The sequence below is a fragment of the Bacillus cereus group sp. MYBK108-1 genome (genome assembly GCF_051917185.1).
Classification (GTDB): Bacteria; Bacillota; Bacilli; order Bacillales; family Bacillaceae_G; genus Bacillus_A; species Bacillus_A cereus.
In genome coordinates this window covers 57,672-115,342 of sequence record NZ_JBQAHZ010000004.1, presented here as the reverse complement: position 1 = coordinate 115,342, position 57,671 = coordinate 57,672, and the positions used below count along the sequence as shown (strand labels likewise).

The window sequence follows — 57,671 nt, the reverse complement described above, 5'->3', positions numbered from 1 at the left end:
ATCACACGTTTCTTAAATGTATTTGAGGAAGTTAACAGAGAAATTCCTTTTAATGGGCTACGCTGGTGGTTTGATCATGCAGAAACAATCTCAGATCGTAGTATGGAACGTGTTAAGGCTTTAAATGGCGGTATTGCCATCCAAGACCGCATGGCTTTTCAAGGTGAATACTTTGTTGACTTATACGGAAAGGAAGCTGCAAAGCATACTCCTCCGATTTATCGTATGTTAGACCTTGGTATACCTGTTGGCGCCGGTAGTGATGCAACCAGGGTTTCCAGCTATAACCCTTGGGTTGCTCTTTACTGGATGGTTGCTGGAAAAACCATTGGTGGGCTTTCCATATACGATGAAAAAAATAAACTTGATAGAAAAGTAGCCCTGGAATTATATTCAAAAGGAAGTGCGTGGTTCTCTGGCGATGAAGGTAAAAAAGGAACCCTGGCAGTAGGTCAGTTTGCTGATATTGCTGTATTGTCTGCTGACTACTTTACTGTGCCGGAAGAAGAAATCAAAGACCTTGAATCATTGCTCACCATTATGGGTGGGCAGGTTGTTTATGGAAATAATGAATTTAAAAACTTATCACCTGAATTGCCGCCAGCATCACCTGATTGGTCACCGACGGGCGTTTATGGTTATGGTGGTGCTAACCTAGCCAACACTATACTTTCTCACGATTCCCGTGATAACAAGTTACATAGTTGTAGTAACCCTCTCCATCAACACACTCATACCGTAATAGGAAAAGATGGAACTAAATGGGGTATTGGTTGTACTTGCTTTGCTTTCTAAATCAAAACCACCGGTATAATGCCGGTGGTTTTCTTTCTACAATAAGGATATATAAATTCAAAATAGCAGTGTATATCCCTACATGGAATCTGTTACTATGCGATAAGACCGAAGAATTGATTGATTAACTTAACTTGTTTTTGATAGCCTTCTCTCCTTGCAAAGTCTGTCCTTTTTTCCTTAATTAAAAGTCAATGGTATCCCCTTTTTGATCGACTACACCACACATATAAATCCACTGTCCTTCGACTTTAATATAGATTTTAATTTTTTCAATTGTTACACTAGAATCATTATTATTTCTATTACACTGATACTTTTTGAGAATCATTTAACTTCTGCATAAAGATGCGTGCTGCAAAACTTAAAAATTTATCACCAAAGTGAATAAGATTAATATCTTGACTTGGTGTTGGATCAGTAATACGAACTATGCTCAAAGTATCATTATTAACAAAGTTAACCAGTGAAAGAGGTATTATGGCAACACCATGTCCATTGTATACAAGGCTCAATAGAGAAATAGAAGATTTTGTTTCTATATTTGCTTCAGATAAAGATAACCCTAAACTCTCACAATATATCTTAATAGATTCACGACAACTACATGAAACCATTACTCTACTGAGCCCTACTAATTCTCGAAAAGAAACAAATGATTTTTCATTCAAAGGATGATTTTTGGGAATTACAAGGACGAGCTCTTCACTATACAAAAGGGTGTTTGTTAATGTGTCTGGAATTTGAGCACTACGTGTAATCCCGAAATCAATATTTTTGTCAACGATTTGATTTACAGCAACTTCGGATTCTATAATCTTTACTACAATGTTGGGATAATGTTGTTGAAACTTCATAATATAAGGTGTTAAATAAGTAAGATCCTCTAATAAACCTCCTATAGTAATCACACCTCTTTTTACACCCTTTAATTCAAAAATTTCATTATAAACGTCATCAAATTGTTGCATGATAAATTTTCCTTTATCAAATAGCAGCTTACCCGCTTCTGTCATTTTGATACCTCTTCCAACTCGATGAAACAAGGGTGTATCAAGTTCACCTTCTAAAACTCGTATTTGTTGACTTAAAGTCGGCTGTGAAATACCTAGAACTTCCGCAGCTTTAGTGAAACTATTATTATTACAAACTTGAATAAAATACTCTAAATGACGTAATTCCATTCTTGATACCCACTCTCCGCTTTATGAAAGATTTATAATTTAAAGGACGATATGTATACATTAACATAACAACTTTATTTCATATTATACCGATTGAAATTACACGCTTTATTCATTTTGTATTATAATAAATTTACTACCATTTATTAATTTTTCCTCCTGTTTATTTAAATTATATTTAATTAGGACATTACTAATTCGAGATATATTTCTAAAAATTTATAGTTCGAGTGCATAATACCCTAATTTTTTCAACTTTTCGATTATCATTTTTTTCTCAATATAGTCCAAACCACCAAATATTTGCTGAATCGCCTCTTTATGCTGAGGAAAAATAATATCCATTAGTTCAATACCTTCTGAAGTAATTGACGCATACGTGACACGGCGGTCTTTAGGACATGGTTTTCGTATTAAGAACCTCTTCTTTTCCAACTTATCCACTACATACGTGATACTACTACTTGCAAGTAATATTTTGTCTCCAATTTTTTGTATAGGCTGATCGCCTTTACTATACAGTAGCTCAAGCACTGCAAATTCAGTTGGATTAAGTCCATAACTTTTTATATCCTCTTCAATACGCTTAGTAATTGACTGTACTGCCCTTGATAATATAACAAATAACTTTAAAGATAAGCTCTCATCGTTAATCACGCTCATAATTACCAATCCTTTACAAGTTATCTTGAATTCGAGATTCATTATATTATCGTCAAAATATTATGTCAATCATTCATTTTAGCTTTATCAATCCATTTATAATTTATTTCTCAACATATGACATATGGAATTAGAAGAAAACAATTGTTACTATATAAGTATCTCAATTACGTTATTTCTTTTAAAGAGAGCTTGTTTTTAATGGCAAGTTCTCTTTTGCCATATTCCAAATTGAATCCGGACAAATTTCAGATGATGAGTCTGCCCCCATGTATATGATATAGTTTTTAAACAAAGATTAGAGCTCTCCTACAGGAAGGAGAGCTCTAATCTTTCATATAAATATTCACCATTTTTATCATTGCGAGGACATCAAAACTTTAACTTGATGGGGATATGGTGCTATCTCAATTAATAAATATTACAAACCATATATCTATCATATTTTTTATAAACAGGATTAATTAGATTTAAAAAAAGATTTCTTTTTCTTTACTCGTAATAAGTCACCTGTCCATCCTTTGAATCGCATATACATATACATACCCGCTGTTGTGAAAATAATAAATAAGAGAGCGATTAAATAGCTATATTTCCATTCTAGTTCAGGCATGTATTTAAAATTCATACCCCATAATGCTCCTAAGGCTGTCAAAGGCGTACTCACAGCAGTTAATACAGTAAGAGCTTTCATAATTTCATTCCCACGATGAGAAGAAACAACTTCTTGTAAATGAATCATCGTGTCTAATTCTTCTTGGTACTCTTTAACAAGTTGTAATCCACGCTCTAATTTTACGTATGTTTGTTTATAACAAAGGGTGTTTGTTAGTTTTTCTAACCAAGCTTCCTCCAATCCTTGTAACACTTCTTGTATTAAGCGAAACACATGTGTGTTCATAAATAATTCATGACGAATATGATAAATCCTTTCTAAAACTGCTATGTTATTATGATGATAAAAATCCCATAATACATTTCTGAAATTGTTTTCAAAGTAGTCAACCTTTCGCAAATAATGAGATATAAACATTGATAAGATAGCACATAATCCTTCAGCGGAACTATTACAATTTTTTGTACCCATAGGGAAATTATGTATTATTTTTTGGAAATCCTCTTCCTCTTTTTCCTGAACTGTTATCAGTATTCCATCAGCTACGAAATAATGAAGAAATTTTTGAATTTTGGCGTCCTTTTTATCTTGATCATATAAAAACGAACCATATACACAAGTTTGACTTGGTGATAACGTATAAACATATAATCCATTTTCACAAGGAGAACTTATTTTCTTTACAAATTGAGCGAAATAAGATGTTACATCACGAAGGATTATAGAAGAAAGTTTTTCAAGCTCACTAGTTTTCACATGATACCAACTCCATTTCGTCATTTTTATGCATTCCATATTATTCTTCCTTTCTAAATAGTTTTATGTTTGATTGAATCATATCCGTAATACGAAATTTGTATGTAGGTATTCATGTCTTGGAGGAAGAGTTTTTAGATCATCTAAATTACAAAATAAATAACATAGGAGGTCTTATTCTTTTAAAAGGAAGACCCCCTATATATTAGTTATTTTTATTTTCAATTTTAAACATTTCCTCTATACAAGCACTTTTTATCTTTTCTTATAAAGAATTTATTATATGTGGAAAAGAAGCTACATAATTTGGCACGTCTATTCAACGAACTCCATTTCATTCGTTATTATAATTTGGATTCATATGCAGATTGATTGGTGATGTCCTCAAATACTTGACTCCCAATAATGTAGTATCCATGGAGTGCAGCCTCTTTCGAAGCGTCTACCATACGGAAAGAAGAAATTTCACTTTTCATTTTTTCAATTCGTTTTTTGTGGAGATCTACTATTCCTCCTGTCCAAATAATAGTGTTATACTGTTCTAACTTAAATTGTTCTTGTAATACACGCATGACGTCTTGGAAGTGTGCATCCAACTCTTTTTGAATCAAAGTATGAACCTGACTTGCCTCATGATTTTCTTCTCGACATTCATATCCTTTTTCTAATATGTTTGGCATGTCGTTAATATGCAATTGATTACTTTCACCCTCATGATTCTGCACGATATTCTTAATATTTTTCAAAGGCTTGCTACATCCTAGTTCCGCCTCATAATGATTTAAAATGACATTCTGTTTCATATCTGTCATTTCTACTGTACGAAATCCGCCATCAATAATTAAGATGCGATCTCGCTCCTGAATGATTCCCTCTTTTAAGAAATAGGCATGTAAAGCGACCGGTTGCTGAAGAATCAAAGCATTTTCCACCGTAATATGAATAAATTTCCCATCAATTTGTACGGAAGTTTCTTTTTTTAGTGCACGTTGTAATTGCTCATGCTGACTACCAAAACAAGTAACGGGGAGCCCGGTAACAACTAGAGGTAACACGACATTTTCTTTATAATCCTTTGCAATGCAACCAAATATTTGTTGTTTAAATCGTTCGCTTTCATAATAATTTTCTATTTCTTCGTCAAATGGAGGAAGAAACGAAGCGTCAGATTGATGTGCTTCATTTCCCATGTAGTATGCAAAATCTAAGTCTATAAAACTTACCTTTGTTAAATCTTCACTTTCAGCATGATTAGGTACAGGGGCTAGTGTGGAAGCTTCACTCTTGATTGTCATCTCAGAATCTACATCCTGTCGATATGCCCTTTTGGTAAAGCCAATTCCTACATCAATTGCATACAGAGATTTCATACTTTTTTCCTCACTTTCTATTTTTAGAATTAAATCTAGGCACTCTCTTCTTTCCCTTCTTTCACATATTTCTTTTCATTTTTCGTTTTTTCCCCGTCTAAGTTCTTACTATTTTCATTTATTTCGTAATCCTTTTCATCTGTTTTCTTTTTGTTATTTTCGTTTTCTGTTAAGTCTTTAATGGTAGAAATCACAACTGGTGTGGCTGTAAGCAGTTGTGGTAATGTTTGTTTTGCAACATTAGCTGCAGTTACAGAAAATTGTTTACTCGTCTCAGTTACCTTCTCCAATGTTTCCTTTATGTTTCCTTCTTGTAGTTTTTCTTTTACGCTTTTTCCTTTTGTTTGTATAGCTTTCCGATTTTCTTTTTTTAATAGGGAGACTAAGACTCCGGTCGTAATTCCAATCACAGCATATTTAAATATTGTATGTTTCATTTTTCTCATCCTTTTCTATTTTTATTTTCCTCCATGCTACAACCTAAAATAATTACCTTACCTATTTATCAGATGTTGCAATCTATTACAGAGAATGATAGTTTTGCGGCTGCCTAGCATTCGCCATTGGTACTTCAGCTGTTACTAGGAGTAAAATCTTCCCTTGATCTAGTTTTTCTTCATATAAGTTAGCTTCCTCCTTCGACAACCCCATTTCTTCCATTTGATTTCGAAGTTCGTCCCCTTTTTTGGAGAAAAAGTTGATAATACTTGTTCCCAATCCTTGTTCTTTTACTCCAATCGTATTTGTGTTTGTATCATCCGCAATCCTTTTTGTTATATGTTTTTCATGTGCTAAAACATAAATGTCATCGTGGCGAACCCCTTGCAATTCTAGCTCTTTTACTTTCATAACTACTTCCTGTTCATTTTGATATTCATAAACTACCGTTTTTCTTTCATTCGTATGCATCGTATCTTTCCTCCTTTAGATTTTTTATTTTTTTATTTAGTTGTTATGTAATATGTAATACACCTATTTTAAAGATGTTAAACCTAAATTTTCAAAAAATTTCACACAATAGGTTATTCATGTTTTTAATATCAAAGAAATGTCACAAGCACTTTGCTTTGATAAAAGCGCTCCAAATAACGATTTGTTTGGAAGGTAAGCCCATTGTTTTATAGAAATCATAGCAAAATAAAAAAGCACTCCTTTTCAAAGAGTGCTTAAAAAAAACATACAACCTAATCAAAATATTTCTATTTTGATTACGGAAAGAAAGTCCTTATTAAAACATATGGTTGCTAATTTAATTGCGATCTGCCTTGCACCCAAGCAGCAATATCATTTATAACATACTCAGGGATATTAGCAGGACTATAATATTCATCTGGCTTACTTATTTCCCCATCACCCTCTGTAAAGAAATGATTTAACTTTGGATATAGTCGATAATCTACGTTATCTCGTTCTTTTAATTGTTCTTTCCAAAGAGGAATTTCAATTTTTGATTGAACTTGATAGTCTCTTTCTCCTTGAATAATAAGAAGCGGTGTCTTTTGTTCTTTTGACATTTCTGCCGCTTTAATTTTCCGTATAGAATCCCAAAATACTGCTGACCCTAAGTAAAAATCTTTTGGGGGATTCTGACCAGAGAAATTGGGATCATTTAATAATTCAAATTGCGATTTGTAGAATTTATATTGATCCAGGTTCATTGCTCCAATAGAGAAAAGGTACTCAAATTGATCTAAAACAACGTCTTGGATCGTACGAGCTGGCCCTCCCATTACAATTGCTCCAGCAATATTTTTATTTTGGTCTTTTTCAATCATTTTCGGAAGCATCATTCCACCTTGACTATGACCAAGAATATATATTTGATTCTTATTTATTAGAGGCTCATTTTTAAGAAATTGAGTTACAAGAAGAGCATCATCTGTTGTCTCTTTATCAACTGTATAAAAGGGACTGAATTGTGTTTTCAACCCATGTTCATACGTTCTTTTATTATAGCGAAGGACAGCAATTCCCTTCGATGCAAGACCTTCAGCTAAATCGCGAAATGGTTTTAAAGCAAACGCTGTTTCATCCTGATCAGTTGCTCCTGATCCTTGAACAAGAATAACCGCTGGAAAAGGCCCCTTTCCTTTTGGAACCGACAATGTTCCTGGTAATGGAAATGCACCACTTCCAACTACTACTTCTTTATCAACAAATGACTCAGGCTTACTATATGATGGACGCTCTGCAACAGGACTAAACGACATGCTTAGTTGAAAATCGTCTATTTTTCCAGATGGATCTAGTTTAATTAGTAAAGGTACAGTCATTTTTTCAAAAACTAATTGAATCTCCACATTTGTATGAACAGGATTTGTCTCTTTTTGTGTAACCTCTCCAATTTCTATAAAAGAACCTGCTTGTAATTGCACTGGGAGTCCCTCCCAATAGCTTTTCAGCCATTCTTCGGATATTATTTTCTGTAATGACCTTGAGGTTAAATCAAATGCAGATTTATAATCTTCACTATTCATATGGCGAATAAATGAAAGAGTAGTAGATATAATAGGATTTTCATCATCACTATTGTCTACTTTTTTTATAGTTGTGTTTGCTTCCTTTAATTTCGAACTAAATTGGTAGTTAAACGGATAGTTATATGTATCAGGATATAAGCTTGTTTTCAATACTTCCGTATTCCGTCCCTCATACAAACTTGAAGAACTCGTAAAATTTTTAGGTGAAATTACTTCCTCCGCATATGAGACTGAAGGAATTGCTATTGTAAAAATTGCACTGACAAGTAATAGCTTATTACTTATTCTTCTTTTCTTACCCATAATTATTGATTCTCCTTCCAAAATTTAAAATTTCTAATAGAACATGCCAACTATAAGGAAAATAAAAATTATTAAAGAGATTAATAATCTATTTTACGATCCCCCTTAACTAGTTAAAAATCTATCATTAACAAACTTCAATAAAAAATGCCTTCCCCCTCTTTTTTTATCATTGAATTTTTCAGTGACATAGAAGCGCAGCGCTGCATTACATGTAACTGACCCATGGGGTTCTCTATTCTAAAAGAAAGCAGCACCCCACAAGATACTTTCTTTAATTGTTCTCACTCTAATTTATTTAGATAATTCTCTTATTACTGTAAGATACATTTATTCTAAATCCTAAAACTCACTTATTTCTTGATAGGTTCTTAAGAAATATCAAAAAATAAAGAAAAAAGTTATTTGGTTATTCATTCCGCAAGCTTAATGCTCAAGTTAGTTTTTTTCACACGGTTAAACTTTATTAAGAAAACCTTAAGAAATTTCCCTCTATATTTATAAGAATTTTTTTCTATACTGAATCCTGTAAATGAACAAGAGGAGAAATGACCATGAAGAAGTTTGTAATTTGCATATTAGGAATAGGCCTTCCTATATACTTACTACCTTTCATATTACGCGGGGATTTAGACAGATTTAATCCGATTGCTGAAGAAAAAAATGTATATGCCGTTGCGAAAGGATATGGTGTTCCGGATTATCATCAAAAAGGAAAAGCTATGTACTCACTAAAAGCTGTTGATGAATTAAGCAATGAAAAAGAATATAATGTTGGAACGAACACACCTAATGATTTTATAAGAAAAACTTACTTAAAAATTCATGTGAAAGGAAAGTATGTGTATTCTTACGATATTATTTCTAAAGAGGATATTCCGGAGAAAATAAGGGGACAATTGGAGATAGCAAATAAATAAAAGAGCCAATTCATACGATTTGGCTCTTTATTCTCTCTCCCATCTACCGTTTGGATAATTCTTTCGGTAGATTTATTAAATTCGTTATCATTGTTTCAATAACCATTCTTCAATTACTTTCACTGTTTCATCTCGTTGTGCTTTTGCCGTAATTAAACTCGCATTATCACCTTTTTGCTCACCATACATGCCAAAATGAGCATGATTACCCCCTTTTATCATGTGCATAGTTGTATTCTTTGACATGAACTTTTTATTGTTCTCTATTTTTTCTACAGTTGCTAAAGCATCTACTTCCCCGTAAATTGATAACATCGGAATCGACTTAGTAGAGAAGTCATCTGCAGGATACGAACCTAAGAAAATAATCCCGTCTACCTTGTCTTCATGTTGGAAGGCATACTTAGAAATCATAGCTCCTCCCATTGAATGCCCTGCAACATACCATTTTTGAACTTCCGGATACTGTTCAATTACACTGTCTACCTCATTTATTCCAAATATCGCTAAATTTAATGGCAACTTAGGCATTACTACAAAATGCCCATCTTTTGCAAGAGCTTCTCCTAAGTAACTATAAGCCTCGGCTTCTACTTTAGCTCCTTGATAAAAAATAACTCCTATATTTGCATCTTTCTCTCCAAAAACTATATAATCTTCATCTTTTTTATCATCTACTAAAGACAAAGCCTCTTTCGTTGGTTTATAAGTAAACTGAGACCAAGTTAAAAAAGTAATACTTCCGATCATTAAAATACCTAATACAGAGTACAGAACAATTTTTATCCATTTCTTCACACATATGACCTCCCTAAGATGTGTATATTCTATACTTTAGATTATCATTAATAAACATAAAAACTCGAGCATTTTCATTGTGCTCAAGTTTTCATTTACGTCTTTAATTTATACTATAAATTGTCCAAGATAAATATGTAGCAAATGCAGACCATAAAAAATATGGGATTAGCAACCATGCCGATACTTTAGATAAATTGGAAGAAAACATAATGAGAAGTAACGTAGTAATAGCGACTAGTAAACAATCTACTGTTGCTAAAAACAAATTCTTTTGGCTAAATTGAAAATAGCTGAACGCTTGATTACATATATAATTTAAAAGGAATAAAAACCAAAATGTTTTTGGCTTGAATCCATAGTTGTTGTAAATAATTGCAACTGATAATGCAATAAGTCCAAATAATACAGCCCATATCATTCCGATTGTCATACCAGATGGTGTCCAAGACGGCTTTTCTAACGCATCATACCAAGTACGATCAATAGGGAATAAAACACTAGAAACATAAAACAAACCATATGTTAGTAAAAATACTATAATACTAGATTTTTTCATAAACATTCTCCTTTTTACTAGAAGATTATAGAAACTTTATATGATTAGTATGTCCTTGTAATGGATAAAATTCTAATATTAAAATTCAAAATACATATTGTTTAACCTATTTCATACAAATTCTTTCATACTTTTATATGCACAAAGGGCTCTCTCCCGTGCTGCCTTATGATCAACAATCGGAAAAGGATATGTATCCCCAAGTTTTATATTGGATTTTTGTAAAATATGCTCAGGTGCTTCCCAAGGCTTATGTATATATTTGTTTGGGATATCTCTTAATTCTGGTACCCATCTTCTTATATACTCTCCATTTTTATCAAACTTTTCTCCTTGTGTGATTGGGTTAAAAATACGAAAGTACGGTGATGCATCTGCTCCACTTCCAGCAACCCATTGCCATCCCATTGTATTATTTGCAATATCAGCATCTAGTAGTGTATCCATAAACCATTTTGCTCCTTCTTGCCACGGAATTAACAAATGCTTTACAAGAAAAGAGGCTACAGCCATTCTTGCCCGGTTATGCATAAAACCTGTTTGCCATAGTTCTCGCATTCCCGCATCAATAAACGGATAACCAGTTTCACCCTTCTGCCATACTCTTAATAACTCCTCTTCCTTATCCCACGGGAAATTTTCAAAGCTCTTATTAAGAGGTTTATATACTGTAAATGGATAATGGTATAGTAAATAATAAGAAAACTCTCGCCAAATTAATTGACGTATAAAGCTATTAACTTGTTTTTCAAAAAGACTACATTGTCTTTCGGTACTTTTATTTATTAAGTAATGAAACATTAGCTTTACTGATATTTGACCAAATGAAAGATACGGTGCCAACATCGAATGGACATTTTGACCTGGAAAATCTCTTCCTTCACTATAAGAGACTAATTTACTAGAGAAAAATTTCTTGAATGTTTTATATGCCCCTTCTTCTGTCGGATCCCATATTACTTCCATATGAGATGTCCACGGTATAGTCGGCAACAATTGTAATTCTGAAACAGATAAGCTTGCTGGTAAAGAGTTTCCCCACTTTATACTCTGCACTCTGCTAAAAGGTTTAGGTATTACCTGCTTTTGAAATGCATTGTAAAAAGGCGTAAACACCTTATATTCAGTGTTATCTTTCTTTTTAATAATCCACGGTTCTAATAATAAATGCGAATTAAATTCTTTACAGATAATACCTTTATCCTCTAACATCATTTTCATTTTTTGATTAGATTGTAATCTGTCCGGATCATAACAAATATTCCAATATACAGCCGTTATATCTAATTGCTCTATGAGAGAAAGTATTTCTTCCTCCGTACGTCCTTTACGAATTATTAAAGTAGAGCCCAATGCCTCAAGTTGCTTCTTTACATCTATTACAGCATGGTGCAACCACCACTTTGACGCACTTCCTATTGAAAAAGTTTCATCTTGTATATATACAGGAAGAACCTCACCAGACTGAACAGCCTCAAATAGAGCTGGGTTATCATATAAACGAAAATCTTTTTGAAACATAACAATAATTTTATTTTGCATGGCTATCCTTTCTTACTCTTAAAACATAATAGATTCTTTATGTGAATACTCATCTCTTTTACTTTTGCATTATTATATTAATATTTTTTTGTAATCATAAACAAACGTTTCCATAGTTATTGGACTTCTATCTAGTAAATTCGATAAATCTGATGTGACTTTTTTAGCTAATCCTAATTTTGCAGTTGTATATATTCCAATCATAACCCAAATAAAGTCACTGTTAAGTCCCTTTTGAATCATTCTTTTTCTAAATTTAAATATACTTGGATTTGTATAAGTAATATCTTTATTTATTATTTTTGAAATAATAGCAGCAACTTCATAGTATGTTAATGCCTCATTTCCCGTTAAAGAATAAGCTTTAAATTCATGTCCCTCTTCGGTTAATATCTTAGCTGCAACTTCTCCAATATCCCGTACATCTATAAAACTTGTTTCCCCTTTACCAGCAGGTACTTCAATTATTTTTTCATTTCTTAATTCATCACCATGTTGTGATAATAAATTTTGCATAAAAAAGCTCGGTCTTAGGAATGTGTAAGGGATCCCAGAAGCCTTTATCATAGCTTCAATTTTAGCATGAGGTACTATCGGATTTTTTTCTACACCTAATAAAGATAAAAATACAATGTGTTTTATACCTATTTCTTTTGCGGCATCTACAACAGGCTGGAAATACTTTTTTGCATCAGCTAGATGTGGCGGTCTTATTAGAAAGACTTTAGTAACACCTTTTAAAGCCGCCTTTACAGATAAGGGGTTTTCAAAATCAAAATACACTCCTTCAGTTTCTCTACTGCGCGTTGTGACTTTGAAAGTAGCATTTCTTTTTATTAGGCATTTTACAACCTCTTTTCCTACATTCCCTGTAGCACCTGTTACTAAAATCATTATAATCACCCTTTATTTTTTTGTAAATTTTGAATCATACCTTGCAAAACTCGAACTGTATTTTCTACTTCCTCTTTAGGAATACTAGCTGTAGCATTTTTTATAACTTCATCGCTTACATTTTCTATCTCCTGTATTAATGCCTTAGTTTCATCTGTTAAAAATATTAAATGTGACCGTTTATCTTTAGGATTATGTTTTATAAGAATCCATTCTTTTTGCAATAATCTTTGTATAATTCCGGTTACTGTTGGACGGTCTGCTAAGAGCCTTTCAGCAATCATAGCCGGAGTGGTTCCATTTGGATAAAGAGATATATCCTTTAACACAGACCATTGCTGAGCTGTTATTTTATATTCTTTTAATTGATTTGATAATTCTGTTTTTGTCATTATACTTACCTTGTGTAATAAATAGCCTAAATTATTCATATGACCTCCAAAATAGTTAGCACACTAATTATATAGTTAGTATACTAACTATATAATTACAAACTTCAATTAATAGTTTTTATATAAAAGATATATCAAATTCTTATTTTGTACTATTTCATATTATATTTAAAATCTTCTTTAATCCTGTTTTGCATGTATTGTACACTCTATATACAAAGATTATTTCTTGTTGTTACTTTAAATAAGCATTTACAATTGTATCTAGCATAGGTCTTTTTTATTGTCCGATTAGTCATATTTATTCTTAATTCTGCAAAATAAAAAGAAACTGGAGAGAAATATGGGAAAACAATTTGATAAACAGTCAAACTTAAATACATTTATTGATTCAACAATCCTATGGACTTTTCAAAACCAAAATGCCATAAATACACTTTTGAATGAAGGTAAGCTTATAGCCGATCCTATTTTTGTTAGTAAAGAAGATTGCACAGCATATAAATACATTGTAAGACACATGAAACAGAAAGGTATTGACTTTATTATAGATTTACCCATTTGGGCATGGCATTCATGCAATAGTTACCAAAAGAAGCCTACTTTTGAGACTGCAAGGGAATTACTATCAGATATTCAATTAGAGAAAGAAATATACCTCATCGAATTCACATGTCCTAATTTTTTATTCATGTTAACAAACTATAGCGGATGGTGCGACATTTATTTTAAACTTACTGGCAATCCTAAAGCAAGTGTAACAAATGATGAAGAAAAATACTTATTTAATCTTTACCCTACCATTGAGGAAGAATGGGAATATCATCATATCCAAGCAACTCTACCCTACCTAAAAAAAGAATGGATTATACAAATAACAGAACTTAGTAAGATAAATGGATTTAACAAATAATATTGTTTATGAATGCTTTATTTAAGCATTCATAAACATAACAAATAATCACATTTAACTAATACATTTAAAATAGCGTTTTTTATAATGGAACCGTAAATAAACTCTTACTACTATGATTTTGAATTTTATTATTTACACAACGCAATTTCCCCACTAATTTTCAAACATTTTTTAAAAGCTGTAACTCTACATGTATCGTAAGACTATTCCCATGACTTTCAGCCCATACTTTACCCTTATGCAATTCAATTGTGCGCTTTACAATTGCTAAACCAAGTCCGGATCCATGTATTTGACTCGACCGTGATTTATCAACACGATAAAACTTCTCAAACATCTTGCTTAATTCTTTTGCTTCAAGATGATCTGTTTTGTTTGTAATACAAATAAATGCCTTATCTTCTTCTTTTTTTAGTTCCACTATTACTGTTGAATTTGAAAAACTATATTTTTCAGTATTAGATAGTAAATTATCAAATACACGTACCAGTTTTTCTATATCTGCCCATACCCAAATATCCTTATTAATGATATTTAGTTCAACAATTAATTGTTGTTTTTCAAAAATCGGGATATACTCTCCTACTAGCTGGCTTAACAAATTTCCCAATTCTACTTTTTCTTTTCTCAACTTAACATCAGGTAAAGATAGTTTTGTGTATTCAAACAATTCATTAATGAGAGTTTTTAATTTTAATGTTAAATTATACGTATTTTGAATATACATTTCTAATTCTTTTTTATTTCGATATTGTTTTTCATTTATTAATGCTAAATATCCAATAATAGATGTTAAAGGGGTGCGCAAATCATGAGAAATATTGGTAATAAATTCACTTTTTCCTTTCTCAATTGCTCTCTCTTTCTCAAAACGCTCCCTTAATTGACTAGCCATCCAATTAATATTATAAGCTAAAGAAGATAATTCATCTTTTCCTTTAACACGTATGGAATGTTTCCAATCTTTTTTTACAATCTTTTGAATACCTCGTTCAATTTCTTTAATATACCTTGTAATAGGAATCATAAATAGCAGAAATAAAAGGATGAAGATCAATATGCTGCTCACCAAAGCAAGTAATAGGTTTTGATTATATTGAGCTGGCGATATTGTTTTATGTACATTTTTAGATTGTACCATTAAATATCCAATTCCATCTTGAAATGAAACTGGTGAAACAAACACTATAAATTTTTTAAACAAAGGATTTTGGTCGTTTAATGTAACATTTAGTTTCTCCTGTAATAAGTCTTTTGGATTATTATTCTGTAATTGAAAATTATGTGACTGATAAATGATTTGCCCTTTATAATCTAATACTAAAAAGTTTATATTACGGTTGTCTTGCTGAATAGATTCAATCTTTGGGATGATTTGTTCTATATTTCCCGAATTCAAATTATCCTTCTGTATATCGTTAGTAATCCTTATTGCTATATTCCTTATCTCAGCTTCCTTTTCAATCTGTTGATTATAAGAAAGTAGATTTGCACTTTTCATTGCTATGAGAAAAAAAGTAACAACTGCAACGATAAAACAGAGCAAAAAAATTAAAATAAGCTTTATATTCAAGCGTGTAGAAAAAAATATATTATCCCTTAATTTCGTACGATTGATCATACCCTATAACCAACTCCCCATACTGTTTTTAAATAAACAGGCTGGCGAGGGTTTTCCTCAATTTTTTCCCGTATTTTAGTAATATGAACCATAACTGTATTATCTGATTTATAAAATAAATCTTCCCAGACCATCTCGTATATTTTTTCTACACTAAAAACCTTTCCTTTATTTCTCACCAATAAAGAAAGTATGTCAAATTCCTTTGGGGTTAACCTTACTTCTTCATTTCTAATGAAAACTTGTCTTGTCTCCTCGTCTACCTTAAGATGGCCTATTTCATGAATAAATTGTTTTACTTCTTCTGTTTGATAAATACGGTATCTTCGTAATTGAGATTTAATTCTTGCCATTAATTCAAGTGGATTAAACGGTTTGGTAATGTAGTCTTCTGCTCCACTCATTAATCCCTGGATCTTATCTATATCCTCATCTTTAGCTGACAGAAAAATTATAGGCATTTGATATTGTTCTCTTATTTTTAAACAAGCCTCTATGCCATCCATTTTCGGTAACATAATATCTAAAATGATTAAATCAATTGTTGTATTTCTTAAAATGTCTAAAGCTTCAATAGCATCCGGTGCATCTATAATTTCATACCCTTCATTTCTTAAATAAATGGATATGATTTTTCTTATCTCTATATCATCATCTACAATCAAAATTTTTTCTTTCTGTATCATATTTTCTTCCTCTCTGACATCCCATTTTATGCTGTAATATTATACATTTAGTTTTACCTTACACGTATAAACGTAAGCTGGAGGTATATTCCAATATACCTTTCCTATTTCAATATTAGAGAAAACAGAACTAAGGAGTTGTTTTTTTAACTTTGTATATTGAAATGTAATAAATGTACCCTCTTCCTCAAGAATATTTTTAGTCTCATATAAAATATTTTTCGACACCCTAAAAGGAAGACTAGTAAAGGGTAATCCCGATACAATATAATCGACTTTCTCAATTTGATATTTTTCTACATAATGAGTGACGTTCTCAGCAGAATCATGAATAATATAAACATTCTCTTTATACCTATATTTTTCACTTAATTTCTTATAAAATGCTTCATTTTGTTCAATTAATAATAAAATAGTCTCTGGGTACTTACGTTGAATTAATTCCTCTGTAAAAATGCCAGTACCTGGACCAAATTCAATAATGCATTTTGCTTTTTTAAAACAAATTGAAGAAACCATCTGTTTTGCAAGTTTCTTTGAGCTTGGTAAAATAGCCCCTACCATCCGAGGCTGCTTCACATACTCTTGCATAAAACGAATAACATTCATAAATTCCCCTCCAATGTTAATGTAGAACATACAATCAATCTACTGAAAAAATCTTAATTTTCATCCTAAAAAAATATTAAGATTTCTTAACATTGAATGGAGAATTTACATATTAAAAATGGACAGTTCCCTATATTATTAGACCTGTCCAAATTAATCATTTTAATTTACAAATTAAAATATTATACTTTTCTTTATTTAATAATATTCACCACTATAAACATTGATTTTCTATCTCTCTAAGTACATCATTTCCTATATTATCTATCTTTTCATTTTTTATGTTATTATATAAACTCTGTAAAACCTTTAACTCTGTTCTTAAATGTAAAATAACACTAGATAATATATATAACTTAGCTAAACTCTCTTTGCCACACTTCTCTTCATATACTTTTTGAAGAGTAGTAAGATATAACGTCAGTTGAGAAATTTTAGTTTTTAGCTGTTCTAGAATTAATTCTTCCTCCCCATATTGTGCAAAAAGTAGCGCTTCATATATAGGACGATGCATATCTTCTTTCTTTATCATTTGCTCTAATAATAAATGCTCAAATTCTTGTTTACCACTTTTAGTAATACCGTCAATAGTCCGTTCAGGGCGTTGTTCATTACGAATAATATCAACAACCTCTATAAAACCCTTCTTTTCAAGTTGCTCAAATGTATAATATAAAGAGCCTTTAGTAATTTTTATATAATATTTCATTTCACTATTTTTTAAAAGTTGCTGGACTTCATACGGATGCCTATTTTTCTCCATAAGAAGACCCAGCATAAAAAGCTTTGTATTCATAACTCTCCACTCCTTAATAACCTATACCAATAGTATAAGCTAAAAATAAGTAAAGAATCTTTTGGTTTTATAAAATTTATGACTTCAAATTCACTTTATTCCCCTTTGTATCAGCTTTGACATTCCCCATAAATAATATTGCCATAAACGAAACGATAATTGGAATTAAAGCTAATAGAAAAACAGTAGTAATCGAAGATGACATAGCAGCTATAATTTTTTCAAGAATAAAAGTAGGTATACTGGACCTTACATCTGAGCGAAATATTGCACTTGGATCACCTAGCTTATTTAACATGTTGGAACTGTGTTCTATTCCCTTAAAAGCATCCTTTAAGTTAGCTGTAAAGGTACTATTTTGAATGGATCCAAAAATCGTTACTCCAATTGTCATACCTAGTGAACGAAAGAATGAATTTGTCGAAGTAGCTGAACCACGGAATCTCGGTTCCATATTATGAATAGAAACTGTGGGAAGCAAAGAGAACGAAAATCCAACCCAAAATCCCGTTATAATCATGTATATTGTTAAAAGTGCACGGCTTGTTTGCAGATCCATCGTTCCTAACAAATACATCCCTACCCCAAAGGATATTACAGATAATAACATCAAGTTGCGGTAACTAATTTTCGTTTGAAATATTCCACCAATTGCACTACCTACTACAGAACCTAACATCATTGGTGTTAAAATTAATCCAGCATTAGTTGCTGTTCCACCATATACAGCCTGAACAAAAATAGGAATAAATACTGTTAAAATAACAAATGTTGCTCCATAGAAAAATGTAATAATTTGAGATATTGCAAACTCCTTACGCTTAAACATCCAAAATGATATTATCGGATCTTTCACTTTTCTTTCTACCAATAGGAAGCCAATAAAAAATACAATAAACGATGCAAATAACCCAATGATTTGTAGCGAATCCCACTTAAATTCTTTTCCTCCTAATTCTAAGACGAACATTAAGCTAAATTGCTTCCTATATAAAATAATTAAAACCGTTAAAACGATCACTTCTTTATACTACCTTGATTTTACATACATGCAGCTTACTGATTTGGTTTTGGTCTAGTTTGTAAATATAAATGCAAATCCGGACTTGAACCGTTAATAATTATATCTCGAACAATTTTAGAAAGTACCATACTATATACTAATCCATTATCTCCATACGCATAGATAAAGTGACAATTTGGAAACTCTTCATACATTCCAATTATAGGTAAACCATCATGAGTACCACCATAAAAAGCACTTAAATAAAATTCAGGTTCAACTGTTATATTGGGAAAGAGCTTATTAAATTCATTCACTAATTTCTCTTTTTTATGGATTAATTTTGAATCTCTTTCTTGAGCAATGTTTGTATCTTCATCTAACCCACCTATAATAATCCTATTATCTGCAGTAGTTCTCATATAAATATATGGTCTCGCAGTTTCCCAAATGAGAGTGCGTTTATACCAAGAAGATAAATCTTCCACAGGATTAGTAACAATTGCATATGAGCTAATCAGTGTAGCGTTCTTTTCCTTTTTAAATTCCAATCCTTCATATCCTGCAGCCACAATTACTTTATTGGCAGTAATAGAATTGCCCTCCTTTGTATAAAAGGTAGCACATTCTTTCTCTAACTTTTTGCCAACAATCTCTGTATCTTCATAAATGTGAACTCCTTTATTAGAGGCTTGTTCTAATAAACTATGTGTAAATTTATAAGGATTTATTTCACCATCATTATACGTATAAATAGCTGCACGTTTTTTAAATGGATATCTCTGTCCAATTTGTTTTTCTGATAACCAAGCCGCTTTAAAATCATGCTTATGTAAATAATACAGTTCCTTTTCTAATTTCTTTATATCCTCTTCATAACTTGCATAATATAAGCTGTCACGTCGTTTAAAGTCAGAGCAATAAGGCAAGTTTTGATCAGCATATTCAATATCATTAATAGCTTGTTCACATAATTTCATATGCTTAACTGCATACTCTTCCCCAAATGTATTTACAAGTTCAAAAAACATCTTATCACCTAAATATTGAATAAGTGCTGTATTTGTAAGGTTACTTCCATGTCCTACCTTTCTTTTATCAACGATAACAATGTTTAAATTTGATTTACTCAAATAGTATGCTGATTGAGCACCCGAACTCCCTGCTCCTATTATTAGTACGTCACATTTTATATCTTCGTCCAAACGAGGATAAGAAGGTGTATTAGAAAAAGTCGTGTTCCAATATAATTTCCCTTTCTGTAAATCCATTTTAATTGCACCGTCCTAAATAAAATAGTTATATCCCCATCGGTATCTCCAAATCATTCTTACTATATACTTCTTATTAAAATTATCTTGCTATCATGAATAAAGGTTTTCATAAACCTAAAAGCCTTGTCTTAAAAATTTTTTCGAAAAAACGTCAAATAATTTTTTATTTTTATTATAAAAAGAGCAAAAGATCTCCATTTATAGAAGATTTCTTTTACTCTTTTTAAAGGAAATAACTCCAAATATTTAACATATTATAGTATCTACCAAATAAAAGTTGCTTATCTATCGACAACTTACACATAAGAATGCATTTGTTTCACTACTTTATTAACAGAAACTTTAACAACCGTTTCTTTTTCCCCTGTTCTATCAATCTTGAAACCATGAACTTTAACATCAGACGGTACTAGTGGATGATGACAAATCATATCTATACTCTTCTCAATATTTTCACTAACATTTTCTTTTCCACTTAGCCATTCATCAAGGCTACCACTTGAAAATTCAGGCATGCAATTTTCAAAGAGATAGTCTAGTTCCCTGTTATTTTTTATGGAATCACGTTGAATTTGTAGATTAACTACCTCAGTTTCTTTATCCTCTATTCCTACAACAAAAATTTCTTCAACATTTTCTTGATAAATAGCAATAATAATAGATCTCATTATATCTCCATAAGGATGTACAATTACAGAATCGTAGCTGTGTATAGTCAACATGTTTTCTTGTTGAATGTTAGTTACTTGTTGGATAATAGGCTCTATTTCATGTTTAATGTCTGTTAACAATAAAACTTTTTTATTCTTTGAATTCATATGGGGCACTCCTTCTTCATTATTGTATTTATGAAACTTTTAAGCTAGTAACAATAGTTGATAATTCATTACATGATTGTTACCAGTTTTTCCAGCGTCCCTTTGGATCAACACTTGCAAGTCTAACCCATCCATTTTGAACTTTTTCTCGAAATGTGAAATCATTATTTAGCAAACGTTCTATATATTGACTAGGCGCTTGAATTACAATTAGTAAACGAAGTGGTGAATGATACGTCTCACTATCTGACTGCATAACGGATTGCCAAGGTAAGCCTGGCAACAAATCACTTGCATTTCCCTGCATAACACCTAGACCCGCGGTTACAGTTTGGGTTGTTTTGTTTCCACTACCATAATAATGAGGAGCTACAGTTGAAGCGTAATATTGTAGATTTATCCACTGAGCTACTGTTCCTGGTCCTGCAATAATGTTAGCTAATATATCGCCACTTTCATCCTGTTTCCAATCATAATTATGAAGGAAAGCCCTACCTTCTAAGTCACAATCCTGAGTTAATTCTCGTTGCCCGATAATAAAAGATGCATTACGAGCTAATCCCCATTCTGGACGTATTTCACTCCAATCTTCTGCAAATCGATGTGCCTCTTTACTCGCATTTTTTATTTTCGTTTTAAAATTTGGTAATTGCGTTAAACGCTCTCTATTTGCATGTTGGCTCACATTTGGCATAATCGATTCGATACAATCAAATGCTTCTTGCGCAGTTTCCGAAAGTTCTGGGACGTAAATCCATTCCAATTCGTCCACTGTTGTTTTATGTTCAGCTGCTGCAAAAATGGTATCCTCAGGAATTTTAATACCTTCCGCAAACAACGCCTCTCTCACTTCTGGGAGATTACATAAAGTAGCAAAAACTCTTGCATTGAATCCTCCCGCTGCTCCGCCACAAGCACCACACTCAAGTGCTGCAGCATAAGGATTGTTCGTACTTTGACTACTATGTCCGCACATTACAACTAAAGGAGCAAATTTTTCTGTCAGTCCCACCATTTTTAAAGCTTGACGCACATAGTTCACTTTTTCTTCTTTCGTAAAACCGATAGGTATCTCGCCCTTTGTGTCATGAACATGATTAAGCGAGAATGTTGTATCAGGTTTTTGTAACATAGTTTTACGAAGGTTACGAATGAAACCACCAACTCCTCTTGGGACAAAGCTTCTTGTCACCATCTGTAGACCAAGTAAAGGACCACTTAACTCAGGTAGCGCCATACTTGTCAGTACGTTCTGTTTCATCGTTTTAAAAGTATAACGTACCGAACTGCCTACCCTCTTACGTTGCTCATAAGATTTAAGTTCATTTTCATTTGTGAGCTCTTTTATTTGATGTTTCGGTTTGAGTATAACTGGCAAAGAAGGATGGTTGTTATTACTACCTAGTTCACTAGTTGCAATTGGTAACCCAAAGAAACCAGCTATTCCAAATGTTTCAAACGGACCTAATTTTTCAAGGTGGCGACGAAACGGTTCTGAACGTACATCAATACAGAATGCTAATTGAGCTACTACACGCTTTTTATCATTGGTTGCACGTTGTGTAGAAGCAATCTTCTCCCTTAATTGCTCTGCATGCGTTTGTTCCCAAGCTTCCAGCCAAAGTTTCTTGCGAATATTTTCATCAAAACGATAAGCGAATACTAATAATTCACTTTGTTCAGTAGCAGGCATTTGTAACCATTCCCGTGTTGAAATATTCCCCCAATAGATCCAAGAAGCTATAAGTGGGACGATCGAAACTTTTTTCTCAACCTTTTGATTTTTTAAAGGTAAATAAGGTTTTACAATAGCCAGCTCCATAGAAATTCGAACTGCTAAATATTCTATGAGAAGTTCCTGTTCCTGAATTGATTGTTGTGAGCGCCATCGTATCATTCCTGCCCACCCAGGCAAAGAAAGCAAGTGCCCTTCAAGGTAAGATTGTATGTTAGATTCAGAAATTCCTAGTTCAGATAATGCTCTCGCTAAAGCTACTTCGGCATCTTGTGGCCAATCTTTTAAAACCTTACGCTCATTTTTACTGAGCGCTGGATCAAATTTAATAAGGTGTTGCCATGCACGATAAAAACCTTTCTCTTGATTTGGCATCGTCCAATTTGATCCGGATTCATCAAGATATAATTTACACCATTTAATGATATGATAATTAAGAACATCAGATAGGTTTTCACTATTTTGACTCTCTATAAGCGAACTTATTGGCTGCATAACAGAGGCTTGCATACTTGCTGTATTTATATAATTCATTTCTTCTGCCAATTTATTTACTTCTGGCGATGATAATAGACTAGAAGGTAATTTTTCTAACTTTAAAGCTGCTTGGCAAAATCGCTCTGCTTTCTCTCGCGGAATATGAAAAGATTGTGAATCCAGCCAACGAGACAAACTCATTTGTAAAAATGATTCCTCAATCTCACCTTTCGCTTTTGCCGAATGAATCATGGAGGCACTAGGATAAATATCCACATTACGAGCTTCTTTTAACCAATTTGCGACTTGTTCAAATGATTGCTTTTCAAGTCCCATCCAAGGGTGGTGAGCTGCAAACGTAGAGATAGGCCAAAGTGGCGCAATAACTCGGCTAGCAGATGCAACTAAATCATTTATATTATTTTCTTGCATATCAATGTTTGTATCTTTCTTTAATATTGACGGTATGCTCATCACGAATTACCTCCCTTTGATACATAATGTTTCAGATAGCTTGGGTGACTTTCTACTGACTTTCGTCTCGCCTCACCTACTCGAACTAACCAAAGATAAAGTACAGCGAATAAAGTAGAAGATTGATGACGAGTAACGAAAGTACTAATAACACTACTAAATAGTAAAATACATATAACAAAGATAACGGCTGGAGCTGAAGGTTGAACACTTTGATAAATATCAGTATGCAACCATTTATAAAGAGAATTATGAACGGTAAAGTAAATGAGAGAAAATCCAATCAAAACAATTACGCCAGCAATTCGTCCCATTCTTCCCTCTCCAAAAACAACAAGCTGTTTCCATGAAAAGTATAGTGACCAGCCTAAGATTAACGCACTAACTAGTTGATACCCCTCTCCAGAAGTCATAAACCAGAAAGTAATTGCTATAAATAATCCTAAAACACGCCCAACTATAATCCATAAATTGGACATCTTTTCATTAGACTGATTCACTACCCCAAAACGTTGCACGGAAGAACCAGCTTGTAAAAATAGTGTAGCTTTAAACAAACCATGTAAAATTAAATGAATAATAGCCGCTAAATAGGCGCCTAATGCACATTGAATAAGCATAAATCCCATTTGTGCAATAGTTGAACCTACTAGCTGACGTTTATAATCAACTTGGACTAAACTAATTCCTGTACCTATTAAGATAGAAATACTAGAGAAAATTAGTAAAATTATTTGTGCAATATCATCATGAAAAAGAGGTGAAAATCTAGTTAACATGATACCGCCAGCATTTACTAAACCCGCATGCATAATAGCAGAAACAGGAGTTGGAGCAACAGCAGACTCAATTAACCATCTTTGAAAAGGCCATTGTGCTGCTGGAATCATCACCGCTAATATAATTAATAAGTTAATTCCTGTTCTCTCCAATGTTCCATGTAGCACTACATTTTCATTCGTTAAAACTGATGTTAATTGCCACTGTCCTGTTACTTGAAAAAGCCAAATGATAGCTGATAGTAAGGCAATCCAACTTATTGTAAATAGGTAGCCAGAGATTTTAGTTGCTTCACTAACTACTTTCCACCCTTTATTTAGCCCTATAAGTAGAACCAATCCTATAAGCGTTGCTCCCCAACAAATGAGCATTAAGCGAAGATCATCACTTAACCATGCAACCGAAGATACACCTGTAGTAAATGTAAAAAGTGCAAAGTATTTTCGATATGAGCGATCTCCCATTAAATAACGTACAGAGAAACGCTGAATGATTAAACCAATTGTAAGAACAAAGAAAGCCATTAACCAAGCTAAAGTATCTAGATGCCAAGGCCCCACAACTCTATCTCCATTGTTATTAACAAGTGCGAGTAAAGAAACCAATGAAGGTAAAGCAGCGATACCAATATGGATATGAACAAAACGTAAAGGTATCCTTGCATTTAAAAATAATAATCCACTTAGCCAAGAAGCACTAAGCGCCATAAAAAATAAAGTTAACAGTGTTGATGAACTCAGCGAAATTAACATGTTAAATACTCCCTTCTAAGCGAAAATAACCTATAAAAATTCCTTTTCATTACGATAGTTTTTTTAATTTCAATTTTCATTCACTCTTTTTAGTACATCGTTTTTTCCATAAAAAAAACCGACAACTTCCATAATTCAATGATTTTATATCATCATTGAATTATGGAGATTGTCGGTTTCACTTCAACTAACTTCAATAAAGTTTTTTGAAGAGCTCCCATTTTATAGAGGATAGTAATGTATGTATTACTCCTATTAAAAATAACAGTATATCTCTGATCTCCTGATTATGCAATCAATATATCAATTTATGTTATGCGCTATCTTTCAATTAAGAAACTTTTTCATTTAGTCAATATTATATATTAAAAAAATGCTAAAGCCTTAATTATAGTAAACATTTAAAATAAGCATCTATTAATTTTTTAAAACAATTATAAGATAAAATATATTAAGCAATTTGTCAATTTATTTATCAGTTTTTTGAGCGTTATTCCAATTAAAATTCAGTACACGTAAATAATTTCAAGTTTTTAATTATTATCATGTTAATAAATATAAATAAAGTGCAAAACTTTTAGGTTTCTTAATTATCTCCCACTAACCCTACGATGGTTTTAATTTTTAAAATTTTTCCTCAAGATTATGAAACAATTTAAAAATCATTACTCGTTCACCAGTACGGGAGCTTATATCCGTATGAAAGCTTTTCACTTTTTCTCCAGTTAATTCTAGTATAATCTCTTTCAAATCTTCAATTCCAGATTCAACTAGCTCCGAACGATTTTTCTTTATCGTTAGCATACCGTCTTTTGTTTCGCAAACCGTATATTCAGCCGGCGTTAAAATACCTTGTAAATTTACGATAATCATATCCCGTAATATATCTGTCTTAACGGATATAGACCCGCGTCCTAGGTAGTCCTTTTCCCAGTGAGTAATTGCTTTGCTTATCTCTGATTCAATAGAGCCTTTTGAGTTTTTCATCTTTGTATCCTCCTTCAATAAAATGTAATTACATTTATAATTACAATAACAATATAATAATCTGGATTGATTTTATTTTCAATTATTGAGAAGAATTTATAGGGATTGTAGTCAGGAATTCTTTAATATTATAGTGCAATTTTAATATAGAATTTTTCAATTATCCTCAACACGTTACTCCTACTAAAAAGGCTCTGTTGCACAGATTTCTAAAAAAACATTCTGGAAAAAATAAGAAAGCTCTTGTAACGTAATACATAAACGAAAGAGCCGATTTCTTTATAAAATAGGAAATCGACTTTTGGTTTAGTTATTGATTTAGTAATAAAAACACTTTTTAAAAGAAATAGGCTTATACTATAGACGTTGATCTTTCTGGAAGTTTAGTTGAAAATGATCCGCTTCATTGTATACCCCGAATTCATATCCTTTTTCCTTATAAAATTTAATAATTTCCGGAAGCGCTTGTAATGTCTGTGGTTTTTCATGCATTAGAACTACTTCCACATCTTCTGTTGTTGTACGCTTTACATTTTCTATAATTTGCTGTGGGTTACCTTTTAATTTCCAATCATTTGAATCTATCGTCCAATCCCAAACTTTTATTGCTGCTTCTACAATTTTGTTACGAATGTCCTGCCCCTTTAATCCTGGTGCAGATCCATATGGGGGACGGACTAGTTTAGGAGTTGTACCTGTAATATTATGAATAAGAGCTAACGTTTCTTTCATCTCCGTTACAAATTGTCCTTTTTTGTATAGCTTATCACTATTATGTGTCATACTATGTGCACCAATATAATGTCCTTCTTTTACTGCTCGTTTTACATTTTCCTGAAAACCAGTATTCTGTAAATTGCTACCTTGCATAAAAAATGTCGAAGAAACATGTTGCTCTTTTAGTACATCTAAAAATTTCCCAGTTAATTCGCTAGGACCGTCATCAAATGTTAAATAAACAACCCTTCCTACTGGTTTTCCATCAGGTCTTTTCTGTTTTGCCAGCGATGTGTCCTTTTTCTTTTCTTGTTGTTGCGTATTAGCTAGCTGAATACTTTCATTAGCTACCCCTTTCGCTGGGATAGAGTTCCATTTCCCTATTAAAAAAAACGTAAAAAAGGTCGTTGCTAAAACAACTACTAGAGATAGTATTGCCTTCGTTACTACATTTGTTTTTTTCTTGTTTTGTGATTCTTTCATTATGTTTCGATCCTTTCCCTACTCATTTTCATATTCATTATTTATGCAGCTAAACATTAACTTCAGCTGATATTTACAATAAATAGATTAATAGAGGAAGGTGAAGATAAAATGCAGATAATGTCGAAATTAGTTAAAGAATAGCGTATTGCATCCACTCTTTAAAAAAATATTTGTTTCTCTACTACAGTTAAATTTGAAAACTGGATATACATCCAAAATAAAAAATACTACTCTTTCTAAACAATATTTTACATCAAGATAACAGCATGTCGGTATAAAGATAAAATACAGAGATGGCCGTACAATTGAAATTCTATTATAATTTTGTAATTCGAATTCATTTGAACCAAATGAAGAACTAGAAGAAATAATATTATGTGGAGGTACTCCGATGAACCTTGTAATTAGAGAGTTAGAAACAAATGATTTAGATAATCTCCCGGAGATTGATGACAGTTTTATAGTGAATGCTCGGTTAATTCTTTCTCTTTCCAAAGGAAATAGACGCATAGAATATACAGTAGAAGACGTTCCAAGTTATGAAAAAAGTTATTTACAAAATCAAGATGATAATGAAGAACTGGCTTACAATGAATATATAAATAAACCTAATCAAGTCATTTACATAGCTCTGTTACATAACCAAATCATTGGATTAATGGTATTAAAAAAGAATTGGAACCACTATGCTTACATAGAAGATATAACGGTAGATAAAAAATATCGTACACTCGGAGTTGGTAAAAGATTAGTTGATCAAGCAAAGCAGTGGGCAAAAAAAGGCAATATGCCAGGTATCATGCTTGAAACGCAAAATAATAATGTCGCAGCATGTAAATTTTATGAAAAATGCGGATTTGTAATTGGTGGGTTTGATTTTCTTGTTTATAAAGGTTTGGATATTGAAAATGATGAAGTTGCGATTTATTGGTATTTGCATTTCAAATGAAACTGTTTTTAACATGAAACAAAGGCAAAATAAAAACCCCAATCTCTCTATATAAAAACTGAGAAATTGGGGTTAAGTTACTTAACAGTATTTTTCATTTAAAACAAATAACTAATTAATAATCCTGCTGATAATAAGAAGCCAAAAATCGTATTTGTCATCGCTGTTGATTTCATTGCGATGCGCATATACCCAGGATCCTTTGCCCCTTTTTGGAAACTTTGAATCGCAGAAATTGGCTTTCTCAAACCTAGGAACATAACTAATGCCCAAGGGCTTATATAACCCATTAATACAATTACGGCAATCCATAAATACGCAATGAAAAAGGCTACCGCTAGTGTTACCACAGCTTTTTCTCTCCCAAGGAGGATTACTAATGTCTTTCTTCCACCTTTAATATCTTCTTCGATATCTCGGATGTTATTTGACATATTGATTGCACCTACTAAAATTCCAATTGGAATGGAAATCAATACACTTTCAATCGTTACAGTATTCGTTTGAATAAAGAAAGCAATGAGTACAAAACATGTCCCCATTAACAACCCAGAAACTAATTCTCCAAACGGGGTGTACGCAATTGGTAATGGACCGCCTGTATATAAATAGCCAACTGCCATCCCAATTAAACCAATAACCACTAACCACCAACTACTATTCATACAAATATAAATGCCAATAAAAGCTGCTACGACATATAATAAAAGCGCAACTGTTAACACATTTTTTGGTTTCAATCCATGACGGACAATTCCGCCACCGATGCCAACGGATTCAGCAGTGTCTAATCCACGTTTGAAATCATAGTACTCATTAAATAAGTTCGTTGCTATTTGCAGCGCTAAACATGCAAGCATCATCGCAATAAATAAAAGCCAATCAATTTTGGCAACATAAAGTGATGCCACTGTCCCTAAAATTACAGGAGAAAACGTCGCCGTTAATGTATGCGGGCGCGTCATCTTCCATATTAATTTAGCGGAACTAATTTCTTTTTCTGTCCCCATAACTCTGTTCAATCTCCCTACATTTTAAGTATAAATTACTAGCAGTATCTTTCTATCTATTTCCTGCCACGCATCCATTCATTATAGCAATAAATGATTATCCTTTCTAACAAATCAACTTTTAATAAAGTAAAAATTATAAAATGAAACTTTAATCAGTAGGAGTTTTGGCATCCCGACTGATTATTAGTACATATGAATTGGGCTTTTATGGGCAGCCTCCCCTCCCTTTTAAAATAGGATAAAAAAGAAAGCAAATTACTTCCAAACAACACCTCGTCTCTCATATTCCATTCTGTATTCAACGGCAGCCGCAATTTTAGGGCTTGCGAATCTTTCCGTGATCCAAAGTCCCAAATCAACTCCTGAAGTGACTCCTCTTGCAGTGATAACATCCCCTTGATCCGCAATTCTGTAATGAAGAAGCTCTGCCCCGTATTCACTCATTTCATCCTGTGCCAAATAGTGCATCGTTGCCTTTCGACCGTTCAATATACCAGAGGCAGCTAATAGCATACCTCCTGTACACACACCAGCAACAATTGTTCCTGCATTGTGCATCTCGCTAATCATTTCGGTCAAAGTACCAAGCTCTGCTTGCTTTCGTGCCCCGTGTTCAGCTTTATGATTCCAGCCACCACCAGGTACAATTAACAAATCTGGCCTATTATCCATTCGTAAAAAATCATGTAGTTTAACTGTAACTCCAAACGAAGTAGTAACTTCTTGCTTTTGTTCACTTGAAACGAATTCAATTATAAATTGAGCCCCTTCTTCTATCGCTCTTTTCAGTACCTCAAACGGTGCGAAAGAGACAAGTTCTCCGAAACCATCAAACAATACTATTTGTATTTTCATTTTCGGACACCTCATATGCTTTCTTTTTTAAATTGTAGATATATATAATGATTGGGCAACCTCAAAGTGTAAATTGTAAAGTATACCTAGATTATTCAAATAAAAAATAATATCCCACATAGTTAAATACATTTGTAAACCCTACATTTTCCACAACTGCAACAGAAGGCTTGTTCAATTCCATACAGTCCCAATATGGAATAATATCATTCTCCAAACAATCTTTCACAAAACTATGCGCTATCTTTTGAGCTAATTTTCTCCCTTGGTGACCTTTTATCGTTTCAATATCTATACAATGTATATTTGCAAATACAAAACCTGAAAAACATACACTTACAATTAGATCATCATAAACAACGCAATAACCGATTCCCTCATTGAAAAAACAATCCGGTGAAGACCAAAACTCTAAAATTTTTGATTATAAAAAATCAATATTCTTAAATGTATTGTTATTATTTTCATAGAGAGCTTTACTCATTTTCAGCACAGTATATCCCTGTTCAAATTTAGGCTCATGATGATTTTCATAATCCTCTTTTCCTAGCATATACACTCTTTGATTCCAACTCTTTAATTTACGATGCTGAAATATTCTTTCGATTGTTTTATTCCACTTCGAATGATTCCCGATTCCTTCAAAGCAATCTAGTCCTACTTTCCTCGCCTCAGGTACTATTACATGATTAATAAAACGATTCACTTCTTTATTAAACTCTTCATTTTCAGCATCTCCAATAAAGAAGAAGCCATCATTATTACCTAACCAAATGAGTCCCGAATTAGGAGAAGTCACGTTATCTACAAATATACGACCAGGATTCACTCCTGCAATTACAGCACGTACCTCTAATGGATCTTGTTCATTCACTAAACGATTACACCTATAAAAATCATCCTTGCTTAGTTCACAGATCATACGTTACACCCCCTTTTTTAAACTGTTCTATTCTAACTTTACCATTTTTACATAACATTCTGCATTTTTACTAAGAGTAGTTTTAAAGCGATGCGATAAGTAAATGAAATACATAATAAAAAAGAGCCAATCTCCAACACAATAGAAGATTGACTCTTTCCTTTATTTACTCACCTGTTTCAGAAAATCGTTTTATACGTTCACCAATTTCATCGCGAACACGTTGAAATTCAGACCATTCTTTTCCTGCCGGGTCATCAAATCCCCAGTGAACACGATTTACGTGCGAAGGTGTCGAAGGACAGACAGAATCCGCATGACTACAAAGTGTAACGACTAAATCAGCATTATTTAAAATGTTTGTATCAATCATATCTGATGTTTGATTTGTTATATCGATATTCACTTCATTCATTGCTTTAATCGCATTGGGATTCACTCCATGCGCTTCGATTCCTGCAGAATATACATTCCACTTACCTCCTAAATATTGTTTACCCCACGCTTCTGCCATTTGGCTTCGGCATGAATTTCCTGTACATAAGAAATAGATTGTTTTTTTGTTTTCCATGTTGTTTTCCACCTTTGTTTTTAAGTTGATTGATCATTAAAATATTTACGTTTAAACCAAAAAGCGACATTTACAAGTGCAATCATGACAGGTACTTCGACTAACGGTCCAATGACAGCTGCGAATGCTGCGCCCGAATGAATACCAAACACACCAACTGCTACAGCAATTGCTAACTCAAAGTTATTACTACCTGCTGTAAATGCTAACGTTGTCGTCACCGGATAGTTTGCACCAATTTTTCTTCCCATAAAGAAAGAAACAAAAAACATTACAATAAAATAGATTAATAACGGAATCGCTATTCTTACCACATCTAGTGGCACGCTAACAATCATCTCTCCTTTTAAAGAGAACATAACGATGATTGTAAATAGCAATGCAAGTAATGTAAGTGGACTAATTTTAGGTATAAACACTTTTTCATACCACTGTCTTCCTTTTAACTTAACTAGTACAAAGCGTGTCAACATACCTGCTATAAAAGGAATTCCTAAATAGATACATACTGATTTTGCTACTTCTATCATTGTAATATCGACAATAGCACCTTCAATCCCTAACCATTCTGGAATTACAGTTACAAATACGTATGCATAAACTGAGAAAAAGAGCATTTGGAATACCGAATTAAAAGCAACTAAACCTGCCGCATACTCTTTATCCCCATCAGCAAGGTCATTCCAAACAATGACCATTGCAATACAACGTGCTAACCCAATCATAATGAGACCAACCATGTATTCTGGTTTATCAGGAAGAAAAATAATTGCTAACACAAACATAAGTACCGGACCAATAATCCAATTTTGTACTAAAGATAGCACTAACACTTTTACATCTTTAAATACTCGGCCCATTTCCTCATAGCGAACTTTCGCTAACGGTGGATACATCATTACAATTAAACCAACAGCAAGCGGAATAGACGTCGTTCCAACCTGTAATGTATTCAGTCCGTCTACTACACTAGGGAACACAAACCCTAAACCAATCCCAACAGCCATCGCTAGAAAAATCCATAGTGTTAAATATCGGTCTAGAAAAGATAAACGTTTCATTTTATTTTCCATCTCCTATTAACAACAAGAATTTTTAGCTACCTCATTTGAAGTCGCGCAACAAGATGACTCTTCAATTTTGTGAACATTACTATCTGCTTTCGTATAAAAGAATTCCCACTCATTCCCATCTGGATCTGTTACCCAAAACTTATCTTGCACTGCATAGCAACAAGTCGTATCCATCTCATCACGCGCGAAGAAACCTTCTTTTTCTAATCGTTCTTTATGCAATGTAATTTCTTCAGCTGTATCCACTTGGAAACCAAAATGATTTACCTGATTTCCCTTCACTTCATCTCGTACGTTCAGCGTAAAATTAAGTCCTGGCGTCTCTAATAAAAATTTTGCATAATCTGTTTTCACTTTAACTGGTGAAACACCAAATACCTTTTCATAAAATTCAATAGACTTCTCTAAATTCGTAACGTTTATACCGACGTGAACATACCTCATACCTTATTCCTCCTTTTTATATATCATTAATCAATTTTTTTTGATTAATAACTCAAAATTTTAACAGCAACTACCTTTCCCTGTTTTTCTAAAGATACAGCACAATTCTTCTGATAATAAATTATTCACTTCCGCATCATTTAAATCATAATAACTCCACGTACCTTTTGTTTCTTTTACAATCAAACCTGCATCTAATAAAATTTTTAAATGATATGATAATTTAGATTGCGTCATTTCAAAAACTTCTGTTAAATCACATACACACGTCTGTCCTCGCTGGCAAAGTTCATACATGATTTCTAAACGTTTCTGATCCGCCAACGCTTTAAACTTTTTCTCATAGAGCTGAAAATTTTGTGCCACTGTAGTTCACTTCCCTTCATCAACTTTTTTTGATGTTTATAGTATATACGTAGATGAGTTCTATATGCAACTTATTAATCAAGTTTTTTTGATTTATCTAAAAAACTTCCTCGCATCATATCTTTATTACAATAAAAAAAGACCATAACCTTTTCAAAAATGAAAAACTATGGTTCTTTTTACAACTTAATAGTTACAATATTTCTGAGGAATGGAGTCTCTATAACTGTTTTAAATTTTAATTTGATCATTATAGAGTAGTGCCCCATCACCCTCAATCTAAGAAAAACAAATACCCCAAAATGAGAAAAATCGATATAGCTCTTCGGCAAATAAAGATAACTCTTGTTTTTGGTGCATATTCATAAAAAGCACGTCATCCTTTCTCATTAACATAAGAGAATAGTAACGTGCTTTTAATTTCAAAAATAGTCTAAATCCTTAAGTTGATGGTTGTGGGGCGGGACCCCAATAAGAACGGTATCTAAGGTTGTATGAGAGGTGTTAATTCCATTCCAATGGCCTCAGCCGGCGATTAACTCAAATACCGATTTCGGATGACCCCCATGTGATGAAGTTCGTGTCCCGCGATGCCGTACGCGAGGGCGCGCGCCGTAATGCTTAGGTTGTTGGCTGTCCCCTTGCGGATCCACGCCTCCGCCGGTAGCCCGCGCAGCAATGTGATCGTTGATTGCCGTACGGCCCGGTAGTCTTCGGCCAATTGCGCCGTTGTCCAGCTTCCGAAAGGAGGCAGGAACAATTCCTGATCGAAACCGGTCAGAGGCGTCTGGTCCCCTCTTGCGAACCGGAGCAGGCGGTAGGTCATGACTCGTTCCGCGTCTGCAATGTGGCCCACGACTTCTTTCAGCGTCCATTTTCCTTCCGCATACCGATATGCGGCCTGGCTTTTGGTCAACGATGCCAGGAGCTCGGTCATTTGCTTTTCCTGGGCGAGCAGAATGTCGATGATGTTACCGTCCGGCGCCAAACGGATATATTCGCCGGAACTCCCGGCGTATTCTTCTTCTGACGGTCTTTGATTCATGCGTAGTCACCTCTTTATGTAGATATAGAAAATTATAGCGCTCGTCTATGTCTAACAAATTCGCGAAATGATAGAACTTCCCTTCTAATAATTGAGGATAAGCAACTATTTAGTCGGTCGCCACACTATCCGGATTCGTTAGCACAATAAGCAATGATGCATAAAAATTATCTGTTATACAATATTTCGAAGTTATTAATATATATTGAGTTATTCCGAAACATACATAAATACATTTTGTCGAAACTATTAAAAAAGAAGAATTTCTCTAACTGAAGAATTAATAATTGTGTTACCAATATGTAAAAATCTCAATTTAAAACTAAAGGAGAATAAAATGGGACAAATAATTGTATCGATGTACCTCTCACTAGATGGTGTCATGGAGGAACCAGCTTGGACTGCTCCATATTTCAATGAAGAAGTAGCAAAGTTTCAATCCGATTTACTGTTTGAAAGTGAAGCTCTTCTACTAGGGCGAGTAACCTATCAAGGTTTTGCAGCTGCCTGGCCTTCTATGACTGATGAAGAAGGTTTTGCTGATAAGATGAACAGCATGCCTAAATTTGTTGCCTCAACAACATTGGAAAAAACCGAATGGAATGCAAATCTTATCAAGGGTAATATTGTAGAAGAAATATCGAAACTGAAGGAACAGCCCGGTCAGAACCTTTTAATTTATGGTAGTGGTGAGCTTATACAAACATTGATGCAACACGACCTCATTGATGAATATCACTTTATAATCAATCCCGTTATCGTAGGGAGCGGAAAGCGTCTCTTTAAAGACCAGAGTAATACAAAAGCATTAAAACTTATAGAAACAAGAACGACCAATTCAGGTGTCGTTATTCTTTCCTATCAGCCGGAGAAAAAAGAATAATTATTGATAAATTATATAAAAAAAGATTGACTCTTTCAGATCAGGAAAAGTTAAAAATAACTTCCAATAACGAGAATAATGTAAATAAGCTGTCCATGTAGACAGCTTATTGTTTTTTTGCTTAGCGTGCAAAATTCGCGTCTTGTTCGCGGGACCCCAAACAGTACGATTTTATTTCAAAGACACAACGATCTTACTACACACTTTTTATTTATCCCACACTCTCATCTGCTAGTATTACTATTTTTTATTACTAATGTTGCCGTTTCACTCGGATGGCTAAGAGGAAAATGATGGCCATATGGAACAAAATCAACCTTACCAAGATGCGATGGAGCAGAATAGGCTCTGTCATAATCCCCCCAAATAATGTGAAGATTATACTTTGTTACTTCATTGAAATCACCTTGATCGTTTTTCAGGAGTAAACTGTTAAGCTGAACCGTAGTATTTAAAATTCTAGGAGAAGTAAAACTGTTACTTATTTTTTCAATATAATGCTCAGGGATGCTCTCCGTACTTTCAAACAAACCATTACTTAATAAATAACGCTCTATCAAATTAGTAGTTGCCAATTTTAATGTCCATTTGTTCATAAATTGAGGAACATTTAGCGATTTAGCATTTTTTTTAGCAACAGGTGGCTGAAGTAAAGTGATTGAATACTTCTTATCTATGTACTCTTGTACCAATGCTTCCAGAAGAATAAACGCACCGAATGAATGTCCAATTAGATGCGCACCATTCGTAGCTTTCTCCAATAACTTTTTCACTACATTCAAATAGATATCTAGAAGATTTTTCTCTTGTTTAAAAGGAGACCGTCCCAAACCTGGAAGATCCAAGATCCATACAGGTTGACCAGTTTTTTCATGAAGCTCTTGTGCTAAAGGAAATAAATCCTCTCCATCACTCAATAAACCATGTAATAAAATAAACGGTTTACCCGTTCCTTGTAATTGGTAAAGGGTAGTGTTATCGCATAATGTTCGTTTAAATAAATGATTATGCCGGCCATTTTGATACATCATTCGATAATCCAGATCAGCTACTACGGCAGGGAAAAATTTCATTACACTCGTCTTCTTAAACCAATCTCCTCCCATAATTTTTTTCGCTGAAACATTTGAAAATTTTTGTTTTGTAATAAAATTCAGTCCATCAGAAGGAATTTTTGTTATTTTACTTCCTCCACTATTCATAATTGCTTTCATAAATGGCATTGGAACAGAGATTTTTGGTGCCCTCATATTCATACTTTCCGACATAATACTTAATAATTCAGCAATGTTTTGATCGTGCTGTTTGTCTTCAACAAGTGTATATGTTTGAATAGTCGGTTGCTCCAATCTGAAAACCTGCACAATAAACTTCGCAAGCTCATCGTTTGAAATAAGTGGTAACCTATATCCCTTACCTCCAGGAATCACTGGCATGAGCCCTCTTCGCATACTCATCACAAGCAAACCTAATCCTGCTATCTGCTCTGTACTCCCTGTTTTACTACTACCGACTACAGTTGGCGGATTAATTACAGAAAGCGGATAACCTACTGCTGATGCCTGCTGACGGATATAAAGATCTGCTAAAAATTTTGTTCTCTCATATGGATTTTTTATTTTCAAATAATTGTTTCCTTCTTTAAACACATCAATTGCAATCTTGCTATTTTTATCATCAAAAGGACTCATATAACCTACAACATGAATAAATTGTTGCAAACCCTTCAATTGATGAATACTTTTAGCTAATTCACTAATATGTTTGGCGCCATTTAAAAATACGGAAGCTGCCTCTTTACTTGTCGCTTGAATATCCATGGGGCCTCCTGCATGAATAATCACATCCGTTTTCAATACCCTCTCCTTATCTTCAGCACTTAGACCTAAATCTATTTTCGTCAAATCACCTTCAATAAAGTGCATAACTTCCTTTTTTAAGATGCCTCTTTCTTGAAAAAGACGTGTTGCTTTATTTTTCGACCTCACTAAAAGAAGAATTTTAACATCCTCTTTGGCTAATTCTTTTACTAATTGTTTTCCAATAAAGCCTGTTCCACCAGTTAAAAATACTGTTCTCATATAAAATCCCCCTTTTAGTACTGATTAGTACTAATTTGATGTAAAAAAAATGCTTCTTTTATCGAAGCAATTTTAAAAAATGATCTGCTGTTTTCGTGATTACAGTTGCATCCTTCAATGTTTCTGAAATAAATAACGCTCCTTCAAGATTTGTAATAAAAAGTGATGCAACCTCATCAATATTAATCGTATTTCTAAATTCTCCATTCTCTACCCCTTGTTTAAGTAATAGAGAAACTTTCTTTTGTAATCCTGTAAAAAAAAGACCTATTTTTTCTTTTATTTGCGTGGCCTGTGTAGGACTTTGAATATAAAGAGTAATAAATGGACAGCTTCCCTTATACTCTCTCGATTGAACTCCTTGTGATAATTGCTTTAAAAACAGTTGGATACGATCTTCAACTAAAAATTGGTTCTGAGAAAGTACGTCATCAATTGCAGATTGATACATTTCAATCCAATAATCAACGACCCCTTCTAATAATACTTCCTTATTAGAAAAGTGATAATACACATTAGACTTTGAAACTTTGCTTACACGTACTAATTCATCCATACTTGTATAAGCAAACCCTTTTTCTAAAAATAATGTTGCAGCTACTTCAATCACACGTTTTTGATTCATTAATTTTATCTTTGTCATAACTAGAACTATATAGTACTAATTTAAATATTGCAAGTATTTATGTTAATTTTTAAAAAAGTTTGATTAAAAAAGTTCCACTAACATTGATTTTGCTGCAAAAAAATCTTATTTTGAATAAAGTTGAACTGAACCCCGAAATTGTTAATTCACTATCGTCTAATAGAGATCACCATACTACCCATCAACTTAAGAAAAAGAAATGCCCCCAAAACGAAAAAATGAGCGGCTTCTCAGAATAGCTATCTGTAGAAAAAGAATTTTTTAATTTAGGGATATATGAAAGTATTAGCTTGATGGTGATGTGGCGGTACCTCATATAAAGAAATTTTAAACATCTTAATCTGCCTTTCCTTTATGTAAATATGGGAATAACGAAATTACCCCAAGGATAGCTAAACAAGCTCCAATCCATAGAGGAGATACAAAACCATATCCTTTACTGATCCCAAGACCACCTAGTGACGAACCAATAACAATACCTAGCGTAATAAAAGAACTATGAACGGTATTTATCATTATTCCATTACTAGCTGTTTTCATCACCCTCGCAACCATAGCTGGATTCAATGCTACACCAGTTAAACCAATAAAAATCGTAGAAATCACTGCAATGTATTTATTCTCTGCACTTAAAGCAAATAAAGACAACGCTATGATTAATATAATTAATCCACCCATAAGTATTTTCATTGTAAATTTATCAGCGAACTTGCCAATTATTATATTCCCAATTACCGTCGCACTACCATAGAGAGCAAGTAAATATGGAATACTTGCACTTGAAAATCCTGTAACATTTGTAAAGATAGGAGTGAAATAGCTAAATGCTGCAAACGTGCCACCAATAATGAACATACTTGTTACGTACGCTGCCCAAAGATGAATATTCTTAAATCGCAGAAGTTCATCTTTCCAATTTAATTGCTCTTTATTTGAAGATGATGGTAACAACCGTTGAATCATAATCCCTGATACTAGCACAAGAACAGAAACAGCCCCAAAACTAATACGCCAGCCAAAATATTGCGAAATAACGGTCGTTATAGGTAAACCTAATACAGTTGCGAACATTAAACCTGCAAGTACAATTGATGCAGCTTTTCCCCTTGAATCAGAGTGAACCAATGTCGCAGAAAAGGAAATCGCAACTCCAAAAGCTGAAGCTGAAGCAATACCAGTTATAATACGTGAAATCATCATAATATCATAGTTCCAAGCAATAGCTCCGAGCGATTGACCAATTAAAAATATGAACATTAAAAACAATAATGCTTGTTTGCTGCGCATTCGTAAGAGGATTGCAGTTAAAATGGGGCCTCCTATTACCATTGCTCCTGCATAAGCTGAAATTAAATACCCAATAGATGATACAGGAACCTGGAATGCAAGAGCAAGTTCATTCATCATACCTGCAACCATAAATTCTGATGTAGTCATACAAAAGATTGCTAAAGCTAATAAATAAATAATCGATGACATAAAAACACTCCTTATTCATTATTGTAATGATCGGTACAAAAATAGTGCGAAAAAAGAGCGCACTAAGCGCCACAAATAGACTCTACTGTTCCTTTGATAACTTGTTCAGACAACATCCGATTTTGCATCGATACATTAAGAACACGGAATCCGTAATAACTGCTTAAAAGCAGACTAGCTAATTCCTCAGCTGATTGCTTCTTTGAAATTTCACCTGTTTGCAATCCTTCCTCCATCACTGTTTCAATAGCTTGTTTAAGAAGTTCAACATGCTTCGAGAAAATTTCTTGTACCATTAAATCGTTTTTAGCACGTTCTATACTGGCATTAATCAATAAACATCCTTTTTGATCCATATTCTCAAAGTCTTCTTTCAATGCCCATTCAAAAAAATTACTTAATCGTTCTTTAACTGGAATTGGAGTATGTAACAATTTCCTTTGTTCCCTAATCCCAATTTCATGGTAGCGTTCTAATACTTGTTTATACAGTTCATGTTTACTACCGAAAGTATTGTATAAACTTCCTTTTCCAAGTCCTGTATCACTGCATAAATCTTGTGTAGAACACCCTTCATATCCTCTTAACCAAAATGTTTTCATTGCAACATCTACAATTGAGGAATAATCAAACTCTCGAGGTCTGCCGCGTTTATTCAATCGTATCCTCCTCTCATTTTAAAGATAACATGAATAGAATACCCTTTTTGTACCATGCGGTCAATAATTTTGTTTTATTGTACTGTAAAATAAAATTTGATTATTTTAGATTACGAATAATGAAAAATAGCCCCTTTATTCAAATTTCCTAGCGAAAAAATCACGTTTTAATAGACTTCTTTATCATCCCTACCTTTCTATAGATTACTAGTTATGAAACAAGGATCGTTTCATAACTAGTAATTTACTTGATTAGCTTGATGAGTATGGAGTAGTGCCCCTATAAGCAAAACCCTCCAGAAACATCTAAAATCTGCCCAGTTACCCAGCGGCTATCAGAAGAAGCAAGGAATGCTACTGCATCTGCAATATCTTCAACTTGCCCTATTCGCCCGAACACAGATGAATTCGTAGCAAAACTTCGTATTTCCGGATCATCTAGCAATTTTGCATTAATATCTGTCTTCGTATATCCAGGCATAATTGTATTCACTGTTATACCTCTTTCTCCGAGATGTTTAGCTAGAGGAAGTGTCATCGTATTTAATGCACCTTTACTTAAGCCGTATGCAATTGAGCCTGTAAAACCAAGTCGTACTTCAGCTGATGAAATGTTAATAATACGCCCCTCTGCTCGTAGTAACGGCAATGTTTGCTGAATTAAGAAGAACGGTGCCTTAATATTTACAGACATAATTTCATCAAAAACTTCTTCTGTCGTATTTTCAATCGTTCCTTGTGTACCTATCCCTGCATTGTTTACTAAAATATCAATCTCTGATGTACCAACTTTTATTTGTAATTCATTCTTTAACTGTTTTACTAGCTTTTTGACACCATCAATTGAATTGAGTTCAGCTTCAATTAAGAACGCTTTTCCTCCATTAGATTCAATCTCACTAATCGTTTCATCTGCAGCTGTTTTATTTCGGCCGTAGTGAATCGCAACTAATGCTCCATCTTTCGCCAATCTCATCGCAATCGCACGGCCAATTCCGCGACTCGCTCCTGTTACTAACGCTACTTTCCCATCAAGATTCTTCATTTTTTCCATCCCTCCTAAATTTCCGTTTGATAAAAACCTATACTTATATTTTCATGTAAACACCAATCATTTTAAATATAGATTTATAGGTAATTTAGTCCATTCGCTTATGATATTATAGTTATAATTCGTAATTTACTTTATAAAACAAAAATAAGGAGGCTACACAATGCAAAACGCCGTAAAACTGGATGAAATCGATCATAAAATTATGAACTTGTTGTATGAAAATGCGAGAATTTCTGTTTCAGAAATAGGACGAATTATATCCATGACGCAGCCTGCTGTAAAAGAACGTATTAACAAGCTTGAAGATCAAGGAGTTATAGCGGCTTATCGAACGAAATTTGAGCCTGCAAAAATTAATAAAAACATTCAAGCATTCATCATGTTTAAAACGAGCCAATGTACTGATTTTATTCAATATTGTAATGCCGCTCCTGAAGTAACGGATTTATACCGAATTAGTGGGGAATTTAATTATATGATGAAGGTCATGAGCGATTCGATGGATTCTCTCGCTACATTTTTAGACTCTTTAATGCAATTTGGCTTGTCATCTCCTTTAATTGTTTTAAAGAGTGAGTTTGAGGAGAAATTGTCATTCTAATAAAGGATACGTATTATCCTCCGCTAACAGTAAAAGCTTTTCCTTTATGAGAAAATCCAACAAAATTAATGATTAGTAACAAAAAAGAACATTGATTTTCAATGTTCTTTTTTATATCTCTACTTATTATTTAGATTGCTATTCGAAAAAAGTACCTTAATCCCCTTACCCTTGATTCCTCTGCGCCTCTCTAAACTCCTCCTTCACCTTCTCTAACAACCCTTCTTCCGTAATTAATCGATACGCCGTATTTGCTAATGCTTTTGCCGATGTAATTAATGCTTTATCTCCAAGTTCTGAACGTGCTGCTTCTCTAAATTCATTCGTATGTGCAATTAAATCATCTGGTCCGATTTTAATGTACGGATGAATTGTCGGTACGACTTGACTTACGTTTCCTGCGTCGGTTGAACCGATTCCTACTCTTTCTTTACGATTTACATCTTCACCTAATAGTTCTAGTTCTTCCGCTACGATATCGTTATATGTTTTTGTTACGAGTAATTCATCGATTTCATTTTGGAATTGATGGATTTTTACTTTTGCACCTGTTGCTAACGATGCTCCCTCAGCAATATTTTTTACTTTTTCTGTTACTTCTGCACATCTTTTTCGCGTTGCTGCACGGATGAAGAACCTTGCTGCAGCGTAGTCAGGAATAATGTTAGGTGCTTTTCCTCCTTCTGTAATGACGCCATGAATTCTCACGTCTGACGGAAGTTGTTGGCGAAGTGCATTAATACCGTTATAGAGCTGAATAACCGCATCTAATGCGTTAATCCCTTCTTCTGGCGAAGCTGCAGCGTGAGCTGTTTTTCCGTAAAAATGAAAATCAAGTGGATCGACTGCTAGTGAAGGACTCGTTGTCGCTGTTTTTCCGCTCGGATGAATCATAAGCGCCGCATCAATGTCTTTAAATAAACCTGCCTTTACATAACTTGATTTCGCGCTACCATTTGGCCCGCCTTCTTCTGCTGGCGTACCAAACACGACAACTTCTCCGCCAATTTCTTCAAGTGTTTCTGATAATGCAATTGCTGCTGCAACACTAATTGTGCCGATTAAATTGTGACCACACGCATGACCGAGTCCTGGTAAAGCGTCGTACTCCGCTAAAAATGCAATTGCCGGTCCTTGTTTTCCAGAGCTTTTTCGCGCGATAAATCCCGTTTCATGTCCAGCTATATTGTGCTGCAACTGAAACCCCGCACTACCTAGTAATAAACTTAACGTTCTTGATGCGTAAAACTCTTGGTTTCCAATCTCCGGATTCGCATGAATATCATGACTTGTTTCTATGTACTTTTCCTTATTTCTTTCGATACTCTCTTCAATTGTTTTTCTTTGTGACGCTACTCCTGTCGCTCCCATTTTTCTTCCTCCTTTTATTTTCACGTAAAAAAGCCTCTTTCTAAAAGATAGAAAGAGGCTTCTGTATATACAGTCAAAATGAGCTTCTTTCTTATCTTTCAAGTTACCTTGCTGGAATTGGCACAGTATTCATAACGAATCCGCTGCCGAGGTATCATAGGGCCAGTCCCTCCACCTCTCGTGATAAGAATTTTCATAAAATTATATTAAATTATTTTTTATTCTAAGTTCATTCCAAGTAAAAGTCAAGGAATTCCTATCCGAATTTACCGAATATCTAAAAATCCTTTTAATACACCAATTGTCTCAGGTGCTTGCAGTCTTGCACATACGTACGGAAATTCCGTACTACCTTCAAACATCATTTGAGATGTAAGCGGTGCGCCTGCCCAGAAGATTTCATCATCGATTACTAGGAACGGGAATGCTTTATTTTGTCTTTGTAACTTTACATTTTTCAGTGGAACTGGTCCGTCACTATACACTGTTATTTGCGCATTTGTACGCATTAACGCTTGCCATACTCGCTTATCCACTTGTTTTGTACTTGGAAGTGAAATAATAATTTTTCGTTTTGCTGCTAAAATATCTTTTAATAGCCCTTTCGTTTCCTCAAGATTCATTTCCATAAACCAGCGTAAACGTTTCGATATTTTTCGTTCCCACAATTGTCTTGATGTCGTGCGATCATACACATCTCCGTGACGTTCTATATGAGCTGTTAATTGTGATAACGCTTGTTTTCTCGAAAGGTTTTTACGCATATAATGGCAATCTGATAATTGAATGAACTTCCCTCTCGCCCTTGTCACTGCTACATTGACGAGGCGATGGTTTTTATGGTCAAAGAATAATACGCCAGGTCGTTCTTGCGGATAACTGTCAACCGTATCAAAGATCATCATATCTCTTTCAGAACCTTGGAACTTATGAACTGTCGCCGCTAAAACTGGTATGTTTTGATATTTCGTTCTCTGCAACATTTCTCTAATACACGTCGATAAAAAGCGTGACTGCGCCCTGTAAGGTGTCACAATACCAATTGATTGAACACCGTCTAACAATCCGATTAACATCATTTGCATTGCTACTAAACCAGACATAATGTTAAAACGTGAACCAGAAGCAGCATCTTTTAACGAAAAAGCTCCCATTTGGCTCGTATCAAATAAAACACTCGCTTCATTTGCAAACGGCTGCAATTGCGCAAGTTCTTTACGCTCTGAAACAGACGGATGATCGTATACTCTATTTTTATAAATAAACGAATTCGTAAACTTCGATATATCCGCATGCATACGTCTTTGTTCCTGCAACATAAATAGGTTTGGGTGTGCTTCTGATTTATTAACAGACTCAACAATCCCAGCATGGTAAAACATATCTTCCCCAAGCCATTTGCGAACGAGTTCATGATTTGCCATCGCAATTGGAGGTAACTGTAAAAAGTCACCGCAAACGACGATACGTTTTCCAAGTGAAGCAGCTAATGCAATTTGCGGAACGAACGCCATACTCACCTCATCTACGACAACTAAATCAAATGTACGCTCATAAATTAGCGCATCAATGGCACATTTCGATAAAGTTGCGCCGATTACTTTCGCATTTTCAATATATTCTTTTTCTACTTCTTTAATTTTAGCCTTTTGCTTTCGAAGATCACTTTCAATCTCCTGCATACGCTTCTTATCAGAGGACGTTGCCTTATACGATAAGATTTTTTCACGAAGCTCTTGGCGTGTTTCTTCCAAGTAGAGTCTTTCCTCACCCCATGATCCGTTCGTCGTTTCAACTAACTTAGATGCAAGTAACGTTTCATGATTTCGTATATGTTCATGTTGACTATAACCGTAACGAACAATTTCGCCAGGCGTCCATTTCTTTTTCTTCTCAATTTGCTTCGTTACTTCACTCATTAATACGTCTACTGCCGCGTTACTATGAGCTAACACAAGTACCGATTTTCCTTTTTGATAATGGGCCGAAATAATACGTGATAAATTGTAAGACTTCCCTGTTCCCGGCGGTCCCCATACGTACGTTGTCGGATTATAAAACGCGCGATATGCCAGTTCATTTTTTGGATTTTTCATCTTCTCAATATGTTTCGGGCTGCTCGTCCCATCAACAAGACGCTTTATACGATTACGTTTCAGCTTATCTTTACGTGCTTCTTTCAATCGCTCTTGCAGTTGCTCTAAAAGTTGCCACGGTTCACTGTATAAAACCGCTTCTCTTATTTCACCTTGTATATAATCATTTAATTTCAGTTCTATTTCTAATCCATGTACAGATAATACTTCTCCTGTCGCTTCCTCACCATCGAACTCAATTCGAATCGGTGAACCTTCAGGTAAGCTTACTTCCGAAATAAGCTGAAATACGTATACTGTACTTTCATAATCTGTATATAAAAAACGACCATTCATGATAGAAATTTTACTACCACCTATCGTTTTCCAATGTTTAATTTCATATGCTAATGCATAATGCCACTCTTTCATCGTTTCCGATAATGAAGGAGTTTGAGTAGTTGTATTCATCGTATAATCTCCTTCCTTCTCCCCAAACATACTTTCTCACTATACCATATAACACGCTAAAATTTGTAAGGTTTTTATCTTGCTTATTTTCTTAATTTTCAATAATATATTGTATATAATTTTCAGAAAGAAGGAATCTACATGCCAGTTAGAAGAATAGAACACGTTGGACTTATGGTTGCAAACTTAGAAGCATCTATCTCATTTTATGAAGAAGTAGTCGGCTTACAGCTCCTTAAACGTATGGGGCACCCGAACCCAGACTTAAAACTCGCTTTTTTAGGTGTGGAAGAATCGAAAGAAACGATACTCGAACTCATTGAAGGTTATAACTCTTCTCTTCCGGCAGAAGGAAAAGTACATCATATTTGCTTTAAGGTAGATTCATTAGAGGATGAAATTGAAAGAATACAAAAACACGGCGTAACCTTTTTACTAGGAGAAGAAATCGAAACATTACCAGATGGAACACGTTACATATTCTTCGCTGGCCCTGATGGAGAGTGGATTGAGTTTTTTGAGACGGAGAGATAAAGTGAAACTTTAGTCAGCCCACAATAAACGGGATAATAACTTTATGATCCACATAAGGAGTAGAAACTGATGAATACAGTTTTTATTATCGTTTTTTGGGTACTTATACTATTTCCACTTCTTAATATAATCCTAATAAAGAAGTGGAATATAAGTCCCATTGATCTCATGGGGGTATTTGGCAATTTAAAAACGCTGTTTACTTATAGCACTTTTACGAATGCAAAAATAGCCAAAATACGCAAGCAGTTTCGCATAAAAACTTGCATATTTTAGGCTGTTTAATTGTACTCCTTATTTTGTTAAAGTTACCCGTCGGTTCAATTCCAAAGACCTCAGCTGACGATTAACTCAAGTACCGATTTCGGATTACCCTCATGTGATGAAGTTCGTGTTCTGTATCCGCTACACTATCTGTAGCAACAGTTGCTATCTCATTTTCTTCAAAACTTGACATTGCTCGATTTATAGCCTGTTCTAGCTTTACGTTCTTCTTTTTCATAGCTGTTACTAAGCGTTCTATAGTTGCTACATCTTTATGATAAAAAATTCTAGAATTATTATTGCTACATTCTTTCATTTTATTAATTAGTATGATATACCATCACAGCACCAGAAAGACTAATATAAGCTAGTATCATCCATACGTTATCATTTCTAATCTATCCTGTTTAGAAATGATAACGTTTTTTTGTACTTAAAGGTATTAAAATTTCTTAAGTTGATGGGAATATAGGGTGTCCCCTATATGGTGGAGATAAAATCGTAGCGGATGACATAGGAGAAAAACTAAACGGTCTAAAAGTATTGTATTTTAATATTAAAATTTTAAAGGTAGCCAACTATATAAAATGTAACACTGACGTTCCAGGGGATTATGTTGAATACAATAATGAGGAAAAATGGTTTATGTCTATATTATTTTCTCTTCTAATTACTATATCTTTTTAGCATACTATTAACTATAAGGAGGGAGTACCGAAATGGAAGAAAAGAAAGTGACGTGGTTAGAACTCTTTTATGATTTGTTATTTGTGGCGGCAGTGACGGCTGCGACTCATGTTTTACTTCATGTTGAAGATGGTCAAATCCATGCAGAGTATTTAGTAAAATTTGTCTTAATTTTTATTCCGATCTGGTGGGCTTGGGTAGGGCAAACCATCTTTGTTAACCGGTTTGGAAAAGATTTATTTCATCAAAGAATTTTTTTGATCCTGCAAATGTTTTTTGTCCTAATAATGACATCAAGCTTATCATCTGATTTTGATCCTTATTATCTTTCTTTTTTAATTGGCTATATTGGCTTAAGGGTCGTGACTGCAATTCAATATCTTGTTGTCCAGCGTATAGAAGAGGGAGCTCGAAAAAAAGCAGCACTCTTTTTAGGAAGATATTTTTGGATTGGAATCGTTATTTCATTATTATCCGTCTTTTTTGATTCTTGGATTCGATATGCTGTGTTATATTTTGGGATTCTTATCGATATTATTGTCCCACTGCTTGGAAGGAAGTATTTAGAAAAGGTTCCTACAAATACAGCCCACTTGTTAGAGAGATTTGGTCTATTTTCCATTATTCTCTTTGGGGAAGCTCTTGTAAGCACTCTTGTGGTCATTCAACCTAAACAAGGAAATTGGGATTCAATAAGCTTTGCGATCATTTCATTTATCCTCATTATTTCGATGTGGTGGCAATATTTCGATAACATGGAGAAGAAACTCGACAAGTCTAGACAAACTTCTGGTCAAATTATTATTTACGGTCATCTATTTATTTTAATGTCTTTGAGTATGGTTGCAGCATCCATTAGATTATTATTTTTACATGAGGTCTATTATTCTTTTATCTTATATTTTGTTTTTGGTTCTGTATTGCTCTATTTCCTGTCAACTACAATTGTTTTTCATCAATACAGGTTTGAACAACACCGCTTGAACATTTATCATTTGTGCTTGTTTTTAGGAATTTTAGCAGTCTTTTTTGTTATTAATTTAATTATAGTAGTGCCGAATATTGTGATAATAGGACAATTAACCTTATTTTTTATCATCTATGCTAAATTAACAAGCACATAAATAAAAGAATCAAATAAATTAGTATCAAACTATAATACTGGTTTATATATATTGGTAAATTTTATATTTATATTAAATCTTATAATTCACGGTGACTCTGATGCAACTGTACCTTTTGAGTTAAGTGGAAACGCACATATGATTCCATTCCTGATAGTAAACTTGCTCTAATACAAGTTGTCCTCATGGATTAAACGCAACTCCTACAAAAGAATTTAATGAAGTATTATTAACATTTTAAAAGAATAATCTTTGAGGAACTACCAGAGGCGGTTCAACAGCAATATCAAGAATAATAACACGAATTTATCGATTAGGGTTTTCCAAAAAGAGTAGCGCTATGCCTAATCTTTTGGAAAACCTTCTTTACATAGTTTTTTTAGGTCTCTTAGGGGAATCGTCACAGTGCTATCAAGTTAAAAAATACATTCTTCCCATAAACGAAAAAACGAACTGAACTTCTATGGACAACTATGAAAGAATGAAATTTTCGTTTTGGGGATAATTCAAAATCTTAGGTTGATGGCGATGTGGCGGTACCCCAAATCCAACATCTCTAGCTAGATTCTGTAAGGTATTTGGTGATAAAAGACTCTTAATCTCCTGTGCAAATAATTGTAAGTCGTCAGATACAGAATTAGACATAAAAAAACGTCATCCTTTCCTATAATTCTACCGTAAGAATAACGTCTTTATGGCGATATAGTGGTATACCTACTTAATTTAGCTTATTCTCCCTTTTCGGAGATTTGGGCAAAATTACCCCACAAAAAAACAGCGAACCCTTCGAATATGTGGGTTCGCCATTATAAATCATTTATTTCACGTCTAATTTTTCTTTCACCTTCCCAGGAAGCTCGTCTTTCTTCACCTCTTCCCAAGCAGTTACACCTTTTTTATCGGAGTGGAACACGCGTAAGAATGCTTCTTTACGAAGCTCTTTAAATCCATTAAATTTCACTGTTTTTTCATTACCATTTTCGTCAAATCCTTGTAATTCATAATTATACTCTGTGTATTTATTTCCTTCTTTAGATACCCCTGACTTTATTTTCGCATCAGTTGTAATTTGAACATAGTATTCATCTTTTCCCATACGATTCACATCGCAACCAACTAACATTGTAGCAAATACAACTAGAATACTAAAAAGTGTAATATATCTTTTCACGTCATTCACCTCATGTGTTTTTTATTATGCTGTTATCATAACCCCTTTTTATTTGAGAAGAAATTCAAGAACATGACATGAAGATTACACTTTTGTAAGATAATAAAAAGACGACTACAACAGCTGCCTTTTTAATCAACATCATAACAATCACTTGCATTGTAGTCTAACATTTAAATAAACCAACCCATATAACACAAAAAAGAGGAGTCACCCTAAGGTGACTCCTTGCCTAAGATAACTCCCAAAATATAAGTTATACAACATCCTTAAAAAAATAAATAATTTACTCCGGTTGCTATGATAGAGAATCCCATAATAATTGCTATTACAATACTGTGACGTACACGATTCATAACGAAGATTGCAATATACTCTCGAATCATCGCATTTGGGCAATAATAGAAGGCTGTTTTTGAGCCAATTCCTTGGCTATTTAATCCTACTATTTTAGCGTATAATCCGGCGCGAAACACATGGAAGTTGTTTGTAGAAAAAATGCAATTATACTGTGTTCCTTTTAATGATTCCATAATTCTCTTTGAAAAAAGCATATTTTGGTATGTTGTAGTAGAACGGTCCTCTTTTATTGTATTCTCTAGAGGAATCCTATTATTCACAGCATACTCCTGCATAGCTTTCGCTTCAGAAATATTTTCATCTGATCCTTGTCCACCAGAGAAAATAATCTTAGGTGGTGAGGAAACTGCTTCTTGTTTCTTATAAAATTCAATAGCTCTATTAATTCTGCTAGCTAAAAGTGACGTAACCTTAAATATTTAGAAATTTAAAAAGCCCCCTAATATTGTTAAAGGGGCTTTACTCATACGAATGATAATTTTTATAAATAATTGCTAAATAGTGAATTTACATAAATGCTTTTAGAAGCTCTTGAACTAATGGGATTGCTCCACCTATAAATTTTAAAACTGCCATTGCGATTTCCATATTATTTCCTCCTCTTTTGTTAGTACTGGGATGTGATTAAACTTTATACCTTTATTATAGTAAACGCTTACATTTGTAACAATACATTTCTGTATGCAATATTGCATATTTATACATTTTGACAATATTTAACCTCTATTAGTCATTCTTTAATGGTACCATAACGAAGTGAGAGTCTTTAAGGGTTCTCCTTAATAGGAGGAAATATGGAAAAAGTTCAAGGTATTTACAGTAATATAAAATTTAAAAGTTGGTTTAAACAAGTATTAGCTGTAGGAGGAATATTAGGATTCTGCTACTTGGTGTTATATGGTTTTTGTTTTTTAGTTGATATGTAAATATTATACAACGATACTAGTGGAGTCTTGCCTACAGAGGTAAGACTCTTTTATTGTACTTGAGATGAACAAACTACATACAATAGCTTTCAGGTTCTTCAGATTTCTCTGTATGGTTCTTTGTTCCTCTATGTTCTAGACCCACTATTTCCTATCATTGAATATAAATGAACTTCCATTTATATTGAAAATACAATTTTATTGATAAAAAATGTCTTTTTACTAGATACATATTAAAAAGAAAAGTATAAGTTGTATTCCATTTCGGTACAATCTTTTTATCTTTGAAAAGGACTTAAATCTTATTAATAGATTTGAGTCTTTTTTGTATACATCAATCTCTATATAACCATATAAATATAATATATTAAAAATAATTTAAATGCAAGAATACTTGTAGAGGAACCGCCAGCACTTCGAAAAAAACAAGCTAAGCCAAAAAATACAATAAGCTGCCCATATGGACAGCTTATTTACACAATTTTCTTTATGGGAAGTACACTTAAGGTCATTTTTAACTTAATAGGAGTCTAATATCTCAAGTTTCTTAGCTAATACCCAGCTATTTAGGCCTAAAGATGCATAAATATTGTAATAAAAATAATTCCCGTTTCTCAATGTTTCCTATAATTCTTTAGTATCTTCATAGAACATAGGCCAACCTTACATTAAGATATTATATATATATTTCTTACTACAAATATGGACGGTATTATCCTTGTTGCAGTTTTAATTTTAATCAAGTCTATTGTAATTACACAGATTGAAATATCTATTCAATTTTAAAAATAGTAAAGGAAATGTATATAAAAAGATCACTTGTCTTAGAAACAAGTGATCTTTTTATTAGATAAACTGCAACTTGCTAACAGCAGGTAATTGTTATCCTATTCATATGTTCAATAGATATCATAATACATTTTTTAGTTATATAGACGGAATTGTTTCTAATAAAATGAGACCAAAAATATTTCAAAAGGTACCATTAATTATTTAATGCTTTAAAAATGCAATTTTGAACCTTTCGAAGCACTAAATTAGATAGATTTTAATAAACTTCGAACTTTGTCTGCATCAGGATCTCACAATTGAGCCTGAGTAATTAATCCTGTCAACATAGCAAAAGAGTCCTGATTGAAACAAACTCTTTTATGAGTTTTACAAGAGTAAACTTTTAAACATATAATTACATTTCTACTATTTATTTTACCACTTGTACAGATGCTGGTTTCCACCCCTGATTCTCTACCCAATCAATATTAACCTTATATTTTTTATTACTTTGTTTATCTCGTACATTACCGTAGGCTTTATTATTACCATTATTTCCAATAAAATCGAAAATCAATTGGCTCTCTGGAACATCAACAGCATAAGAGATTGCTTTTTTCATCTCACTCCAATCTACTGTTCCTTCTTTAAATTTCATATCAGGTTTTGCTCCTTGCTCTGTACCAATTGGCTTCCATGAAGGATTAGTTTGAGGATCCTTTTCTTGAGATACCGTTTTTTCTTCCTCTTTATTTTCAGTTCCGTTCGTTTTTACCGATTTTTCTACTTTTTGTTTCCCTTCTAACTGTGCTGCTTCTTTATCTTCGCTTTTCTTTTCTTCTATCTTTGCTATTTCTTTATCTTCAGTTTTCTTCTCTTCTATCTTTGCTATTTCTTTATCTTCAGTTTTCTTCTCTTCTATCTTTGCTGTTTCTTTATCTTCAGTTTTCTTCTCTTCTATCTTTGCTGTTTCTTTATCTTCAGTTTTCTTCTCTTCTATCTTTGTTACTTTCTTTTCTTGAGCAATTGCTTTCGTTGATGTATTAGAAGGGGTAAACAATTGGTATGTCACTATACCAACTGTCACTAATACCAAAGTAAATGCAATATTAAAAATTGCCTTTTGACGACGATTCTGTTGTTTTTCCTGAAATCTGCTTACTTGTCCCATTCTTCAAACCTCCGTGTTTACTTTCTCCTCTACTCTTCATGCATTATCCCTATAATTCTTAATATTTTTATTAAATGATAGAAATAAACTACAATTTCCATACAGGATTTTATATCATAATAAAATTTGTTTTTTTCAAGCATCTGACATATGTTATTCAAAATAGTTTAATACATTAAAAATTGATAAGCTTCTGCACTTAAGAAACCTTCAATTTTATTCAAAGGTGATTCCAATTACGTCCACATTAGATCTCCTGTAGAAAGCTTTTTAACAATTAAACCTCTTCTTCCCTTATTAATAATTTTAAAATTAAATTTCCCTCTATAGTATAATAAAGATGTTTCGTTTTCTAATGGGGTATGTCGTAAAATCAAAAGAGATTTTATCTCTTTTACCTTCTTTTCAGAGTAAAGTTCACCACTAGGAAATTCTATTATTCCTAATGTAATCTTTAATTCGCTCTCATCAAAAGCCCACTCTTTATTAAGTTCTCTTATCTTTTGTATAAAGCTTCTTTTAGTTTGTCCTATATAAAGCAATGTTACATTCTTAGCATATACTCTAGAGATTGCAAATATCCCCTTCTTAGAAGCTTCTTCCCTATTATAAAAGTCATTTATACTATACATGCCATACCACTTAATATGTACTGTTTCTATGAATCTCACCTCGTTTTTAGACAATATTATAATTTCTGAATGTTCAAATTATTATGGGTACATATGCTTGATTACTTGAATTATAAATTGTGCTTTTCAATAATACATTTTATTATTACTAATTTCAATAATGAAGAAAAAATACAATATTATAGTTTAATTACAAAGCTGTATAAAAACAAAGTGATGTCGTGCCACATATTTTCTTTTTTTACAATTTCAAACTATCGTGAACAAAATTTTAAAATTTATGGAATAAAAATATAATGTGTATGTACATACATTTCTATTAATTGAAGAAAAAGAGTAGAAATTTAATCTCTCTACGTTGTTAAAATTATTCAACTCCCAAAAAACTGTACATCTTCTAGAGATACTAATTTTCTAGTTTTGATGTTTTTATAGTGCTTGAGCGTGATATTATTCAAGTTTTTTCATTGATAATGCATAAATACAAACAAAACCAGTAATACATCTTTTCTGTGCCGTACTGGTTTTGTTTAGATCATCTTAAATTGTAGCTAGTTCACCGAGATTGCAAATACCGATTTCGGTGCCCCAGCGAATACGATTGTTCCGTTCTTCGGCAGTTTCGCCTTGTTATTGCCACTCACGATGCTAAAGTTGACACAAACTCCCTTCTCATCATACACCGCAAACGAACCCTTTGGTGGCAACGTCACGGTCATTCTTTTCTCTGCTGCCGCTTGCGGAATTGTAAACCATTTCGCATGTCCATTTGCTCCCAGCGTAACTTTGGATGATTGGCCTATATCAATTGGTTTTACATTTGATTCACTTACGTATAACAATCCAGCCATCTCCATATATTCATTGCCGCCTTCTGTATAGAAATGCGTTTCCGTCGTATCACGACCATTCATCACGGGTACTTGGATCTGATGCACCGCGGTGTTCGGACCTGTAATTTTTCTGCCCCCCCAATAACCTGCTGGGCCTTCCTTGCGAGTAATTTGTGTACTAAGAAGTTTCGGTTGAACGAGATATTGAATAGAACTAAATTTCTCGTTTACAAGATAGAACTTGATACCTTCCCTCTTTGCCCATGCAGCAGCGGTTTTCTTCGATAGCACGTTGTCTTCTAGTTTCTCAGCTAAATAGTGGGTCATCACACTTTGCCCTAAACCTGGATGCGATTTATATGCGCTCTCCTTCAAATAAGTTCTTCCATTCTTCTCGGTTACGAAGTTGAGCTTGGAAGTACCCCCCTCATTAATAAAGCTTCCATCAGCAGTATATACATATTTTTCTTCTGGATTAGATGGTAAGAATAGTTCACCGTTCTTCGTAATTTCAATCTTGAAATGAGTTTCGCTATTACCATAAAATCCAGCTTTCTTTGCTACGCCTTGAGGCATTTTGACTTTGACCGGCTTACCAAAGGATTTGTTCGGCTTGATTTCCTTAATAGTACCTTTTTCTTTAAGCGTAGCGAGCAGCAATTCAGTTGCCATTAGCTGATTTGTAGAGCTCCGTCCACCAGATGTCAATACAGCCGCTGCTATTTTCTGTTCCGGAAGCACGACTAATATAGCATGTTGCAATGCCGTATCGCCGCCCTTAGCCAAAGCTTTGATCCCATATTCACTGAATGGGTATAGTTTCACACTATCCCAGCCAAGACCATAGTTAAAAATATTCTCGCCAGCCCCCGGCCACATTCCTTTTTTATATTCCTCTTGCTCCATTGCCTTAACTACCTTATCAGAGAGGATTCCTTTTTCCTGTCCCATAAATAGTTGTGAGAATCGCACCATATCTTCTGCCGTGGAAGATATACCTCCCGTACCAATAACATTCACCGATTCAATTGGAAGTTGCCCTTGGTACGCCGGGTAATATAGTCCAGCCCGATTTTCATCCCTCCATTTGTCCTGCGGCGTTTTCGTATGATTCATTTTTAAAGGCCCTGTAAAGTTTTGATGTAGAAATTCAGTAAAGCTCATACCACTAACTCTTTCCACCAAAATTTCGGCCAGCGTAAAACCATCGTTACAGTATACCGAGAAAGCACCAGGGTCCGCCTTCAAGTTTTGATTTGACAATTGCTGTAACAAGGTATCATGGGCATAGGTATCATTATCGTTAAATAAAAATGCATTACCTAACGTAGAACCTTGCAATCCAGAGGAGTGATTCAATAACATACGCGGTGTAATACGTTTGTATCGACCGTCCTTCATCTTAAAATCAGGAACATAGCGGACAACAGGAGCATCCAAATCGACTTTTCCTTCATCGACCAATTTCATTACAGCCGTTGTTGCATACATTTTACTAACTGAACCAATCCCGTATAAAGTATCTTTGGTTAGCGGCTTTTCCCCTTCCATATCGTTCTTGCCAGCCTGACCAGACAAAATAAGTTTTCCATTATCAATTAGTGCATACTGCACGCTAGCTGCCCCATGGGACTTCGTAAGTAGCTCCGCTTTCTCTTCTGCAATCGTCTTCAGTTCCTGACTAGCTACTTCTTCACCAGTTACAACAGTAGTCTTACTTTCAGAAAATGCTTTCGCTCCTGTTGGTAGAATCATAGTTACCGCTAATGCAGTGGCTAACACACCAGTTAGCTTATTTTTCATCACGGATACCTCCTTAAATAATTGATCGTTTTCATCATTCATTTTTGTAACTATGAAACTATGATAAATTTTACCCGTTTTTACTTTTAGACTACTTGCTAAATTCAGCAAGTAAAATATTTTTAAAAGGATCAGGAGTATCAGCTTTAAGGCTGTTCAAATTGACTGCCAATGTATGCTTGCCTCCAAGTGTGCCTCCAGCAAAAGTTAAAAAGCCAGGAATGGTTCCTCCATGCCCCCATATCGATTCACTGTTTGAAAGCTTCATTTTGAAAATTCCAAGCCCGGAATCACCAAGCTCATCTACTCCTGTAGGGACTGTTGTAAGCATTTGCTTTAGTTGCTGTTCTTTCAATAACTTGCCCCCAAGTAAATAAGAAAAGAATTTGTTTAAATCATCAGCTGTAGAAATCATATCTCCGGCCGAGCTCCCCATACTTGGGTTATAATAAGTAACATCTTTTGTCTCACTTGCTCCGTCTAATTGGATATATCCGCGGGCATGCTTGGTTCCTGGAATGACGCTTGAATTTCCAGGTAAGAATGTATTCGCTAATTCAAGTGGTTCAATAATTCGATTTTCAATCTCTTCCGCATAGCTGTTCCCAGTTACTTTTTCAATAAGAATTCCTAGTAATACATATCCTGTATTTGAATACGACCAGCTCTTTCCTGGAGCAAAATCTGGAGGCATGGATATTCCCATCTTTACTAATCCTTCAGCAGTATAAGATTTTTTTGTATCCATCATATTAAAATCCTTTGACCTTGTGTAATTAGCGATACCACTTGTGTGATTCAATAATTGCCGGATAGTAATCTGTTTATCATCATATCCATTTCCTTGAATGACACCAGGCAACCATTTTTCAATAGAATCGTCTAAATTCAAGCGGTTTTCTCCTGCTAATTGAAGTACAACTGTTGCAGTGAACGTCTTTGTCACGCTGCCAATCCGAAAACGAAAATCTGTTTTCATTGCTTTCTTGTTACTCAGATCAGCTACACCAGCCGCATAACTCCATGTTTTTCCACCCTCAGAAGTTTTAGCAAGTATCCCTGGATATCCTAGTTTCAATGTATCCCGCATTGCCTCTTTGACGGAATTACGGTCTCTTTGAGTGCTTGTTTGTAACGAGTTAGATACATTTTGAATGGACTCCGCTTTTACACTTGAGGTTAGAGGTGTATAAAACAGGGAACCTCCAGTTATTAATAGAGCTAAACCTGAACATGTAATTTGACGATGCTTTTTCATCAAAATAATCCTCTCCCCTATTCATATTGTATAAATGGTTATTTGCTGTTTGGAACTAATCACACAGCTTTCTTCTTAACCCACTGCAAAAGGACGACATTGAATCTGTAATGTCTCTTTTCCTCCAAACAAGTCTTATTAATTGATTTGTTTTTTATAGAAATATATAGTATTTT

Annotated in this window: 50 protein-coding genes, 5 pseudogenes and 1 riboswitch (1 of these 56 only partly in view); of the genes and pseudogenes, 9 read left to right on the top strand and 46 right to left on the bottom strand. The window is 33.7% G+C overall.

Annotated features, from left to right (window positions below; translation table 11 throughout):
- Nucleotides 1–795 carry the 3' end of an amidohydrolase gene (locus ACTFSL_RS08890; protein WP_440041534.1) on the top strand. It extends 1,041 nt beyond the left edge of the window, so the window shows 795 of its 1,836 coding nt (coding positions 1,042–1,836); its start codon lies off the left edge, out of view; its stop codon occupies nt 793–795.
- 305 nt (nt 796–1,100) lie between these two features.
- Here ACTFSL_RS08890 and ACTFSL_RS08885 read toward each other — a convergent pair whose 3' ends face one another.
- From ACTFSL_RS08885 to ACTFSL_RS08855, 7 genes are all read right to left on the bottom strand, one after another.
- Nucleotides 1,101–1,979, bottom strand: coding sequence for a LysR family transcriptional regulator (locus ACTFSL_RS08885; RefSeq protein ID WP_440041532.1), 879 nt, complete (start codon nt 1,977–1,979; stop codon nt 1,101–1,103).
- A gap of 219 nt (nt 1,980–2,198) precedes the next feature.
- The gene (locus ACTFSL_RS08880; RefSeq protein ID WP_000111424.1) at nt 2,199–2,642 is read right to left on the bottom strand and encodes a MarR family winged helix-turn-helix transcriptional regulator; all 444 of its coding nucleotides are present in this window, start codon (nt 2,640–2,642) and stop codon (nt 2,199–2,201) included.
- Between the two features lie 460 nt (nt 2,643–3,102).
- Nucleotides 3,103–4,053 (bottom strand): magnesium transporter CorA family protein, encoded by a 951-nt coding sequence (locus ACTFSL_RS08875; RefSeq protein WP_440041531.1) that lies wholly within the window; start codon nt 4,051–4,053, stop codon nt 3,103–3,105.
- Between the two features lie 305 nt (nt 4,054–4,358).
- Nucleotides 4,359–5,384 carry a ParM/StbA family protein gene (locus ACTFSL_RS08870; protein ID WP_061457418.1) on the bottom strand — a complete coding sequence of 342 codons (1,026 nt, stop codon included), beginning with the start codon at nt 5,382–5,384 and terminating at the stop codon, nt 4,359–4,361.
- A 35-nt stretch (nt 5,385–5,419) separates the two neighbouring features.
- Nucleotides 5,420–5,821 (bottom strand): peptidase U61, encoded by a 402-nt coding sequence (locus tag ACTFSL_RS08865; RefSeq protein ID WP_440041530.1) that lies wholly within the window; start codon nt 5,819–5,821, stop codon nt 5,420–5,422.
- An 85-nt stretch (nt 5,822–5,906) separates the two neighbouring features.
- Complete coding sequence (locus ACTFSL_RS08860; RefSeq protein WP_000557320.1) at nt 5,907–6,293, bottom strand: general stress protein; 387 nt, start codon at nt 6,291–6,293, stop codon at nt 5,907–5,909.
- A gap of 335 nt (nt 6,294–6,628) precedes the next feature.
- Nucleotides 6,629–8,167 carry an alpha/beta hydrolase gene (locus ACTFSL_RS08855; RefSeq protein WP_440041528.1) on the bottom strand — a complete coding sequence of 513 codons (1,539 nt, stop codon included), beginning with the start codon at nt 8,165–8,167 and terminating at the stop codon, nt 6,629–6,631.
- 554 nt (nt 8,168–8,721) lie between these two features.
- On the opposite strand from ACTFSL_RS08855, the gene ACTFSL_RS08850 reads away from it, so the two are divergent.
- The gene (locus ACTFSL_RS08850; protein ID WP_065382364.1) at nt 8,722–9,087 is read left to right on the top strand and encodes a YxeA family protein; all 366 of its coding nucleotides are present in this window, start codon (nt 8,722–8,724) and stop codon (nt 9,085–9,087) included.
- An 87-nt stretch (nt 9,088–9,174) separates the two neighbouring features.
- Here ACTFSL_RS08850 and ACTFSL_RS08845 read toward each other — a convergent pair whose 3' ends face one another.
- From ACTFSL_RS08845 to ACTFSL_RS08825, 5 genes are all read right to left on the bottom strand, one after another.
- On the bottom strand, nt 9,175–9,885 hold the full coding sequence (locus tag ACTFSL_RS08845; protein WP_000758852.1) for an alpha/beta hydrolase: 711 nt from the start codon (nt 9,883–9,885) through the stop codon (nt 9,175–9,177).
- Between the two features lie 103 nt (nt 9,886–9,988).
- Entirely contained in the window at nt 9,989–10,444 is a 456-nt protein-coding gene (locus tag ACTFSL_RS08840; protein WP_048657114.1) for a TspO/MBR family protein, read from the bottom strand.
- Nucleotides 10,445–10,555: 111 nt separating this feature from the next.
- Nucleotides 10,556–11,986: a cryptochrome/photolyase family protein gene (locus ACTFSL_RS08835; RefSeq protein WP_257115498.1), complete on the bottom strand. Its 1,431-nt coding sequence runs from the start codon at nt 11,984–11,986 to the stop codon at nt 10,556–10,558.
- 72 nt (nt 11,987–12,058) lie between these two features.
- A complete protein-coding gene (locus ACTFSL_RS08830; RefSeq protein ID WP_440041527.1) occupies nt 12,059–12,880 on the bottom strand; it encodes an SDR family oxidoreductase in 822 nt (273 codons plus the stop codon).
- A gap of 5 nt (nt 12,881–12,885) precedes the next feature.
- Nucleotides 12,886–13,311: a MarR family winged helix-turn-helix transcriptional regulator gene (locus tag ACTFSL_RS08825; protein ID WP_071731965.1), complete on the bottom strand. Its 426-nt coding sequence runs from the start codon at nt 13,309–13,311 to the stop codon at nt 12,886–12,888.
- Between the two features lie 304 nt (nt 13,312–13,615).
- On the opposite strand from ACTFSL_RS08825, the gene ACTFSL_RS08820 reads away from it, so the two are divergent.
- Entirely contained in the window at nt 13,616–14,185 is a 570-nt protein-coding gene (locus ACTFSL_RS08820) for a DUF3841 domain-containing protein (protein WP_440041526.1), read from the top strand.
- Nucleotides 14,186–14,348: 163 nt separating this feature from the next.
- On the opposite strand, the gene ACTFSL_RS08815 is transcribed toward ACTFSL_RS08820, so the two are convergent.
- From ACTFSL_RS08815 to ACTFSL_RS08765, 11 genes and pseudogenes are all read right to left on the bottom strand, one after another.
- Complete coding sequence (locus tag ACTFSL_RS08815; RefSeq protein ID WP_440041524.1) at nt 14,349–15,809, bottom strand: ATP-binding protein; 1,461 nt, start codon at nt 15,807–15,809, stop codon at nt 14,349–14,351.
- Nucleotides 15,806–16,495 (bottom strand): response regulator transcription factor, encoded by a 690-nt coding sequence (locus tag ACTFSL_RS08810; RefSeq protein ID WP_440041523.1) that lies wholly within the window; start codon nt 16,493–16,495, stop codon nt 15,806–15,808. The genes ACTFSL_RS08815 and ACTFSL_RS08810 overlap by 4 nt, the downstream gene beginning before the upstream one ends.
- 39 nt (nt 16,496–16,534) lie before the next feature.
- Nucleotides 16,535–17,104 (bottom strand): class I SAM-dependent methyltransferase, encoded by a 570-nt coding sequence (locus tag ACTFSL_RS08805; RefSeq protein ID WP_440041521.1) that lies wholly within the window; start codon nt 17,102–17,104, stop codon nt 16,535–16,537.
- A gap of 214 nt (nt 17,105–17,318) precedes the next feature.
- Nucleotides 17,319–17,900, bottom strand: coding sequence for a PadR family transcriptional regulator (locus ACTFSL_RS08800; RefSeq protein ID WP_440041520.1), 582 nt, complete (start codon nt 17,898–17,900; stop codon nt 17,319–17,321).
- Nucleotides 17,901–17,976: 76 nt separating this feature from the next.
- Nucleotides 17,977–18,876: pseudogene (locus ACTFSL_RS08795) on the bottom strand (MFS transporter); the annotation flags it as partial.
- Nucleotides 18,877–18,956: 80 nt separating this feature from the next.
- On the bottom strand, nt 18,957–20,174 hold the full coding sequence (locus ACTFSL_RS08790) for an NAD(P)/FAD-dependent oxidoreductase (protein ID WP_440041518.1): 1,218 nt from the start codon (nt 20,172–20,174) through the stop codon (nt 18,957–18,959).
- Nucleotides 20,175–20,473: 299 nt separating this feature from the next.
- Nucleotides 20,474–20,995 (bottom strand): carbonic anhydrase, encoded by a 522-nt coding sequence (locus ACTFSL_RS08785; protein ID WP_001086260.1) that lies wholly within the window; start codon nt 20,993–20,995, stop codon nt 20,474–20,476.
- A gap of 79 nt (nt 20,996–21,074) precedes the next feature.
- Nucleotides 21,075–23,681 (bottom strand): DUF2309 domain-containing protein, encoded by a 2,607-nt coding sequence (locus ACTFSL_RS08780; protein ID WP_440041517.1) that lies wholly within the window; start codon nt 23,679–23,681, stop codon nt 21,075–21,077.
- Nucleotides 23,681–25,213 (bottom strand): NADH dehydrogenase subunit 5, encoded by a 1,533-nt coding sequence (locus tag ACTFSL_RS08775; protein ID WP_000908940.1) that lies wholly within the window; start codon nt 25,211–25,213, stop codon nt 23,681–23,683. The genes ACTFSL_RS08780 and ACTFSL_RS08775 overlap by 1 nt, the downstream gene beginning before the upstream one ends.
- A 624-nt stretch (nt 25,214–25,837) precedes the next feature.
- Nucleotides 25,838–26,200 (bottom strand): DUF2294 domain-containing protein, encoded by a 363-nt coding sequence (locus ACTFSL_RS08770; RefSeq protein ID WP_000798162.1) that lies wholly within the window; start codon nt 26,198–26,200, stop codon nt 25,838–25,840.
- A 357-nt stretch (nt 26,201–26,557) separates the two neighbouring features.
- A complete protein-coding gene (locus ACTFSL_RS08765; protein WP_440041516.1) occupies nt 26,558–27,400 on the bottom strand; it encodes a polysaccharide deacetylase family protein in 843 nt (280 codons plus the stop codon).
- 394 nt (nt 27,401–27,794) lie between these two features.
- Between ACTFSL_RS08765 and satA the strand changes: the two genes are divergently transcribed.
- Complete coding sequence (gene satA / locus ACTFSL_RS08760) at nt 27,795–28,352, top strand: streptothricin N-acetyltransferase SatA (protein WP_440041515.1); 558 nt, start codon at nt 27,795–27,797, stop codon at nt 28,350–28,352.
- A 98-nt stretch (nt 28,353–28,450) separates the two neighbouring features.
- On the opposite strand, the gene menA is transcribed toward satA, so the two are convergent.
- The 8 genes and pseudogenes from menA to ACTFSL_RS08720 form a co-directional block, all read right to left on the bottom strand.
- Nucleotides 28,451–29,362, bottom strand: a complete 912-nt coding sequence (gene menA, locus ACTFSL_RS08755; RefSeq protein WP_000536369.1) for a 1,4-dihydroxy-2-naphthoate polyprenyltransferase — start codon at nt 29,360–29,362, stop codon at nt 28,451–28,453.
- 258 nt (nt 29,363–29,620) lie between these two features.
- A complete protein-coding gene (locus ACTFSL_RS08750; RefSeq protein WP_440041514.1) occupies nt 29,621–30,220 on the bottom strand; it encodes a DJ-1/PfpI family protein in 600 nt (199 codons plus the stop codon).
- A gap of 91 nt (nt 30,221–30,311) precedes the next feature.
- Nucleotides 30,312–31,142, bottom strand: a pseudogene (locus ACTFSL_RS08745) (GNAT family N-acetyltransferase).
- Between the two features lie 166 nt (nt 31,143–31,308).
- On the bottom strand, nt 31,309–31,713 hold the full coding sequence (gene arsC / locus ACTFSL_RS08740; RefSeq protein WP_000428364.1) for an arsenate reductase (thioredoxin): 405 nt from the start codon (nt 31,711–31,713) through the stop codon (nt 31,309–31,311).
- A 20-nt stretch (nt 31,714–31,733) separates the two neighbouring features.
- Complete coding sequence (gene arsB / locus ACTFSL_RS08735) at nt 31,734–32,774, bottom strand: ACR3 family arsenite efflux transporter (RefSeq protein ID WP_061457430.1); 1,041 nt, start codon at nt 32,772–32,774, stop codon at nt 31,734–31,736.
- 18 nt (nt 32,775–32,792) lie between these two features.
- Nucleotides 32,793–33,230, bottom strand: a complete 438-nt coding sequence (locus ACTFSL_RS08730; protein ID WP_001271013.1) for an ArsI/CadI family heavy metal resistance metalloenzyme — start codon at nt 33,228–33,230, stop codon at nt 32,793–32,795.
- A 60-nt stretch (nt 33,231–33,290) separates the two neighbouring features.
- A complete protein-coding gene (gene arsR / locus ACTFSL_RS08725; protein ID WP_002026021.1) occupies nt 33,291–33,596 on the bottom strand; it encodes an arsenical resistance operon transcriptional regulator ArsR in 306 nt (101 codons plus the stop codon).
- Nucleotides 33,597–34,131: 535 nt separating this feature from the next.
- Nucleotides 34,132–34,641 carry a DinB family protein gene (locus tag ACTFSL_RS08720; protein WP_440041512.1) on the bottom strand — a complete coding sequence of 170 codons (510 nt, stop codon included), beginning with the start codon at nt 34,639–34,641 and terminating at the stop codon, nt 34,132–34,134.
- Between the two features lie 337 nt (nt 34,642–34,978).
- Here ACTFSL_RS08720 and ACTFSL_RS08715 point away from each other — a divergent pair, with 337 nt between their 5' ends.
- Complete coding sequence (locus ACTFSL_RS08715) at nt 34,979–35,524, top strand: dihydrofolate reductase family protein (RefSeq protein ID WP_000529755.1); 546 nt, start codon at nt 34,979–34,981, stop codon at nt 35,522–35,524.
- Nucleotides 35,525–35,748: 224 nt separating this feature from the next.
- Here ACTFSL_RS08715 and ACTFSL_RS08710 read toward each other — a convergent pair whose 3' ends face one another.
- The 5 genes from ACTFSL_RS08710 to ACTFSL_RS08690 form a co-directional block, all read right to left on the bottom strand.
- Nucleotides 35,749–37,605, bottom strand: a complete 1,857-nt coding sequence (locus ACTFSL_RS08710; RefSeq protein WP_322356858.1) for an alpha/beta fold hydrolase — start codon at nt 37,603–37,605, stop codon at nt 35,749–35,751.
- A 58-nt stretch (nt 37,606–37,663) separates the two neighbouring features.
- Nucleotides 37,664–38,230 (bottom strand): TetR/AcrR family transcriptional regulator, encoded by a 567-nt coding sequence (locus ACTFSL_RS08705; protein ID WP_001072324.1) that lies wholly within the window; start codon nt 38,228–38,230, stop codon nt 37,664–37,666.
- A gap of 357 nt (nt 38,231–38,587) precedes the next feature.
- A complete protein-coding gene (locus ACTFSL_RS08700; RefSeq protein WP_006918182.1) occupies nt 38,588–39,730 on the bottom strand; it encodes an MFS transporter in 1,143 nt (380 codons plus the stop codon).
- 62 nt (nt 39,731–39,792) lie between these two features.
- Nucleotides 39,793–40,389, bottom strand: a complete 597-nt coding sequence (locus ACTFSL_RS08695) for a TetR/AcrR family transcriptional regulator (protein WP_001042194.1) — start codon at nt 40,387–40,389, stop codon at nt 39,793–39,795.
- Between the two features lie 280 nt (nt 40,390–40,669).
- Entirely contained in the window at nt 40,670–41,434 is a 765-nt protein-coding gene (locus ACTFSL_RS08690; protein ID WP_135277768.1) for an SDR family oxidoreductase, read from the bottom strand.
- A gap of 169 nt (nt 41,435–41,603) precedes the next feature.
- On the opposite strand from ACTFSL_RS08690, the gene ACTFSL_RS08685 reads away from it, so the two are divergent.
- Nucleotides 41,604–42,044: an Lrp/AsnC family transcriptional regulator gene (locus ACTFSL_RS08685; protein WP_006918188.1), complete on the top strand. Its 441-nt coding sequence runs from the start codon at nt 41,604–41,606 to the stop codon at nt 42,042–42,044.
- A 165-nt stretch (nt 42,045–42,209) separates the two neighbouring features.
- Here the strand turns inward: ACTFSL_RS08685 and ACTFSL_RS08680 are convergent, their stop codons facing one another.
- Nucleotides 42,210–43,415 carry a M20 family metallopeptidase gene (locus tag ACTFSL_RS08680; protein ID WP_088339074.1) on the bottom strand — a complete coding sequence of 402 codons (1,206 nt, stop codon included), beginning with the start codon at nt 43,413–43,415 and terminating at the stop codon, nt 42,210–42,212.
- Nucleotides 43,416–43,503: 88 nt separating this feature from the next.
- A riboswitch (SAM riboswitch) is annotated at nt 43,504–43,605 on the bottom strand.
- A 76-nt stretch (nt 43,606–43,681) separates the two neighbouring features.
- The gene (locus tag ACTFSL_RS08675) at nt 43,682–45,991 is read right to left on the bottom strand and encodes an AAA domain-containing protein (RefSeq protein WP_002041447.1); all 2,310 of its coding nucleotides are present in this window, start codon (nt 45,989–45,991) and stop codon (nt 43,682–43,684) included.
- Between the two features lie 111 nt (nt 45,992–46,102).
- Between ACTFSL_RS08675 and ACTFSL_RS08670 the strand changes: the two genes are divergently transcribed.
- The gene (locus ACTFSL_RS08670) at nt 46,103–46,495 is read left to right on the top strand and encodes a VOC family protein (protein ID WP_001145268.1); all 393 of its coding nucleotides are present in this window, start codon (nt 46,103–46,105) and stop codon (nt 46,493–46,495) included.
- Between the two features lie 391 nt (nt 46,496–46,886).
- Here the strand turns inward: ACTFSL_RS08670 and ACTFSL_RS08665 are convergent.
- Nucleotides 46,887–47,069: pseudogene (locus tag ACTFSL_RS08665) on the bottom strand (hypothetical protein); the annotation flags it as partial.
- 409 nt (nt 47,070–47,478) lie between these two features.
- Here ACTFSL_RS08665 and ACTFSL_RS08660 point away from each other — a divergent pair.
- Nucleotides 47,479–48,570, top strand: a complete 1,092-nt coding sequence (locus ACTFSL_RS08660) for a low temperature requirement protein A (protein ID WP_088339069.1) — start codon at nt 47,479–47,481, stop codon at nt 48,568–48,570.
- Nucleotides 48,571–49,387: 817 nt separating this feature from the next.
- Here ACTFSL_RS08660 and ACTFSL_RS08655 read toward each other — a convergent pair.
- The 3 genes and pseudogenes from ACTFSL_RS08655 to ACTFSL_RS08645 form a co-directional block, all read right to left on the bottom strand.
- Nucleotides 49,388–49,741: a YxeA family protein gene (locus ACTFSL_RS08655; RefSeq protein WP_000833211.1), complete on the bottom strand. Its 354-nt coding sequence runs from the start codon at nt 49,739–49,741 to the stop codon at nt 49,388–49,390.
- 269 nt (nt 49,742–50,010) lie between these two features.
- Nucleotides 50,011–50,514: pseudogene (locus ACTFSL_RS08650) on the bottom strand (YdcF family protein); the annotation flags it as partial.
- 94 nt (nt 50,515–50,608) lie between these two features.
- A pseudogene (locus ACTFSL_RS08645) lies at nt 50,609–50,796 on the bottom strand (hypothetical protein).
- 99 nt (nt 50,797–50,895) lie between these two features.
- Here ACTFSL_RS08645 and ACTFSL_RS08640 point away from each other — a divergent pair.
- The gene (locus ACTFSL_RS08640) at nt 50,896–51,027 is read left to right on the top strand and encodes a hypothetical protein (protein ID WP_000416933.1); all 132 of its coding nucleotides are present in this window, start codon (nt 50,896–50,898) and stop codon (nt 51,025–51,027) included.
- 1,201 nt (nt 51,028–52,228) lie between these two features.
- Here ACTFSL_RS08640 and ACTFSL_RS08635 read toward each other — a convergent pair.
- The 4 genes from ACTFSL_RS08635 to ACTFSL_RS08620 form a co-directional block, all read right to left on the bottom strand.
- The gene (locus ACTFSL_RS08635) at nt 52,229–52,969 is read right to left on the bottom strand and encodes a YrrS family protein (protein WP_135277902.1); all 741 of its coding nucleotides are present in this window, start codon (nt 52,967–52,969) and stop codon (nt 52,229–52,231) included.
- A gap of 236 nt (nt 52,970–53,205) precedes the next feature.
- Nucleotides 53,206–53,640 carry a hypothetical protein gene (locus ACTFSL_RS08630; protein ID WP_002164503.1) on the bottom strand — a complete coding sequence of 145 codons (435 nt, stop codon included), beginning with the start codon at nt 53,638–53,640 and terminating at the stop codon, nt 53,206–53,208.
- Between the two features lie 512 nt (nt 53,641–54,152).
- Nucleotides 54,153–56,237 carry a serine hydrolase domain-containing protein gene (locus tag ACTFSL_RS08625; RefSeq protein WP_440041511.1) on the bottom strand — a complete coding sequence of 695 codons (2,085 nt, stop codon included), beginning with the start codon at nt 56,235–56,237 and terminating at the stop codon, nt 54,153–54,155.
- 91 nt (nt 56,238–56,328) lie between these two features.
- Nucleotides 56,329–57,495, bottom strand: coding sequence for a serine hydrolase domain-containing protein (locus ACTFSL_RS08620; RefSeq protein ID WP_088339066.1), 1,167 nt, complete (start codon nt 57,493–57,495; stop codon nt 56,329–56,331).
- Nucleotides 57,496–57,671: the final 176 nt, after the last annotated feature.

Excerpts from the sequence above, each read along its gene's own strand:
- ACTFSL_RS08885 (WP_440041532.1), bottom strand. The coding sequence starts at position 1,979 with ATGGAATTACGTCATTTAGAGTATTTTATTCAAGTTTGTAATAATAAT.
- ACTFSL_RS08880 (WP_000111424.1), bottom strand. The coding sequence starts at position 2,642 with ATGAGCGTGATTAACGATGAGAGCTTATCTTTAAAGTTATTTGTTATA.
- ACTFSL_RS08875 (WP_440041531.1), bottom strand. The coding sequence starts at position 4,053 with ATGGAATGCATAAAAATGACGAAATGGAGTTGGTATCATGTGAAAACT.
- ACTFSL_RS08870 (WP_061457418.1), bottom strand. The coding sequence starts at position 5,384 with ATGAAATCTCTGTATGCAATTGATGTAGGAATTGGCTTTACCAAAAGG.
- ACTFSL_RS08865 (WP_440041530.1), bottom strand. The coding sequence starts at position 5,821 with ATGAAACATACAATATTTAAATATGCTGTGATTGGAATTACGACCGGA.
- ACTFSL_RS08860 (WP_000557320.1), bottom strand. The coding sequence starts at position 6,293 with ATGCATACGAATGAAAGAAAAACGGTAGTTTATGAATATCAAAATGAA.
- ACTFSL_RS08855 (WP_440041528.1), bottom strand. The coding sequence starts at position 8,167 with ATGGGTAAGAAAAGAAGAATAAGTAATAAGCTATTACTTGTCAGTGCA.
- ACTFSL_RS08850 (WP_065382364.1), top strand. The coding sequence starts at position 8,722 with ATGAAGAAGTTTGTAATTTGCATATTAGGAATAGGCCTTCCTATATAC.
- ACTFSL_RS08840 (WP_048657114.1), bottom strand. The coding sequence starts at position 10,444 with ATGAAAAAATCTAGTATTATAGTATTTTTACTAACATATGGTTTGTTT.
- ACTFSL_RS08835 (WP_257115498.1), bottom strand. The coding sequence starts at position 11,986 with ATGCAAAATAAAATTATTGTTATGTTTCAAAAAGATTTTCGTTTATAT.
- ACTFSL_RS08830 (WP_440041527.1), bottom strand. The coding sequence starts at position 12,880 with ATGATTTTAGTAACAGGTGCTACAGGGAATGTAGGAAAAGAGGTTGTA.
- ACTFSL_RS08825 (WP_071731965.1), bottom strand. The coding sequence starts at position 13,311 with ATGAATAATTTAGGCTATTTATTACACAAGGTAAGTATAATGACAAAA.
- ACTFSL_RS08820 (WP_440041526.1), top strand. The coding sequence starts at position 13,616 with ATGGGAAAACAATTTGATAAACAGTCAAACTTAAATACATTTATTGAT.
- ACTFSL_RS08815 (WP_440041524.1), bottom strand. The coding sequence starts at position 15,809 with ATGATCAATCGTACGAAATTAAGGGATAATATATTTTTTTCTACACGC.
- ACTFSL_RS08810 (WP_440041523.1), bottom strand. The coding sequence starts at position 16,495 with ATGATACAGAAAGAAAAAATTTTGATTGTAGATGATGATATAGAGATA.
- ACTFSL_RS08805 (WP_440041521.1), bottom strand. The coding sequence starts at position 17,104 with ATGAATGTTATTCGTTTTATGCAAGAGTATGTGAAGCAGCCTCGGATG.
- ACTFSL_RS08800 (WP_440041520.1), bottom strand. The coding sequence starts at position 17,900 with ATGAATACAAAGCTTTTTATGCTGGGTCTTCTTATGGAGAAAAATAGG.
- ACTFSL_RS08790 (WP_440041518.1), bottom strand. The coding sequence starts at position 20,174 with ATGGATTTACAGAAAGGGAAATTATATTGGAACACGACTTTTTCTAAT.
- ACTFSL_RS08785 (WP_001086260.1), bottom strand. The coding sequence starts at position 20,995 with ATGAATTCAAAGAATAAAAAAGTTTTATTGTTAACAGACATTAAACAT.
- ACTFSL_RS08780 (WP_440041517.1), bottom strand. The coding sequence starts at position 23,681 with ATGAGCATACCGTCAATATTAAAGAAAGATACAAACATTGATATGCAA.
- ACTFSL_RS08775 (WP_000908940.1), bottom strand. The coding sequence starts at position 25,213 with ATGTTAATTTCGCTGAGTTCATCAACACTGTTAACTTTATTTTTTATG.
- ACTFSL_RS08770 (WP_000798162.1), bottom strand. The coding sequence starts at position 26,200 with ATGAAAAACTCAAAAGGCTCTATTGAATCAGAGATAAGCAAAGCAATT.
- ACTFSL_RS08765 (WP_440041516.1), bottom strand. The coding sequence starts at position 27,400 with ATGAAAGAATCACAAAACAAGAAAAAAACAAATGTAGTAACGAAGGCA.
- satA (WP_440041515.1), top strand. The coding sequence starts at position 27,795 with ATGAACCTTGTAATTAGAGAGTTAGAAACAAATGATTTAGATAATCTC.
- menA (WP_000536369.1), bottom strand. The coding sequence starts at position 29,362 with ATGGGGACAGAAAAAGAAATTAGTTCCGCTAAATTAATATGGAAGATG.
- ACTFSL_RS08750 (WP_440041514.1), bottom strand. The coding sequence starts at position 30,220 with ATGAAAATACAAATAGTATTGTTTGATGGTTTCGGAGAACTTGTCTCT.
- arsC (WP_000428364.1), bottom strand. The coding sequence starts at position 31,713 with ATGGAAAACAAAAAAACAATCTATTTCTTATGTACAGGAAATTCATGC.
- arsB (WP_061457430.1), bottom strand. The coding sequence starts at position 32,774 with ATGAAACGTTTATCTTTTCTAGACCGATATTTAACACTATGGATTTTT.
- ACTFSL_RS08730 (WP_001271013.1), bottom strand. The coding sequence starts at position 33,230 with ATGAGGTATGTTCACGTCGGTATAAACGTTACGAATTTAGAGAAGTCT.
- ACTFSL_RS08720 (WP_440041512.1), bottom strand. The coding sequence starts at position 34,641 with ATGAATCAAAGACCGTCAGAAGAAGAATACGCCGGGAGTTCCGGCGAA.
- ACTFSL_RS08715 (WP_000529755.1), top strand. The coding sequence starts at position 34,979 with ATGGGACAAATAATTGTATCGATGTACCTCTCACTAGATGGTGTCATG.
- ACTFSL_RS08710 (WP_322356858.1), bottom strand. The coding sequence starts at position 37,605 with ATGAGAACAGTATTTTTAACTGGTGGAACAGGCTTTATTGGAAAACAA.
- ACTFSL_RS08705 (WP_001072324.1), bottom strand. The coding sequence starts at position 38,230 with ATGAATCAAAAACGTGTGATTGAAGTAGCTGCAACATTATTTTTAGAA.
- ACTFSL_RS08700 (WP_006918182.1), bottom strand. The coding sequence starts at position 39,730 with ATGTCATCGATTATTTATTTATTAGCTTTAGCAATCTTTTGTATGACT.
- ACTFSL_RS08690 (WP_135277768.1), bottom strand. The coding sequence starts at position 41,434 with ATGAAGAATCTTGATGGGAAAGTAGCGTTAGTAACAGGAGCGAGTCGC.
- ACTFSL_RS08685 (WP_006918188.1), top strand. The coding sequence starts at position 41,604 with ATGCAAAACGCCGTAAAACTGGATGAAATCGATCATAAAATTATGAAC.
- ACTFSL_RS08680 (WP_088339074.1), bottom strand. The coding sequence starts at position 43,415 with ATGGGAGCGACAGGAGTAGCGTCACAAAGAAAAACAATTGAAGAGAGT.
- ACTFSL_RS08675 (WP_002041447.1), bottom strand. The coding sequence starts at position 45,991 with ATGTTTGGGGAGAAGGAAGGAGATTATACGATGAATACAACTACTCAA.
- ACTFSL_RS08670 (WP_001145268.1), top strand. The coding sequence starts at position 46,103 with ATGCCAGTTAGAAGAATAGAACACGTTGGACTTATGGTTGCAAACTTA.
- ACTFSL_RS08660 (WP_088339069.1), top strand. The coding sequence starts at position 47,479 with ATGGAAGAAAAGAAAGTGACGTGGTTAGAACTCTTTTATGATTTGTTA.
- ACTFSL_RS08640 (WP_000416933.1), top strand. The coding sequence starts at position 50,896 with ATGGAAAAAGTTCAAGGTATTTACAGTAATATAAAATTTAAAAGTTGG.
- ACTFSL_RS08635 (WP_135277902.1), bottom strand. The coding sequence starts at position 52,969 with ATGGGACAAGTAAGCAGATTTCAGGAAAAACAACAGAATCGTCGTCAA.
- ACTFSL_RS08625 (WP_440041511.1), bottom strand. The coding sequence starts at position 56,237 with ATGAAAAATAAGCTAACTGGTGTGTTAGCCACTGCATTAGCGGTAACT.
- ACTFSL_RS08620 (WP_088339066.1), bottom strand. The coding sequence starts at position 57,495 with ATGAAAAAGCATCGTCAAATTACATGTTCAGGTTTAGCTCTATTAATA.